The organism is Bacillus sp. GB_SG_008, assembly GCF_052038115.1.
In the GTDB taxonomy this organism is placed as follows: Bacteria; Bacillota; Bacilli; order Bacillales; family Bacillaceae_G; genus Bacillus_A; species Bacillus_A rhizoplanae.
The window spans coordinates 1-56,576 of the sequence record NZ_JBPZSK010000011.1 but is presented as its reverse complement, the minus strand read 5'-3'; the positions used below and the strand labels follow the sequence as shown (position 1 = coordinate 56,576).

General features: G+C 36.5%; 59 protein-coding genes, 1 pseudogene, 1 riboswitch and 2 other annotated features (1 of these 63 running past the window's edge). Of the genes and pseudogenes, 36 read left to right on the top strand and 24 right to left on the bottom strand.

Annotated features, from left to right (window positions below; genetic code table 11):
* The 3 genes from ACTDJC_RS20415 to ACTDJC_RS20405 all read left to right on the top strand — a co-directional run.
* On the top strand, positions 1–197 hold the 3' portion of the coding sequence (locus ACTDJC_RS20415; protein WP_098308179.1) for a rhodanese-like domain-containing protein. 100 nt of this gene lie to the left of the window's left edge; only the last 197 of its 297 coding nucleotides appear in the window; its start codon lies off the left edge, out of view; the stop codon is at positions 195–197.
* Between the two features lie 108 nt (positions 198–305).
* Positions 306–785 carry a DsrE/DsrF/DrsH-like family protein gene (locus ACTDJC_RS20410; protein ID WP_253628671.1) on the top strand — a complete coding sequence of 160 codons (480 nt, stop codon included), beginning with the start codon at positions 306–308 and terminating at the stop codon, positions 783–785.
* Between the two features lie 111 nt (positions 786–896).
* Positions 897–1,676, top strand: coding sequence for a sulfite exporter TauE/SafE family protein (locus ACTDJC_RS20405; RefSeq protein WP_098308183.1), 780 nt, complete (start codon positions 897–899; stop codon positions 1,674–1,676).
* Between the two features lie 60 nt (positions 1,677–1,736).
* Here the strand turns inward: ACTDJC_RS20405 and ACTDJC_RS20400 are convergent, their stop codons facing one another.
* The 4 genes from ACTDJC_RS20400 to ACTDJC_RS20385 form a co-directional block, all read right to left on the bottom strand.
* Entirely contained in the window at positions 1,737–2,882 is a 1,146-nt protein-coding gene (locus tag ACTDJC_RS20400) for an LCP family protein (protein ID WP_440604542.1), read from the bottom strand.
* 240 nt (positions 2,883–3,122) lie between these two features.
* A complete protein-coding gene (locus tag ACTDJC_RS20395) occupies positions 3,123–4,280 on the bottom strand; it encodes an ABC transporter permease (RefSeq protein ID WP_440604574.1) in 1,158 nt (385 codons plus the stop codon).
* Positions 4,281–4,306: 26 nt separating this feature from the next.
* Complete coding sequence (locus ACTDJC_RS20390; RefSeq protein WP_440604541.1) at positions 4,307–4,981, bottom strand: ABC transporter ATP-binding protein; 675 nt, start codon at positions 4,979–4,981, stop codon at positions 4,307–4,309.
* Positions 4,978–6,078 carry an efflux RND transporter periplasmic adaptor subunit gene (locus ACTDJC_RS20385; protein WP_440604540.1) on the bottom strand — a complete coding sequence of 367 codons (1,101 nt, stop codon included), beginning with the start codon at positions 6,076–6,078 and terminating at the stop codon, positions 4,978–4,980. The genes ACTDJC_RS20390 and ACTDJC_RS20385 overlap by 4 nt, the downstream gene beginning before the upstream one ends.
* 284 nt (positions 6,079–6,362) lie before the next feature.
* Here ACTDJC_RS20385 and ACTDJC_RS20380 point away from each other — a divergent pair, with 284 nt between their 5' ends.
* Positions 6,363–7,259 carry an ABC transporter permease subunit gene (locus ACTDJC_RS20380; protein WP_440604539.1) on the top strand — a complete coding sequence of 299 codons (897 nt, stop codon included), beginning with the start codon at positions 6,363–6,365 and terminating at the stop codon, positions 7,257–7,259.
* A 1-nt stretch (position 7,260) separates the two neighbouring features.
* Positions 7,261–8,256, top strand: coding sequence for an ABC transporter permease (locus ACTDJC_RS20375; RefSeq protein WP_440604538.1), 996 nt, complete (start codon positions 7,261–7,263; stop codon positions 8,254–8,256).
* Between the two features lie 344 nt (positions 8,257–8,600).
* Here ACTDJC_RS20375 and ACTDJC_RS20370 read toward each other — a convergent pair whose 3' ends face one another.
* On the bottom strand, positions 8,601–9,959 hold the full coding sequence (locus tag ACTDJC_RS20370) for an amino acid permease (protein ID WP_440604537.1): 1,359 nt from the start codon (positions 9,957–9,959) through the stop codon (positions 8,601–8,603).
* A 55-nt stretch (positions 9,960–10,014) separates the two neighbouring features.
* Positions 10,015–10,271: a binding site (T-box leader), on the bottom strand.
* Positions 10,272–10,518: 247 nt separating this feature from the next.
* Positions 10,519–10,783 (top strand) — a binding site (T-box leader).
* 87 nt (positions 10,784–10,870) lie between these two features.
* On the opposite strand from ACTDJC_RS20370, the gene trpB reads away from it, so the two are divergent.
* Entirely contained in the window at positions 10,871–12,067 is a 1,197-nt protein-coding gene (gene trpB, locus ACTDJC_RS20365) for a tryptophan synthase subunit beta (protein ID WP_440604536.1), read from the top strand.
* 162 nt (positions 12,068–12,229) lie between these two features.
* Here trpB and brnQ2 read toward each other — a convergent pair whose 3' ends face one another.
* On the bottom strand, positions 12,230–13,546 hold the full coding sequence (gene brnQ2 / locus ACTDJC_RS20360) for a branched-chain amino acid transport system II carrier protein BrnQ2 (protein WP_253628681.1): 1,317 nt from the start codon (positions 13,544–13,546) through the stop codon (positions 12,230–12,232).
* 221 nt (positions 13,547–13,767) lie between these two features.
* Here brnQ2 and ACTDJC_RS20355 point away from each other — a divergent pair.
* A pseudogene (locus ACTDJC_RS20355) lies at positions 13,768–13,910 on the top strand (IS1595 family transposase); the annotation flags it as partial.
* 79 nt (positions 13,911–13,989) lie between these two features.
* Here the strand turns inward: ACTDJC_RS20355 and cotJC are convergent.
* The 3 genes from cotJC to ACTDJC_RS20340 are packed head-to-tail and all read right to left on the bottom strand — an operon-like array spanning position 13,990 to position 15,059.
* On the bottom strand, positions 13,990–14,559 hold the full coding sequence (cotJC, locus tag ACTDJC_RS20350; protein WP_098308199.1) for a spore coat protein CotJC: 570 nt from the start codon (positions 14,557–14,559) through the stop codon (positions 13,990–13,992).
* A 12-nt stretch (positions 14,560–14,571) separates the two neighbouring features.
* A complete protein-coding gene (locus tag ACTDJC_RS20345) occupies positions 14,572–14,823 on the bottom strand; it encodes a spore coat protein CotJB (RefSeq protein WP_098308290.1) in 252 nt (83 codons plus the stop codon).
* Positions 14,824–14,843: 20 nt separating this feature from the next.
* Positions 14,844–15,059 (bottom strand): spore coat associated protein CotJA, encoded by a 216-nt coding sequence (locus tag ACTDJC_RS20340; RefSeq protein WP_440604535.1) that lies wholly within the window; start codon positions 15,057–15,059, stop codon positions 14,844–14,846.
* A 107-nt stretch (positions 15,060–15,166) separates the two neighbouring features.
* On the opposite strand from ACTDJC_RS20340, the gene ACTDJC_RS20335 reads away from it, so the two are divergent.
* Positions 15,167–15,556, top strand: coding sequence for a VOC family protein (locus tag ACTDJC_RS20335; RefSeq protein WP_440604534.1), 390 nt, complete (start codon positions 15,167–15,169; stop codon positions 15,554–15,556).
* Positions 15,557–15,651: 95 nt separating this feature from the next.
* Positions 15,652–16,431 carry a DUF2935 domain-containing protein gene (locus ACTDJC_RS20330; protein WP_440604533.1) on the top strand — a complete coding sequence of 260 codons (780 nt, stop codon included), beginning with the start codon at positions 15,652–15,654 and terminating at the stop codon, positions 16,429–16,431.
* Positions 16,432–16,521: 90 nt separating this feature from the next.
* Here ACTDJC_RS20330 and ku read toward each other — a convergent pair whose 3' ends face one another.
* Positions 16,522–17,343 (bottom strand): non-homologous end joining protein Ku, encoded by an 822-nt coding sequence (gene ku, locus ACTDJC_RS20325; protein WP_440604532.1) that lies wholly within the window; start codon positions 17,341–17,343, stop codon positions 16,522–16,524.
* A 383-nt stretch (positions 17,344–17,726) separates the two neighbouring features.
* Between ku and ACTDJC_RS20320 the strand changes: the two genes are divergently transcribed.
* The 3 genes from ACTDJC_RS20320 to ACTDJC_RS20310 all read left to right on the top strand — a co-directional run bounded on the left by ACTDJC_RS20320 (position 17,727) and on the right by ACTDJC_RS20310 (position 18,925).
* Entirely contained in the window at positions 17,727–18,005 is a 279-nt protein-coding gene (locus ACTDJC_RS20320; protein WP_440604531.1) for a YkvA family protein, read from the top strand.
* An 11-nt stretch (positions 18,006–18,016) separates the two neighbouring features.
* A complete protein-coding gene (locus tag ACTDJC_RS20315; RefSeq protein WP_440604530.1) occupies positions 18,017–18,619 on the top strand; it encodes a DedA family protein in 603 nt (200 codons plus the stop codon).
* A gap of 102 nt (positions 18,620–18,721) precedes the next feature.
* Positions 18,722–18,925, top strand: a complete 204-nt coding sequence (locus ACTDJC_RS20310) for a hypothetical protein (RefSeq protein ID WP_098308211.1) — start codon at positions 18,722–18,724, stop codon at positions 18,923–18,925.
* 89 nt (positions 18,926–19,014) lie between these two features.
* On the opposite strand, the gene ACTDJC_RS20305 is transcribed toward ACTDJC_RS20310, so the two are convergent.
* Positions 19,015–20,418 carry an amino acid permease gene (locus ACTDJC_RS20305; protein WP_440604529.1) on the bottom strand — a complete coding sequence of 468 codons (1,404 nt, stop codon included), beginning with the start codon at positions 20,416–20,418 and terminating at the stop codon, positions 19,015–19,017.
* A gap of 296 nt (positions 20,419–20,714) precedes the next feature.
* Between ACTDJC_RS20305 and ACTDJC_RS20300 the strand changes: the two genes are divergently transcribed.
* Positions 20,715–21,842, top strand: coding sequence for a cation:proton antiporter (locus ACTDJC_RS20300; RefSeq protein WP_440604528.1), 1,128 nt, complete (start codon positions 20,715–20,717; stop codon positions 21,840–21,842).
* 92 nt (positions 21,843–21,934) lie between these two features.
* Here ACTDJC_RS20300 and ACTDJC_RS20295 read toward each other — a convergent pair whose 3' ends face one another.
* Positions 21,935–22,696, bottom strand: coding sequence for an SDR family NAD(P)-dependent oxidoreductase (locus tag ACTDJC_RS20295; RefSeq protein WP_440604527.1), 762 nt, complete (start codon positions 22,694–22,696; stop codon positions 21,935–21,937).
* A gap of 112 nt (positions 22,697–22,808) precedes the next feature.
* On the opposite strand from ACTDJC_RS20295, the gene ACTDJC_RS20290 reads away from it, so the two are divergent.
* Positions 22,809–23,171, top strand: a complete 363-nt coding sequence (locus ACTDJC_RS20290; RefSeq protein ID WP_440604526.1) for a MerR family transcriptional regulator — start codon at positions 22,809–22,811, stop codon at positions 23,169–23,171.
* Between the two features lie 115 nt (positions 23,172–23,286).
* Here ACTDJC_RS20290 and ACTDJC_RS20285 read toward each other — a convergent pair whose 3' ends face one another.
* A complete protein-coding gene (locus ACTDJC_RS20285) occupies positions 23,287–24,216 on the bottom strand; it encodes a DMT family transporter (RefSeq protein WP_440604525.1) in 930 nt (309 codons plus the stop codon).
* A 270-nt stretch (positions 24,217–24,486) separates the two neighbouring features.
* On the opposite strand from ACTDJC_RS20285, the gene ACTDJC_RS20280 reads away from it, so the two are divergent.
* Positions 24,487–24,981, top strand: coding sequence for an Lrp/AsnC family transcriptional regulator (locus tag ACTDJC_RS20280; RefSeq protein ID WP_440604524.1), 495 nt, complete (start codon positions 24,487–24,489; stop codon positions 24,979–24,981).
* Positions 24,982–24,987: 6 nt separating this feature from the next.
* Here the strand turns inward: ACTDJC_RS20280 and ACTDJC_RS20275 are convergent, their stop codons facing one another.
* Entirely contained in the window at positions 24,988–26,724 is a 1,737-nt protein-coding gene (locus ACTDJC_RS20275) for an ABC transporter substrate-binding protein (RefSeq protein ID WP_440604523.1), read from the bottom strand.
* Between the two features lie 105 nt (positions 26,725–26,829).
* Between ACTDJC_RS20275 and ACTDJC_RS20270 the strand changes: the two genes are divergently transcribed.
* The 3 genes from ACTDJC_RS20270 to ACTDJC_RS20260 all read left to right on the top strand — a co-directional run bounded on the left by ACTDJC_RS20270 (position 26,830) and on the right by ACTDJC_RS20260 (position 29,350).
* The gene (locus ACTDJC_RS20270; RefSeq protein ID WP_440604522.1) at positions 26,830–28,089 is read left to right on the top strand and encodes an MDR family MFS transporter; all 1,260 of its coding nucleotides are present in this window, start codon (positions 26,830–26,832) and stop codon (positions 28,087–28,089) included.
* An 81-nt stretch (positions 28,090–28,170) separates the two neighbouring features.
* Positions 28,171–28,716: an N-acetyltransferase family protein gene (locus ACTDJC_RS20265; protein WP_440604521.1), complete on the top strand. Its 546-nt coding sequence runs from the start codon at positions 28,171–28,173 to the stop codon at positions 28,714–28,716.
* 94 nt (positions 28,717–28,810) lie between these two features.
* Entirely contained in the window at positions 28,811–29,350 is a 540-nt protein-coding gene (locus ACTDJC_RS20260; protein ID WP_440604520.1) for a GNAT family N-acetyltransferase, read from the top strand.
* A gap of 224 nt (positions 29,351–29,574) precedes the next feature.
* Here the strand turns inward: ACTDJC_RS20260 and ACTDJC_RS20255 are convergent, their stop codons facing one another.
* The 3 genes from ACTDJC_RS20255 to ACTDJC_RS20245 all read right to left on the bottom strand — a co-directional run bounded on the left by ACTDJC_RS20255 (position 29,575) and on the right by ACTDJC_RS20245 (position 33,383).
* Positions 29,575–30,147 carry a manganese efflux pump gene (locus tag ACTDJC_RS20255; RefSeq protein WP_440604519.1) on the bottom strand — a complete coding sequence of 191 codons (573 nt, stop codon included), beginning with the start codon at positions 30,145–30,147 and terminating at the stop codon, positions 29,575–29,577.
* Between the two features lie 382 nt (positions 30,148–30,529).
* Positions 30,530–31,729 carry an ABC transporter permease gene (locus tag ACTDJC_RS20250; RefSeq protein ID WP_253628698.1) on the bottom strand — a complete coding sequence of 400 codons (1,200 nt, stop codon included), beginning with the start codon at positions 31,727–31,729 and terminating at the stop codon, positions 30,530–30,532.
* A 235-nt stretch (positions 31,730–31,964) separates the two neighbouring features.
* Positions 31,965–33,383: an amino acid permease gene (locus ACTDJC_RS20245; RefSeq protein WP_440604518.1), complete on the bottom strand. Its 1,419-nt coding sequence runs from the start codon at positions 33,381–33,383 to the stop codon at positions 31,965–31,967.
* A gap of 132 nt (positions 33,384–33,515) precedes the next feature.
* Positions 33,516–33,695: riboswitch (Lysine riboswitch) on the bottom strand.
* Positions 33,696–34,152: 457 nt separating this feature from the next.
* Here ACTDJC_RS20245 and ACTDJC_RS20240 point away from each other — a divergent pair.
* On the top strand, positions 34,153–34,536 hold the full coding sequence (locus ACTDJC_RS20240; protein WP_440604517.1) for a hypothetical protein: 384 nt from the start codon (positions 34,153–34,155) through the stop codon (positions 34,534–34,536).
* Positions 34,537–34,599: 63 nt separating this feature from the next.
* Here the strand turns inward: ACTDJC_RS20240 and ACTDJC_RS20235 are convergent, their stop codons facing one another.
* Together ACTDJC_RS20235 and ACTDJC_RS20230 are read right to left on the bottom strand one after the other, a co-directional pair.
* Positions 34,600–34,779: a hypothetical protein gene (locus ACTDJC_RS20235; RefSeq protein ID WP_440604516.1), complete on the bottom strand. Its 180-nt coding sequence runs from the start codon at positions 34,777–34,779 to the stop codon at positions 34,600–34,602.
* A gap of 393 nt (positions 34,780–35,172) precedes the next feature.
* Positions 35,173–35,352 carry a hypothetical protein gene (locus ACTDJC_RS20230; RefSeq protein WP_440604515.1) on the bottom strand — a complete coding sequence of 60 codons (180 nt, stop codon included), beginning with the start codon at positions 35,350–35,352 and terminating at the stop codon, positions 35,173–35,175.
* A gap of 824 nt (positions 35,353–36,176) precedes the next feature.
* Between ACTDJC_RS20230 and ACTDJC_RS20225 the strand changes: the two genes are divergently transcribed.
* The 5 genes from ACTDJC_RS20225 (at position 36,177) to ACTDJC_RS20205 (ending at position 42,663) form a co-directional block, all read left to right on the top strand.
* On the top strand, positions 36,177–37,931 hold the full coding sequence (locus tag ACTDJC_RS20225) for an ABC transporter ATP-binding protein (protein ID WP_440604514.1): 1,755 nt from the start codon (positions 36,177–36,179) through the stop codon (positions 37,929–37,931).
* Positions 37,928–39,928 (top strand): ABC transporter ATP-binding protein, encoded by a 2,001-nt coding sequence (locus ACTDJC_RS20220; protein WP_440604513.1) that lies wholly within the window; start codon positions 37,928–37,930, stop codon positions 39,926–39,928. The genes ACTDJC_RS20225 and ACTDJC_RS20220 overlap by 4 nt, the downstream gene beginning before the upstream one ends.
* 481 nt (positions 39,929–40,409) lie before the next feature.
* A complete protein-coding gene (locus ACTDJC_RS20215) occupies positions 40,410–41,213 on the top strand; it encodes an amino acid ABC transporter substrate-binding protein (RefSeq protein ID WP_098308246.1) in 804 nt (267 codons plus the stop codon).
* Positions 41,200–41,901, top strand: a complete 702-nt coding sequence (locus ACTDJC_RS20210) for an amino acid ABC transporter permease (protein ID WP_098308296.1) — start codon at positions 41,200–41,202, stop codon at positions 41,899–41,901. The genes ACTDJC_RS20215 and ACTDJC_RS20210 overlap by 14 nt, the downstream gene beginning before the upstream one ends.
* A gap of 27 nt (positions 41,902–41,928) precedes the next feature.
* Positions 41,929–42,663, top strand: coding sequence for an amino acid ABC transporter ATP-binding protein (locus ACTDJC_RS20205; protein ID WP_098308248.1), 735 nt, complete (start codon positions 41,929–41,931; stop codon positions 42,661–42,663).
* Between the two features lie 49 nt (positions 42,664–42,712).
* On the opposite strand, the gene ACTDJC_RS20200 is transcribed toward ACTDJC_RS20205, so the two are convergent.
* Positions 42,713–42,916, bottom strand: a complete 204-nt coding sequence (locus ACTDJC_RS20200) for a small, acid-soluble spore protein, alpha/beta type (RefSeq protein ID WP_440604512.1) — start codon at positions 42,914–42,916, stop codon at positions 42,713–42,715.
* Positions 42,917–43,168: 252 nt separating this feature from the next.
* On the opposite strand from ACTDJC_RS20200, the gene ACTDJC_RS20195 reads away from it, so the two are divergent.
* Together ACTDJC_RS20195 and ACTDJC_RS20190 are read left to right on the top strand one after the other, a co-directional pair.
* Entirely contained in the window at positions 43,169–43,363 is a 195-nt protein-coding gene (locus tag ACTDJC_RS20195) for an alpha/beta-type small acid-soluble spore protein (RefSeq protein WP_098308252.1), read from the top strand.
* A 53-nt stretch (positions 43,364–43,416) separates the two neighbouring features.
* Positions 43,417–43,662 carry a hypothetical protein gene (locus ACTDJC_RS20190; RefSeq protein WP_098308254.1) on the top strand — a complete coding sequence of 82 codons (246 nt, stop codon included), beginning with the start codon at positions 43,417–43,419 and terminating at the stop codon, positions 43,660–43,662.
* A 116-nt stretch (positions 43,663–43,778) separates the two neighbouring features.
* Here the strand turns inward: ACTDJC_RS20190 and ACTDJC_RS20185 are convergent, their stop codons facing one another.
* Complete coding sequence (locus tag ACTDJC_RS20185; protein ID WP_098308256.1) at positions 43,779–44,846, bottom strand: YheC/YheD family protein; 1,068 nt, start codon at positions 44,844–44,846, stop codon at positions 43,779–43,781.
* A 193-nt stretch (positions 44,847–45,039) separates the two neighbouring features.
* Between ACTDJC_RS20185 and ACTDJC_RS20180 the strand changes: the two genes are divergently transcribed.
* Both ACTDJC_RS20180 and ACTDJC_RS20175 read left to right on the top strand, forming a co-directional pair.
* Entirely contained in the window at positions 45,040–45,195 is a 156-nt protein-coding gene (locus ACTDJC_RS20180) for a transposase (RefSeq protein ID WP_253628703.1), read from the top strand.
* Between the two features lie 185 nt (positions 45,196–45,380).
* Positions 45,381–45,731 (top strand): YlbF family regulator, encoded by a 351-nt coding sequence (locus ACTDJC_RS20175; RefSeq protein WP_098308258.1) that lies wholly within the window; start codon positions 45,381–45,383, stop codon positions 45,729–45,731.
* 153 nt (positions 45,732–45,884) lie between these two features.
* On the opposite strand, the gene ACTDJC_RS20170 is transcribed toward ACTDJC_RS20175, so the two are convergent.
* Together ACTDJC_RS20170 and ACTDJC_RS20165 are read right to left on the bottom strand one after the other, a co-directional pair.
* Positions 45,885–46,499 carry a DNA-3-methyladenine glycosylase gene (locus tag ACTDJC_RS20170; RefSeq protein WP_440604511.1) on the bottom strand — a complete coding sequence of 205 codons (615 nt, stop codon included), beginning with the start codon at positions 46,497–46,499 and terminating at the stop codon, positions 45,885–45,887.
* A gap of 85 nt (positions 46,500–46,584) precedes the next feature.
* Entirely contained in the window at positions 46,585–47,130 is a 546-nt protein-coding gene (locus ACTDJC_RS20165) for an NADPH-dependent FMN reductase (protein ID WP_253628705.1), read from the bottom strand.
* Positions 47,131–47,296: 166 nt separating this feature from the next.
* On the opposite strand from ACTDJC_RS20165, the gene ACTDJC_RS20160 reads away from it, so the two are divergent.
* Both ACTDJC_RS20160 and ACTDJC_RS20155 read left to right on the top strand, forming a co-directional pair.
* On the top strand, positions 47,297–48,169 hold the full coding sequence (locus tag ACTDJC_RS20160; RefSeq protein WP_098308264.1) for a Cof-type HAD-IIB family hydrolase: 873 nt from the start codon (positions 47,297–47,299) through the stop codon (positions 48,167–48,169).
* Positions 48,170–48,340: 171 nt separating this feature from the next.
* Entirely contained in the window at positions 48,341–49,249 is a 909-nt protein-coding gene (locus ACTDJC_RS20155) for an alpha/beta fold hydrolase (RefSeq protein WP_440604510.1), read from the top strand.
* Between the two features lie 314 nt (positions 49,250–49,563).
* On the opposite strand, the gene ACTDJC_RS20150 is transcribed toward ACTDJC_RS20155, so the two are convergent.
* Complete coding sequence (locus ACTDJC_RS20150) at positions 49,564–50,004, bottom strand: YaiI/YqxD family protein (protein WP_440604509.1); 441 nt, start codon at positions 50,002–50,004, stop codon at positions 49,564–49,566.
* 343 nt (positions 50,005–50,347) lie between these two features.
* On the opposite strand from ACTDJC_RS20150, the gene ACTDJC_RS20145 reads away from it, so the two are divergent.
* The 6 genes from ACTDJC_RS20145 (at position 50,348) to ACTDJC_RS20120 (ending at position 56,470) form a co-directional block, all read left to right on the top strand.
* Positions 50,348–51,838 carry a coproporphyrinogen III oxidase gene (locus tag ACTDJC_RS20145; protein WP_440604508.1) on the top strand — a complete coding sequence of 497 codons (1,491 nt, stop codon included), beginning with the start codon at positions 50,348–50,350 and terminating at the stop codon, positions 51,836–51,838.
* A 297-nt stretch (positions 51,839–52,135) separates the two neighbouring features.
* Positions 52,136–53,692: a fatty acid--CoA ligase gene (locus ACTDJC_RS20140; RefSeq protein WP_098308272.1), complete on the top strand. Its 1,557-nt coding sequence runs from the start codon at positions 52,136–52,138 to the stop codon at positions 53,690–53,692.
* Positions 53,693–53,934: 242 nt separating this feature from the next.
* Positions 53,935–54,600, top strand: a complete 666-nt coding sequence (locus tag ACTDJC_RS20135) for a PspA/IM30 family protein (protein WP_440604507.1) — start codon at positions 53,935–53,937, stop codon at positions 54,598–54,600.
* A gap of 108 nt (positions 54,601–54,708) precedes the next feature.
* Positions 54,709–55,113, top strand: coding sequence for a DUF350 domain-containing protein (locus ACTDJC_RS20130; protein ID WP_440604506.1), 405 nt, complete (start codon positions 54,709–54,711; stop codon positions 55,111–55,113).
* Positions 55,114–55,138: 25 nt separating this feature from the next.
* On the top strand, positions 55,139–55,645 hold the full coding sequence (locus ACTDJC_RS20125) for a DUF4178 domain-containing protein (RefSeq protein WP_098308278.1): 507 nt from the start codon (positions 55,139–55,141) through the stop codon (positions 55,643–55,645).
* 12 nt (positions 55,646–55,657) lie between these two features.
* Complete coding sequence (locus ACTDJC_RS20120) at positions 55,658–56,470, top strand: DUF4247 domain-containing protein (protein WP_098308280.1); 813 nt, start codon at positions 55,658–55,660, stop codon at positions 56,468–56,470.
* Positions 56,471–56,576: the final 106 nt, after the last annotated feature.

Below are 56,576 nucleotides of genomic sequence, written 5' to 3'. Positions count from 1 at the left end.
AAATTCCGGGAGTACTTCATATTCCACTTGGCTTATTAGAGTTTCGCATGCATGAGTTAGATAAAAATAAAGAGTATGTGATTGTATGTCATTCTGGTGGTAGAAGTTCACGAGCAGTTCAATTTTTAGAAAGTCAGGGTTTCCAAGCTATCAATATGAATGGTGGAATGTTAGCTTGGGAAGGGAAAACAGAGTAGTTATGAAATAGATGAACAGAAGACAGAAAGTCCTTTCAGTTGTGAAAGGACTTTGTACGGATTTTTTAATTACCTATACGGGTATATGTAATGACGGGAGGATTCAATATGGAACAAAAGAAAAAAACAACAATTGTGTTATTTAGCGGAGATTACGATAAAGCGATGGCAGCGTATATTATCGCAAATGGTGCAGCAGCGTATGATCAAGAAGTAACCATTTTCCATACATTTTGGGGGTTGAATGCGCTGCGTAAAGATGAGCCGGTAAAAGCAAAGAAAAATTTCTTAGAGAAAATGTTTGGAAAGATGATGCCCCGCGGTGCAGATAAGATGGGGTTATCGAAAATGAATTTTGCAGGTATGGGACCGAAAATGATTAAGCATGTCATGAAAAAACATAATGCAATGCCACTGCCAGATTTAATTGATATGGCGAAAGAACAAGGAATAAAGCTAGTCGCTTGTCAAATGACAGTGGATTTATTAGGACTAAAAGAAGAAGAAATTATGGAAGATGTCGAATTTGCAGGAGTTGCAGCATATTTAGCGGATGCGTCTGAAGGAAATGTGAACTTGTTTATTTAAATTTACCCCCTTTTAAATCTCTAATGGGTAGTTGTACGTATCGAAATAAAGAAATTGATGAGGGTATTCTATGAATAGGATACCTTCTTTTCAAAAGGGGGAAGAATGAACATGAGCCTTGGCCTTATCGTTGTGCTCTTTATCATTGGTTTTATTGGTTCATTTATTTCAGGAATGGTCGGCATTGGTGGTGCCATTATTAACTATCCCATGATTTTGTATATTCCAGCGTTATTAGGATTTGCTGGGTATACAGCACATGAAGTAAGTGGAATTACAGCTGTACAAGTGTTTTTTGCGACTTTTGCAGGTGTATGGGCGTATCGTAAAAGTGGTTATATAAATAAAACATTAGTGCTATATATGGGAACGAGTATTTTAATAGGAAGTTTTATAGGGAGTCTTGGTTCAAAGGTATTAGATGAGAACCAAGTAAATGTTGTGTATGCGATTTTAGCTACAATTGCAGCCATTATGATGTTTGTGCCGAAAAAGAATCGTGATGATCTCCCTTTAGATGAACTTACGTATAATAAGTGGTTAGCTAGTGTTTTAGCTTTTATTGTAGGTTCTGCTTCAGGGATTGTTGGAGCAGGAGGAGCTTTTCTTTTAGTACCTATTATGCTTGTCATCCTCAAATTGCCTACACGTATGACAATCGCGACTTCATTAGCGATTACTTTTATTTCTTCTATAGGTATTATGGTTGGAAAAATTTCTACAGGACAAGTAGTTGTATTTCCATCTATAATCATTGCCATTGCAAGTTTACTTGCATCGCCTATCGGAGCGAGTGTCGGTAAAAAAATGAACCAAAAAATATTGCAGTGGATATTAGCGATATTAATTGTTGCAACATCGGTTAAAATTTGGATGGATATGTTGTTGTAGTATGCTAACTTCACTTTTTCATATAAAATAAGTCCTATTTTCATAGGACTTATTTTTACATTAATTATTATTTGTTGATTGGCTTGTTGGATTCTTTGATGTAGGTTGTTCTTTATCCTCTTGGTCTTGATTCTGATTTTTATCTTCATCTTGGGCTACAGGTTTTGTATCAGCAGGAAGTCCAAGGTGGTTGCGTAGTTGGTTTGTTATCTCTGTTATATTTTTTTGATCAGGCATGTAATAATAGGTAAGACCCTTCTCATAAGAAGGCTTACATATTTTATCCTTTCCCATATAACAGTCTTCGCCAGCTAGTTGTACTTTTTCAATTGAAGACCCTATACCATATTTGTAGAATGATAACATATCATCAAAGGAGAAATTTGTTTTAAAGTCTCCATTAATATCATCAATGATTTTTCCTACTTTTGTTATGGAACCAGCACTCGCTAGTTTTTTTACAGTAGCTTCAATGACAAGTTGTTGGCGTTGACCACGCATAGCATCGCTATCGATTTTGCGTGTTCTTGCTAAAGCAAGAGCTTGTTCTCCATTTAGATGCTGGTACCCTTTCTCGAGATGAATTGCACCGGCTGTATCGTTACTATCTTGTTCTGTAAACGTAACGGGTACATCCACGTCGATTCCCCCTAAATCATCGACAACTTTAATGAACGATTTAAAGTTAAATTTAACAAAATAATCGACAGGAACATTAAATAGTTTTTCTACTGCATCAATAGTAGCTTGAGGGCCACCATCCTTTCCATTTTTTACAGCACCAAATGCATATGCATGTGCAATTTTATCTTTTTTCTTCTCTATTGGAATGGACGTGTATGTATCACGTGGAATACTTACTAGTTTTACTGTTCTACTATCCTTATTAAAAGTTGCGAGTAGCAGCGCATCTGTATGAAATGAGCCCGCGTACTCTTTTTCACGTCCTTGGTTTTCATCAATCCCCATAATTAAAACAGATACGTTATTAGAAATGGGTTTGACAGCTTGTTCACGTAATTTGGATTTATCACCACGCGCTAAATCATGAGCGGCATTTCGAACAGCTGAAGATGCTTTACTCACTAAGAACCAAGTGTAACCTCCCCCGATAATTAAAAATAATACAATAACAAACCCTACAATTTTAAATTTTTTATTGCTTTTTTTAGGCTTATGTTCACGTAAATTTGGTTGTTGATCCATTTTATATACTCCTTCATCGCTAATTGAAGCTAGTGCAACGCTTACATCAACTAATTATAATTCTTTGTTATAAAAAAGAATATTAAAATTTATTTACATATTAGAAATTTTCTATCTATTTTGGTGGTAATTTAGTGTAATAGATTTTTTTCTTTGATGATTTGTAGAGAGGAAAAACGAAAAATATATGCAAAGAATACACAAATCTAGAAAAAAGGCTGCCATATATAGCAACCTTTTTTATTCATATCGTAAGCATTCAATTGGATCCAGCTTCGCAGCTTTGTTTGCTGGAAGTAAGCCGAATGCAATACCGATTAACATAGACAGTCCAACCGAGATTAAGCCTAATTTTACTGAGACAACGAGTGGCCATGCGGCAAATATTGATACGATCCATGCAAAGAAGATACCGAGTATAAATCCGATCAAACCGCCTAATGCTGTTAAAATACAAGATTCAATGAGAAATTGCATTAATACTTTTCCGCGCGTTGCACCGAGTGCTTTACGAATACCGATTTCACGTGTACGCTCTGTGACGGACACAAGCATGATATTCATAACACCGATACCACCAACTAATAGTGAAATGGCTGCAATACCACCGAATACACTTTTTAGGATACCTGTGAAGTTATCAATTTCTTTTAAGTCGTCTTGTAGATTTGGTACTTTGAATTTCCCTGTGTGCTCTGGTCTCTTAGCATCATTTAATGATTTTACAACTGCATCTTGTACGGCTTGCTTATCTTGACCAGGAGCAATTTTTACTGTTATACCATCATAGTTGTTTTTACCAAATAGAACAGGCCAGTTTTCTGCGGAGATGATACCTTCTTTAAATTCCGCACCACTCATCATTGCTTTGATAGAATATACACCGACTACTTTGTAAGGTGTACCTTTCATATCTATATATAAGTTTGGCTCCCATGAAGAGAACAATTTATTGAACGCATCTTTATTTAATACAATTGTATGTTCTGGTTTATCTAGATCGGCAGCTGTTAAAAATCGGCCGTGTTCAAGTTGAAATCTAGAGGTATCCTCAAAATAATCTCCTTTAGCACCAATTACATCAATATCCAATTCCTTTTTTCCTGCATATACTTTTTCTTTTCCTCTAACATCTGGATACACTTCTTGAACACCAGGAATTTTTGAAACATTGTCATACATACTTGCTGAAATTTTTCCATCCATATCTGCAAAATCTTCCGTTGTATAGTTTACTTGAAACTGATCTTTCTTTTCTTTCCCAATCTGTTCACGGAACTTAGCATTTGTTCCATCACCGATAGAGATAATTGTAATAATCGCGCTAACCCCAATAATAATTCCAAGCATTGTTAAAATGGAACGCATTTTATGAGCGAAGATGGAGGAAAGGGCCATACGTATATTTTCATTTGTATTCAAACTCAACCTCTCCAATCTTGGACGATATTTCCGTCACGAATTACAATTTGGCGTGCTGCCGCTTCTCCAATTTCCCGGTCATGGGTAATTATAATAATGGTAGAGCCTTGTTTGTTTAATTCGTAAAAGAGATCCATAATTTGTTTACTCGTTTTTGTATCAAGTGCACCAGTCGGTTCATCAGCTAAAATGAATTTTGGATTATTCACGATTGCACGAGCGACAGCGACACGTTGTTTTTGTCCGCCTGACAATTCATTTGGTAAGTGAGTTGCACGGTCTGCTAGCCCTACTTTTGTTAATGCAGCTAACGCACGTTCACGTCGTTCTTTTTTATCTATTCCAGCATAGATAAGCGGTAGTTCGACATTTTGCATTGCATTTAGACGAGGGAGTAGCATAAAATTTTGGAATACAAATCCAATTTCTTTATTGCGAATGTGTGCAAGTTCTGTTTCGGACATGTTCGAGATATTTTGCCCAGCTAATGTGTATGTGCCCGATGTCGGTCTGTCTAAACAACCGATGATATTCATTAATGTTGATTTCCCAGAACCAGATGGTCCCATTATGGAAGTAAATTCACCTTGATTTAGTGTTACATCAATTCCATGTAGAACTTGAACGGCTTCTTCTCCGTTTTGAAAAGACTTCGTGATGCCTTTTAGTTCGATCATTCAACGACAACCTCCATACCATCTTTTAAATCTTTTTCTGGTTTTGAGATAATTTGCTCACCTGTTTTTACGCCAGAAATTTTTGCTTCGCTGTCTGTTTCAAACTCAATGGTAATGGCTTGTTCTTTTGCTTTTCCATCTTTTACAACGAATACGACGTTTTTATCACCTTTTTTCACGATACTGCTTTTGGGAACAACGATACCGTTTGCTTCACCTGATTTTGCTGTTACATAAACATGGAAGCCAGGTTGTAAATCATCATTATTATCTAATGTAATAACGAAAGGATAATTAGAAATTGTTTTGTTTTCATCCATATTTTTTAATGGTGTTGTTCCAACTTCTGTTACTTTTCCCGTCCATGTTTTTCCTGGTACTGTTTTAGATGTAACAGAAACCTCTTGGCCAACTTTCATTTGAGAGAGTTCATATTCAGATAATTGTCCTTTTACTTTTAATGGACCAGCAGTGCGAATTGTCATACCGTTCATACTTGCTTTTTCGTCTGTACCTTTGCTAATGTCTTCAATCACACCGTCTACAGGACTTGTTACTGCTAGTGCATCTGCTTTTTCTTTATTATTTTGAATCATTTGATTCGCTTTTTCGATTTCAAACTTTTTCATTTCTAGCTGCGATTCTTGCCCTTGAATTTCTTGTTCAGCAGCTTTTAACATTTCGGTAGTAGCACCAGATTGTTTTGCTGTTTGTAGTTTTTGTTTTGAGGCATCAAGTTGTTTTTGAAGGAGTGCAACTTCTTTCTCGGCTAGTTTCTTTTGCATATCTGCTTCATTTTTTTCTAGTTTGATAGATGAGTCATTATATTTAAATAATAATTGTCCTTTTTTTACTTGATCACCTTTTTCAACTGCCAGCTCATAGTTGCCTTTTGTTGGATCAAATGCAATTGTTTCTATACCATTCGGAATGACTTCACCACCAAATTTTTGTGCATTTTCAATTTTCTTTTCCGTTACTTTATAACCGCTGTATGCCATAGCTGGGGTCGATCCACCCGCCAATGCAAAGTAAGAACCAGCACCAATTCCGATTGTTGCTAAACCGATAATTAATAATTTCTTTTTCTTTTTCATTTCATTTTCACCTTTTCGTGTCGTTTTTGTCTCTGTAATTGCCAGTATAAGGGGGGGATTAAATCTGACAAATCGTTTTATCTTACAGCAAAATTACATTTTTGTAAGGTTTAGATTAAATAATGTAAGGTTAAGTGTGGAACATAATAGGTGGTTTTTCATAGAGAAAAAGAATGAAAATAAAATACATTAGTTTAGTGATTCTATTATCTGTAATTTACAGAAAATATTTACAATCATAAAAACTGTATATAAAATGGAAGAAAACGGATGGGAGCAGGGGTATGGTAAAGAAGGTTTTCATACATAGTTCGGAAGTGCTTGTGCAATTCTTCTTATCAATTATCGGGATTATTTGTTTAGGAGCGTTGCCTGGTTTGTTTCAAGGTTTAAAAATAGATTTTCATAAATATATAGAGACGGTAAAAATGGTTTGTAATAATTTGTTACATATGTCGTCGATGACGTATTTACCAATTAGTAAAGATCCGCAACCAAGACCGCTATTTCCTCAATTATTTGTTCATTATAAAGAAACGATGGTTATCTTTTTAGCTTCTTTTTTTATTTCACTTTTGATTGCTTTTTTAATTGTTTATGTTATTTTACGCAGCAGTACGAGTGTTCAAGAAAAAATCAAATCATTTTTACTCTTTCTTGAATCTATTCCAGATATTCTTCTCATCATTGGTTCGCAAATTTTTGTCATTTGGATTTTTAAACAAACAGGTATTTTAGCTGTAAGTATTTCGGGGATTGGAGAGCAATCTATTCGAGGATTACCAATCACTTGTTTAAGTGTGCCGACAACAATTATGTTTGTAAAATTATTATTACTGCGTTTTGAAACAGAACTTGAAAAAGATTATGTACTGTTTGCAAAGGCAAAAGGATTAGATAAGCTCCACATTTTAAATCATCACGTATTACGCAATGTATTATTAAGCACGCTCTTTTTTGCAAAAACGAACATTTGGTTTATGCTATCAAATTTGTACATTATTGAATGGCTGTTTAATACGTATGGCATGTTTGTATTTGTAAGGGAAGCCACAGGTGTTAATTTTGCAGCAGGTATTCCTGTTTTTACGATGAGCTTGTTGCTTCTTTATATACCTATTTTTATTATTTTTAAGTTGTTTCATTATTTCGTGCCTAATGCAATGAAAGAGAGGCTATAAGATGTGGCAATATATGAAGCGTGATAAACGGTTTTGGGTGAGTGTATCATTTATTGTTATACTTGTTCTATTAAGCGTTGGAAACACCCTTTTTAATGATGGGAATATTCGAAAAGTGTCCATTCAGTTCGATAAAGACGGAACACCTGAAGTACCCCCATTTCCGCNTTCATTTCAGTTTTGGCTTGGAACAGATGACAAAGGATTTGATTTATTAAATTTAGTCATTGAAGGTGCAAAGTGGACAATTGGTGTATCTGTATTTATTGCGTTATTACGCATAGCATTTGGCATTTGTTTCGGTGTTTTTCTTGGAACATACATAAAGCGGGGATTTACAAAATTAGAAGCTTTTTTTGATAGTTTTACAATCATTCCAATGGTTATGATTGCGGATCTTTTACTACGTTATGCAATTCCATTTCACAATGGCGAAGCAACTTCTACCTTTTTTGAACGAGCTTCGTTTGAAATTATTTTATTAACGGCGCTGGCGGTTCCGACAATTTCTTTATACATTGCTAATGAAATTCGTAAGTTATTAACAGAAGAATTTATTGATGCTGCTAGAATTTTAGGAGGCAGTAAACGACACATTATCATGAAACATGTTTTTCCGCACTTGTATTCAACTTTTGTGATTGTATTTATGCAGCAATTCGTGCAAACGCTTATTATTTTGCTGCATCTCGGTTTATTGGGTTTATTCTTTGGAGGAACCGTTATTTTTTATGAGGGAGTGGATTCATATACTCATGAATGGTCAGGGTTAATTGGGGTCTATTTTCGGTCTTTAACAGTTCATCCGTGGATTCCACTTGTACCTATTACATTTTTTGGATTAACCATTTTTTCAGGAAATATAATTGTAAAATGTATACAGGATGCAGTAGCGAAGGCAAAGCTAGGGGAGGGGGAGAGTACAAAACAGGAGAAGAGAGAAGAGAAACAACCTATAGCAACAGAAGAATTGTTTGCGTTTAAACATACGATGTAAATGCAGTACTGTGTTGTTAATGAGGAAGGCCATTTGTAGAAAGTGAAAATAAGCAGCTGGATGAATCCAGCTGCTTTTGCATGTTTTCTCGCTATTCGTGAGTTTATCCCGCTACTTTAGGGCAGTAAGACTCCTACCTCTGGATTCGATACCACAGGAGCCATTTGAAATTTGAACAAATTGCTGATAACTAATATGATTGAAATAAAACGAAACGTATGTTCTGTTTTCGGATGCATGAATCTCCTTCTAAATTTCTTTTTCTCAGTTTCTATGAGCTCAATTAAAATTCTAGTTTGAACATGAAATAGAATTTTGCTCCTTGACGGGGAACATCCACTCCATTAAGCAGCTTGTTTCATGGTGAAACGAGAAGAAGCTTTGAAATAAATCAAGGTAATCAATAAATAAATACAAAATGTGATAATTGTTACCATTATAGAAGTAGTAGCAACTACACTTACTAATATGGAAATTAAAATCAAAAGAGATACTAATGTTGTATAAGGAAAATAGCGAGCCGAATAGGTATTTTGCTTCCATTGTTGCACACGAATTTTCAAATACGCTAGCGTAATAATAATCCAAATGCATAATACTGTATACGCAAGAGACCCCATTAAATAGTTAAACGTTTTGCTTCCGGCAAATAAAGAGATAAGCACCCCTACATATAAAGAAGATGTACAAGCTAGGATTGCATAAATAGGGACTTTTTTTGGAGACAACTTTGTAAATATTTTTGGAAGTTGTCCATCTTGTGCTTGTGTATATACGATTCGTGAAGATGCATATAATCCAGCATTCATGGAAGAGATAATGGCTAATAGGATAATTGCATTCATAACGTGATCCGCGTATGGAATTCCTATAGCTTTAAATACCATTACAAACGGACTCTCTGGAACCCCATTTACTTGATTCCATGGAATCAAACTGACTATGATAAAAAAAGGTAAAATGTAAAAAGAAATAATTCGAATTAGTGTTCCTCTTACAGCCTTTGGTATAGCTTTTTCTGGATTTTTCGTTTCTGCTAAAGTGACACCTATCATTTCGGCACCACCATATGAATATATTACGACTAGCATAGCTGAAATTAATCCATGCATACCGTTTGGGAAAAATCCACCGTGTGATGATAGATTAGAAAATCCTATTGCAGTATGAGTTTGAAATGGAACGAATAGGACGATAAAACCAAATATGATAAATAATACAATTACAGTAATTTTTAATAAGGCAAGCCAATATTCTGTTTCTGCGAACAGTTTCACTGAAAATAAATTTACTATAGTAACAGCGATAGAAACGATTAAAGATAAAACCCAAATTTGTATATTTGGAAACCAATATTGAAGGAATGTAGCTGCTACTAATGATTCGGCAGCTATATTTAGCACCCACATTTTCCAATAAATCCAATCTAAAAAATATCCTGCATATTTACCTAGAACGGGTTGAATTAAATCTCGAAATGTTCTAGCTTGTCGGTTTTCTAATGCCATGTGAGCCATGCCCTTCATGACAAACATTAAGATTATTCCTCCAAATAAATAAGCAATAATTACCGATGGTCCTGCCATATCGATAGCTGTACTACTTCCTTTAAACAGTCCGGCTCCTATAGTCCCGCCTAGGGCCATCATCATAATATGGCGTGCTGTTATCGTGCGTGTTAAACTTTCTTGTTTATTTGTCATATGATTTTCCCTTCCTCTCTATGTTGTAAATATATAAAAAGGCCCATCATCTCTTTGAAGAGACGATGGGCCTAAAACCTACCGCGGTACCACTCTTATTGACTTCCTCACATACAGGGAAATCCAGCTTTTTGCACACTATTCATGCTAAATTTTATAACGTAAATCAACCGTAAAAGCCTAACATATCTTACTTTGTTCAGCTTTTCCACTCCTAGGCGAGTTCGAAGTTTCATGTGACTGTGTTCCACCATCCCACAGCTCTCTGGACATCATGAGAATTCTTCTACTACTCCTAATCATTGTGTTTATTCTATCTGTCTTATAAGATGTTTTGTTAATATTATGGATTAATATATAGAAAGAAAATTCAGTTGTCAAGAATTTTATAAATTTTCATAACTAATATTCATGAGGTGAATTATGAAATAAATTATCTTACCAGCTGTATTCGAAGTGCGAGAACTATTGTTATTTTAAAATAATGTAGATTCTTGTCATTCTGTTTTAGTTGACAATGCATTACAAGCTATATATAATCAAAATCAAATCTAAATAGTAAAAATCGATGAGTAAGAGGAGTACCTATAATTGAAGCGTTGCAGAGAGCTGGGATTGGTGTGAACCAGTACGACAGATCATAGGGAATGGACTTACGAGAGGTACGTTGAAACATTTGGAGTATGCGACCCGGGTTCCGCCGTTACAAGGATGAGGATATCGAATGTGACATTCCGTATCCAATAAAAGTGGATTCTTTTATTCTAGTAGGATAGAAGATCAATAGAGGTGGCACCACGGTATCGTAATATATCGCCCTCTACATACCAATTAGGTATGTAGAGGGCTTTTTTATTTGCTCGAAATTGCTCAAATTCTCATCGTTTTTACTTTGAAAGGAAGGATAAAAGATGGAATTATTACAGGCGAAAGAAGGTTTCTTTGGAGAATATGGAGGAAGTTTTGTACCAGAATCATTACAGCAAGCATTAAAGCATTTAGAAGAGGCATTTGATATGTACAAAGATGACCCAGAGTTTATGAAGGAATTTCAATATTATTTAAAAGAGTATGTAGGTCGTCCGAATCCGTTATATTATGCGAAGCGTTTAAGTGAGCAATTAGGCGGCGCCAAAATTTATTTGAAACGTGAAGATTTAAATCATACAGGTGCACATAAAATTAATAACGTACTTGGACAAATATTATTGGCAAAGCGTATGGGAGCGAAGAGAGTTATTGCTGAAACAGGAGCTGGGCAACATGGAGTTGCAACAGCAACAGCATGCGCGATGTTTGGAATAGATTGTACGGTTTATATGGGTGGCTTAGATACAGAGCGCCAAGCATTAAATGTATTTCGCATGGAATTACTGGGCGCTAAAGTAGTTGCTGTACAAGAAGGGGGACGTACGTTAAAAGAAGCTGTAGATGCTGCTTTAGTAGATTATGCAACTCATTATGAAAATACATTTTATTTATTAGGTTCTGCATTAGGTCCGCATCCGTATCCAACAATTGTCCGCCATTTTCAATCTGTAATTGGATACGAGGCGAAACAACAGCATCTTGAAAAAGAAAATCGTCTTCCGGATTATATCGTTGCTTGTGTAGGCGGAGGTAGTAATGCTATCGGTTTATTTGCACCGTTTTATAATGATACAGAAGTGAAAATGGTTGGTGTTGAACCAGGGGGAAAAGGAATTGAAACAGGATTGCATGCTGCGCCGTTAACAGCAGGAGAACCAGGAATTATTCACGGTTTTAAATGTTATATGATGAAAGATGAGAATGGTGACATTGCTGAGGCGCATTCAATTGCAGCTGGTTTAGACTACCAAGGAGTTGGTCCTGAACATAGTTATTATAAAGACACAGGCCGCGCACAATATGTATCCATTACAGATGATGAGGCATTAGCAGCATTTCATACGTTATCAAAAGTAGAGGGCATCATTCCTGCACTTGAAAGTTCACATGCAGTAGCGTATGCGATGAAGCTTGCGCCTACTTTATCTAAGGAGCAAACGATTATTGTAAACTTATCTGGCCGTGGCGATAAAGACGTTCAACAAGTATTTGAATTAGGGAATAAAAATGAAAAATAAAAAGAAAGTATCTCGTTCTGGTACAACGAAATACTTTCGTAAAATAACAAAGCATATATAGTATAAAAGATTTTAAGGTAAAGTGAAACTTCCATCAGTGGGCCGCAAATAGTGGGATAAAAAAATAAGCATCCGTGAGGGAGGAAGTCCCTCAAAGGATGCTTATTCATTTGTTGAAACTTGCGTTGTTGTTTGTGGTACAAAATAGCCGATAATACCACCGATAATCGCTGGAACAATCCAGCCAACTCCTAATTCATAAAATGGAATTGTATTTGCAATAGATGTAATAGCAGCTGGCATCATCCCGATGTTATCAAGTGCCTGAATACAACTTATAATAAAAGCTGCAATCATTGCTCCAATATATACACTAGGTTTTCTCTTCGTATATTTGTCAATAAACGATACGAAAATTAAGATAATGGTAATTGGATAAAGAATAAGTAATACTGGCAATGTAATTTTAATTAATAAGCTTAATCCTAAGTTAGAAACAACAAAGCTAAATACACAAACCCATAATACAAGTTTTTTGTATGATACATTTGTTAAAACGTTTGAAAAATAGTTGGCAAATGCACTAACAACACCAATTGCTGTTGTTAAGCAAGCGAAAATAATTGCTAAGCTTAATAATATGTTACCGCTTGTCCCAAATAAATGGTACATAACAGCTGCTAATAATTGCCCACCGTTTTCGAATTGGCCGAGCTGTGCGTTTGATGCTCCTATATAACCTAATAAGAAATAAACGATCGTTAAGAACAAAGCTGCAATACTTCCGCATATAATCGTATATTTAGTAATTGCTTTTTTATCATTTACCCCGTTTTGACGAATCGCATTCACTACAATGGTAGATAATACAAGGGCCCCAATCGCATCTAATGTTAAAAATCCTTCTAAGAAACCTTTGAAAAATGGCATCTCTTTGTAGTCACCAATAGGAGCAGCAAAAGAACCTGCTGGTGAAAGAATCGCTTTTGTTGCCATTACGGCAATAATAATAAGTAAAATAGGTGTTAAAATTTTTCCAATGTGATCCACTAACTTGGAAGGATTTAATGATAAGAAGTATACAATCGTAAAGAAAATCCCCGTAAAGAGCAACATTGAATACCAGTGAGTTTGAAAAAGCGGTGCAATTCCGATTTCGTATGAAACAGAGCCTGTACGCGGGATAACGAAAAGCGGACCGATAGAAAGGTAAATAATGATGGAAAAAATCGTTGCAAACTTTGGATGAACACGGCTTGCGAGTTTTCCAAAGCTACCGCCTGCTAATGCAACAGCGACAATTGCTAATAGTGATAAACCAACGTCGGTAATCACAAATCCTGAAATAGACACCCACATATTCTTTCCAGACGAAAGACCGAGCAGGGGTGGAAAAATCATATTACCAGCACCAAAGAAAATCGCAAATAGCAATAAGCTAATGGAGAGAATTTGGGATGGTTTTAAAGTTGTACGCATTCTATAAAAATCCTCCTAGATGATTTTTGTCGAAAATTCAAATAATTTGTCGAATTGATGTTTTTATTTTAATGGTCTGATGACTAGAAAGCAACAGTTAATTTTTAAAAAATTAATAATTGACTCACTAAGTTGAATAATCATTCTGAGTAAAGAAGGGGATTTAAGGCCTTATTTGTTGAAAGGTTATTCTCTCCGAAAATTAGCAGACATGATGGAGGATTGTAGAAATGGATGAAATATATTCTCTATATTCTGAAAGGGGAAAAGAAATATTTGAGGTCGTAAACGTGGATGTTCTTTCGATTTTCGTGGAATTAGTCACGAACAAGTTTTTGTTTTAATCGCAAGAAATCGCAAACAATTTATTCAGTGTTCTTGGTAGAGTTTATAATGAAACTAAGTGACCTAATAATTGAGGTCACTTAGTTTTTTAATATATTTTAAAAATAAATTTGTCGATCTCGTTCTTCTTTTAAAATTTCGACTGCTTCTCGAAAGCGTAGGGAGTGAACAATCTCACGTTCTCGTAGAAAACGTAATCCATCATTTATATCAGGATCGTCAGACATATTAATAAGCCATTGATAGGTTGCTCTAGCTTTTTCTTCCGCAGCTATATCCTCATATAAATCTGCAATCGGATCGCCTTTTGCTTGTATGTATGTTGCTGTAAAAGGAGCGCCTGCAGCATTGTGATAGAAAATGGCACTATCATGGTCAGCATAGTGAGCATCAAGTCCGGCCTCTTTCATTTGCTCAGGTGTCGCATCTTTTGTTAATTTATATACCATTGTCGCAATCATTTCGAGGTGTGCAAATTCTTCTGTTCCAATGTCTGTTAATAAACCGACAACTTTGTCTGGAATGGTATAGCGTTGATTTAAGTAGCGTAATGCGGCAGCCAATTCGCCATCGGCACCGCCGTATTGTTCAATTAAAAATTTCGCAAGTTTTGGATTACAAGTACTTACCTTCACAGGGTATTGTAATTTTTTTTCATATATCCACATATGTTTGCTCCTTTACATTTGCCAAGGCCAAGGCCCTTTATTCCATTCCCAAGGTGCTTTTGAATAACTATTTCCATATTGTTGAAGAGGACCATATTTTTCTTCAATTTGTTGTTTTTGCAATCTACGTTTATAGGAAAAATCATTAAATTGATTAATTGATGCAACATCATCAGGATGGGTATCTAAATAAAGAGTAAGTTCTACTAATACGAAATCAAGCTCCTGCAGTTCTTCCATCCATTTATAAAATTCATCTGGCATTTGTTGAGCCACGATTTTTTTCACCGTCCTTTTTTATATGGATTTTCATAATAATCATATAAAGCAGGCCACAAGGTTCCTTTTTTTAAGGCTTCACTTGGTGAGAATTGCGGTAAATTTGGTGGTTGGAATCCCATATATAAATGCGGGGGAGTAAAGTAGAACTTTTTTCCGATAGGTGGACACGGATCTTGTGGACCGTGATACGGTACATACGATTTTACGGATTTATCCAATTCGTGCACCTCCTTTGTGAAACACTGATATTATGTATTGTATTCGAACATAATTACTATTTATGACTCATATACAACAACTAATAGGTGCGAAAGGGGGCTGGATTGTGGACAAGGTTGTACATTCTGTTTTATTAGAGGTAAGAGATTTGAAGAAAACATTATATTTTTATGAGGGGATATTAGGTTTTAAGCCGAGTAGACAGCGTCCTCAATTAGACTTGCCAGGGGTATGGTATGATGTTGGATCTGTGCGAATTTGTTGTATTGTAAATAAAAGAAAACAAGCGGTAAATGAGGAAGGGATGTTTCCAAAAATAGAAGTGAATATGCAATTGCATGAGGTGGAGAATCTACTTAAAAAATTAGATTACTATCATGTAACGTATACAGAAATAGAAGATTACGTAGAGGGGAAAAAAGTGCTATCTGTTTATGACCCGGATCAACATATGATTCAGCTGGAAGCACAATTGAAGAGTGAAAATTTAGTTTAACATCTTCTAGGGCTTTTTCCCATCTCGGGTACACATACGAAAAAGCTTGATGAATATACATAATAGAGAATGTTTGCTGCGAGGGGGAGAATGTGGTGGATCGAGCTTATGAAGAAAGTGCCTTATTTGAGCATAAATTTTGGTTAAGAGTTTTAGGAGATCACGCGCACTTTTTGGTAGATGCTTTAGCCCCAAAGGAAAAGGAAGAAATTCAAAAGGCAATGTATTTTGAGCAAAAATTTGGTGAGTTGTTAACGAAACTTCAGACTGCCAACCTGATTTCATTTGCAAAAGAGGCGAATGACGCTGCAAATGAAATTAGGAAATTTAAACTGCATATTCTGCGTAAGCAATTGGAAGGGAAAGTCGTCATTCATCTTACCCCTACATTTCTTAATCATATGGTGAATGAAGTGGAAGAATACATAACAGTACTTAAAAACTTGATGGAAGGTAAAGTGCCTCCTCTTTTTCACGAATTACATTATCATCTCGTATGGTTAATAGACGCAGCTGGTCATGCAGGGGCCATTTCTAGCGAACTAGATCTTGTTGAGAAGCGTTTAAAAGAAAAGAGCCAAGCGTACGAAAAGCATTTTGAGCAATTTTATATAAAAGCGGTTGAAATGACTGGTTACTTACGGTCAGAATTAACATCTTTTCCAGCTTTAAAGAAATTTACAAAAGATGTCTCGTTAGAGCTTACTTTATTTTCACGTTTTCTTCATGAATTAGAAGAACTAGAGTTATCGGAACAAGTGTTAAGTTCGTTTTCGGCGAGAATGGCAGATCATATGGCAAGGGAAGAGTGTTATTACTTGTTAAAACTTGCACAATCTTCAGGGATAGAGATTCCTAATTGTACTCCTTTTTAGAAGTATGAAAAGCTGATTTATTTCGCTACTTCTGGATAGTGAAATTTCCATCAGTGTAAAATGAAGTCCTCCACTGATGGAAGTTTCATCTTATTTTGCTTTTTGTTTGTTAGTTTTACTTTTTTGCTTAGATAGTTGTTTTGTTTGTTCAATACTAGCATTTAATGTTGCCATGATATCTACAATATTTTTAGATTGGAAAATGGTTTCGGTTTTTTCGTGATGTTCTACTTTTTCTTCAATGAGGTCAAGGAGGGCTTCTCTATATTCATCTGTATATTCTTCTGGTGTAAAGGGAGTTGTAAGGTGATGAATGAGATTCATTGCAGCAACGAGCTCTTGTTTTTGCAATGGTGTTTCTTCATGTTTCGGTAGATTTGGAACACTTTCCATTTTTCGTATTTCATCCGAATAATGGATTGTTTGTAGCATTAAACCGTGATGAAAATTACGGATGATTGCTAAATGTTGTTTTTGACGAAGGGAAATATGTACAAGCCCTAATTTATTTGTTCGTTCAAGAGCTTCTTTTAATAATAAATATGCCTTTTCTGAACCTGGAGTAGGGCCAATAAAATAAGAACGATCGAAGAAAATAGAATCTACTTCATCTTGTTGAACAAATGAAAGAATGCGGATTGCTCGTAATTCATGTGCTTTTTTCAAATCATTTAATTCTTGTTCTTCTAAAATAATATATTTATGAGGTTCGTATTCGTAAGCTTTCACAATTTCTGTTTCTTCTACTTCTTCATCTGAACAATCGGGAGCGATTTTTTTATATTTAATAGGTGTAAGACAATCTTTATGAAGGTGTAATAACTTAATATCTTTTTCTTCTACTGCACTATACAATTTAATCCCGATTTTTAACAACCCAAGTGAGAGAGAGCCTTTCCAAATTGTATGCACAAGAATATCCTCCTTTATATAGAATTATTGTTATGTAAGGAAAATGAATATATATATTATGCTAGCCATGAGGACCTCTTATACATAAAGGCTTTCATCAAAGTTTTAGGTTAATCAACTAATACAGTGATAGAAAGTATTGACATTTTCTATTAAACCTTTTAAGATGACCATATAAAATTACGTATATAAAGGGGAGTAACTTCAATAATAAAGTCGTCATTACAGGGAGAAACCCTCGGCTTTATTAGCAACAATATGTTGTTAGTGAGACCTTTACCAGACGTGGTAAGGGCCCCTTATTGTCTTTTTTAGGATCTTTACCATTTTGGTAAAGGTCCTTTTTGTATGCCGTAATAGGAGACCGAGAGAGGAGAAGGAATATGAGAAAGTTGTGGAAAAGAATACGTCTAATCTTCCAAGTTCGTAAATTTATTCCGTTTTTATGTGAATTCTTTACATCAAAGGATGTGGAATTTAAGAAAAAGGTACTTTCTATCTTATTCTTATGTGGATATGTTATGTTTCCATTCGATATCATTCCAGACTTTTTATTGTTTTTTGGTGTACTAGATGATGTAGCGGTGATTCTGTTTATTTTACAGCGCATTGTCAAGATGGCGCCTTTTCATTTGCAGGATAAATATGGATTAGTAGAGTAGGAGAAAGATAGATGGAACAGCTTATTTTAGATTTTATTAATTACTTAAAGCAATTCTCATATTTTGGAGTTATTTTTGCTTTAACGTTTGAATTTGTTCCTGCTGAGATTGTATTACCACTCGTTGGATATTGGGTATATGAAGGTGATATGAATTTTTGGATTGCGGTTTTAGCGGGAACGATTGGAGGAACAACAGGACCATTAACATTGTATGCCATCGGATATTATGGAGGCCGTCCGCTATTACTCAAATATGGGAAGTATTTTTTCATTAAAGAAGAACAAATTCAAAAAGCAGATGATTTCTTTGCAAAATATGGCCCTGTGGTAGCATTTACTGGACGATTTATTCCAGGTGTACGCACGCTTATTTCGGTTCCATGCGGGATGGCGAAAATGAATATTGTGCAGTTTACAATCTACACATTTGTTGCGATGGTACCGGTAACCACTCTTTATATTTATGTTGGAATGAAGCTTGGCCCGCATTGGCATAAGGCTGGTGCTATGGTAGATCAGTATATGTTGCCTATATTAGGAGTTGTTTTTGTTTTTATTATTGGAATAGTTATTTCCAAAATGGTTAGGAAAAAAAGTAGAACAGAATACTGATAGGAAAAGGGACTGGAGATATAACTGTGTGCATGACCGGTCTTTAAAGAAGAGGAGAGTATGTTAAAATAGAATAGATAATGTATGTAAGGAGCAGATTATATGTCAAAAAAAACCATAAAAAGAATTCTTGAATATACATGGATTATTGTTGTGCTCCTAGTCGGATATAAATATTTGCAAGAGAAAAGTCTGTGGGTTCTTTTTTTAATCACTTTTTTATTAGCGGGACTAGGAACATTATTTATTAACTTTTTCTTTGATAGTATTGAAACTTGGAAAAAGAGGAAGGAAAAACAAAAATAAAGTACGCCTTCTAACCGGTGATTGGTTACGTAAATTGAACAGTCTTGGAACATATAAGAAAGCTCGCTAGAAACAGCGAGCTTTCTTTTTTAAGCTTCTTTTTTTTCATCATGTGTTTTGGAAATAAGGAGATTACTATTTCGTTTCGAATAGAAAAAGTATACGCATAAACCGATTGTTAACCATATACCAAAGCCAATCCATGTTTCTTTTGAAAGGTTAAACATTAAGTATAGGCAACAGCAAATTGCAACAATTGGTAAAATAGGAACGAATGGAACTCGGAATGCTCTCGGTAAGTTTGGATGTGTTTTTCGTAAAATAAGTACCGCAATGCAAACGAACGTGAATGCTGTTAATGTGCCGATGCTTACAAGATTTGCAAGTAGATGTAAGTCTAATAAACCAGCAAGTGCAGCAGCGGCGATACCCATAATCCATGTGTTTACTAAAGGGATTTTGAATTTTTCATTTACGCGAGATAAAGCTTTTGGTAATAATCCATCGCGGCTCATTGCATAAGAGACACGTACTTGTCCGTACATAACGACGAGAATAACAGTTGTCATTCCGGTCATTGCTCCTACTGCTAGTAAACTAGCAATCGTGTCTTCACCGACAAACCTCAAGGCATAAGCAACTGGATCTGATACGTCTAATTGTGTGTAAGGAACCATACCTGTTAATACAACGGAAACAATTATATACAATGCGGTACAAATAAGAAGAGAACCAATAATCCCAATTGGTAAGTCGCGCTGCGGTTTCTTTGTTTCTTCGGCAGCAGTTGCAATAGCATCAAAGCCCAAGAAGGCAAAGAATACAGTGGCAGCTCCTGTAATAATCCCGTCATAACCAAATGGCAGAAATGGTGTCCAGTTTTCTGGTTTTACATATTTTGCGCCAGCAACAATAAAAGCGATGATGACAGCCAATTTAATTAATACCATGATGTTATTCATGCGGGCACTTTCACGCACCCCTCTACTTAATAATGCTGTAATAAAAAGTATAATGAGGACAGCTGGTAAATCAATGATGCCTCCTTTTCCTAGACCGGGGGCAGAGGCGATTATAGCCGGGAGTTTTATCCCAAATCCGAGCAGTAGGGATTGTAAATAACCAGACCAACCGACGGCAACGGCAGCAACTGCGAGCAAATATTCAAGCATTAAACACCAGCCGATGATGAAAGCAACAATTTCCCCAACCGTCATATAAGCATACGTATAAACACTTCCTGAAATTGGGATAGAAGATGAAAACTCAGCATAGCAAAAAGCGACGCATGCACACGTAAAGGCAGCGAGTAGAAAGGATAGCATAATGCCAGGACCAGCGTGCTTTGCAGCAACAATACCGGTTAAAACGAAAATACCTGTTCCGATAACAGCTCCAATTCCTAAAAAAGTTAAATCAAGGGCACTTAATGTTCGATTGAGTTGACGTGGTGCTTCGGTCGTAAGGGGTTTCTTTCGTAAAAGTGTTTTCAAATTTGAATCTCCTCTCCATAAAGTGAAACTTCCTCCCTTTAGAATGGGATAATAGATACAACCGCTAAGTTTGAACGTAGCCCCTTAGAGCACTAAGTAGAGAGTAGAAATATATGTATAAATAAAATGGAGAATGGTGCAGTTGTACGTTATTTTTAGGATAAATATGTAATTTCATTAGTAAATTTATCATAATTCAGAATATTTCGTCAATGGAAAGTGTAACAAATAAAACGACATATTTAAGTAAACACTATTGTAAGAAATTAATGCGTTTTTATGTAGGAGTAGATATTATGTTATTTTATTTTGAGCTTGTTATCATTTTACTTTGTACAAAAATTGCTGGTGATATTAGTGTTCGACTTGGACAGCCAGCTGTATTAGGAAAATTAATTATCGGAATTGTTATTGGCCCAGCTATGTTTGGGATTATTAATAGTTCCGAGCTTATTGATGAATTAAGTGCAATTGGTGTATTGCTTCTTATGTTTATGGCAGGACTTGAAACGGATTTAGAGGAATTAAACCGCAATCTTACATCGTCCTTTGCTGTAGCAATAGGTGGAATTATCTTTCCGTTTATTGGAGGATATGTTGCAGGTCTTTTATTCGGAATGTCGCAGGCACATGCAATTTTTTTAGGACTACTTCTTTGCGCTACGTCTGTTAGTATTTCCGTTCAAACATTGCGAGATCTTGGGAAAATGAATACGAGGGAAAGTACAACGATTTTAGGAGCAGCTGTATTTGATGACGTTATTGTTGTTATATTATTGGCATTTGTGATGAGTTTTCTCGGTTCACAAGATGTGAGTATAACGCTTGTAATCGCTAAGAAAGTCATCTTTTTTGTTACGATTTTTCTAATTGGTTGGAAAGGTGTCCCTTTCATTATGAAAATATTGTCACCGCTTCGTGTTTCAGAGTCGTTAATTAGTGCAGCGCTCATTATTTGTTTTTCATTTGCTTATTACAGTGAAGTCATGGGGATTGCCGGAATTATTGGGGCATTCGCTGCTGGAATCGCAATTTCACAAACTTCGTATAAGCATGAAGTAGAACGTAAAATTGAGCCAATTGCGTATGCGATTTTCGTTCCCGTCTTTTTCGTTAGTATCGGAATGGAGATTACCTTTGAAGGATTAGGAAACCAAATATGGTTCATTATCATTATGACCATTATTGCTATATTAACAAAATTAGTCGGTTCAGGACTTGGAGCAAGATTAACAGGATTTGATTTACGGTCTTCTATCAGTATTGGAGCGGGAATGGTATCAAGGGGAGAAGTGGCGCTTATTATTGCTTCTAACGGATTGGCTTCGAATTTGTTAGCGAAAGAAAATTTTACTTCGATTGTGATTGTTGTTATTTTGACGACGATTATTACGCCGCCTATGTTGAAGAAGTATTTTGTTTGAGAGTGTAATAGGGGTAATGACAGCACCCTGTCATTACCCCTATTAAGAATCACCAACTTCTTAACGTACAGGAAATCGTTGATTTTAAAAAACTATTTTCTTGCCCGTGTCACATACGGATAAATTGGATCTCTTAATTCGAAGTCATACGTTTCTCCATCCACAATTCCGACTACCTTCTCGCTATCATAAAGATCTAGCATAAATCCAGCCATTTCTTTTGCAGTATGAAATTTTGGAACGGCTCCTTTATAAGTAAACTCATCTGCATCCAAAGAGCGTTTAGCAAATTCAGTTTCAGTTGCAGCAGGAGCCAAGACTTTCGCTTGCATGGCTGCTCCTTTTTCTTTCAATTCTTGTGCTAGCCCTTCTGTAAAGGCACTTACATAGAACTTTGTTGCACAATAGGTCACAGCATCGGCAACAATCACGTACCCTCCTCCAGAAGAAATATTGATGAGTTGCGTTCCTTCAATATCTGCATAGTCACGTACATAAAGAGAGGACAGAATAGTTAAGGCTTCAATATTCAAGTGAAGCATCTTCTCAATTTTATTTAAATTTTGTTCCCCAACGGAAGCAAAGTTCCCAAACCCAGCATTGTTGATCCAAGTCTCAATCTGATAATCCTGAAGACTTTCGTAGAATTCATAAACATTTGCAGTAACAGATAGATCAACAGTTCGAATGACAACATCTAGATTTGCGTTAATGTCAGCCACTTTTGATTTTAATTTTTCCAATTCCTCCGTTCTACGTGCTGCTAGGATTAAGTTTTTTCCGCGAGCCGCAAAAGCAAGAGCCGTTTCATATCCGATTCCTGAACTGGCACCCGTAATAACTGTATATTTCATATAAACTCCTCCTGAATTTTATTCAATTCATTTTATTGTGAAAGAACTATGAGCTGATTATACTGATTAGAGTGAACTCTAAGTCAAGAGAAAAGTAATGTGGAGGTTTCTTATGCACACTATTGGTGAAGTGGCTAAAATGTTAGGGATAAGCACACATACATTGCGGTATTATGAAAAGGAAAAAATTGTAATTCCTGTTCGTGATACCAGTGGAGACAGACGATATAACGATTCACATATTAAATGGCTGCAATTTGTTATCAAGTTAAAAGAAACACAAATGCCCATCGCGAAAATAAAGAAGTATGCTTCATTAGTTTTAGAAGGAGACCATACCACAACGGAGCGATTAAACCTTTTAGAAGAACATAAACACTCTATTAAGGAACAAATCAGAACGTTAAAAGCTGCGGATGAGATGCTTGAGTATAAAATTGCCGCTTACAAAGATTTCATCAGTAAACAAGATTAGATGCGAGTTCTAATAAGAAGAAATAAATTATTTGTATTACGTTCTATATAATTAGAAATCCCGTCACTTCATTCTTTAAAGGGAAGCGGCGGGATTGATTTATCAAACTCGATATTTAGTTACTCCGTGCTAGAGGAGTGCTTGTATGTTGCGGAGTTGTATATTCTTGTTTAGAAATCGCATGAGATTTAAAGTGTGAGAATAAATAACACCCTGCAATAACAATCATACTTCCTACCACTTGAATCCACGTCATTTGTTCACCTAATAATAGAAACGCTAAAATAGCAGTGAAAATAGGATTGAAATTTAAAAAAATACCGGAAGTAGTCGCACCTAATTTTTGGACACCGATGTTCCAAAAAACCATACATAACACAGTTGAGATAACGCCTGTATACATAATGGATCCTAAGAATGAAGCGTTCATATTTGAAATGGTAAAATGAGAGATGTTAAAGGGAACTAGTATGACGATACCAAAGATACCGGAATATAAGGTGGACATCATCGGTGTTGTCTTTTTCGTTGCCCATCTACTGCAAACTGAATAGATTCCCCATACACATACCGCGGCCATCATCCATAAATCACCTATATTAAAATGTAAGGAAAACAAGGTATCTATTTTTCCTTTTGAAAGAACAAGCGTAACGCCAAAAAATGAGACAATCATAGATGCAATTTGAAATATATTAATTTTTTCTTTTAAAAATAGAGCTGAACAGACAGCAATAGAAATCGTATTTAATGTAGAAATAAGACCAACATTTGTTGCTGATGTATGCTCTAATGCCCAAAACTGAAAAATGTTAAAGAAAACAACGCCAGTAACCCCCATAAGAAATAAAGGGAGAAGTGCATCTTTCGGCGGGAAGATTTTCTTTTCTTTCCACCATACAATTGGGAAAAGACAAATGACTGCAATAATCCATCGAAGAGTAGTCAGTGTCATAGGAGAAGCGTGCCCGACAAGAGATTTTCCCACTACAAAATTTCCGCCCCACAATAAGCTTGTTATGAGTAATAAAATAACATAAGGCATAATATGAGTTAGCTCCTTTACAAGAAAGTAGGGCTTGCGCATTGCCCGTTTGATGAAAGACAGCCACTGTGCACGGTGGTTGAATCTATATACTTTAAACTATGTAAATTGTAGCATTTTTCTTGTTTGTCATATATGTTGTTTTGTATAATTAATAAAATTCGAAATAATATAAAGTTATTGTGATAGTTTGCAGAATTTTATTCATTTTAGGTGCGGTTGTAATGTATTTTGGTGAAGAATCGTTTGTGATGAAAAGGGAGATTAGAAATGGAACATGTAGTTCGTAAGGGTTTAGATGATCTGGATATACAAATTTTAGATGTGCTGCAACAAGAAGGACAGCTGAGTAACGCTGAGGTTGCACGCCGCGTTAATCTTTCACCGCCAGCTACACATGCACGGGTGAAACGATTAGAAAGTGAAGGGTTTATTAATCAGCAAGTAGCAATTTTAAATCAGGAGAAATTGGGATTTGGTTTATTATGCTTTATTTTTGTCAGTACAAATATTCATCAAGCGGAGAAGCTGGAAGTGTTAGAGAAGGCTATGCACGAAATGCCAGAAGTATTGGAATGTCATTGTTTAACGGGGGAGTATGATTATATTTTAAAAGTTGTGCACCGAGATCGAAACGAGCTGGAACGTTTTATTCGTAAGTTGAATATGCTCGGTATCACGAGAATTCAAACAAGTTTAGCACTGCGAGAGATTAAGTATTCTACTGTATTGCCTCTGCAGAGCAAAGATGGCGGAGCTGTTTAGCTCCGCCTATTGTGTATGTGGACGAATCCATAGTTTGGCAAAGTCTGTCCATCCGAAAGAATCAATGGTGACGTTTTGCAAAGAGGAAGGGAAACTTCTTCTTTTTAAGACGTGATAGTAAAAGACAAGAAGGTATTGGTCACTAAGGAATTGTTCTATTTCATATATTAAGTTGTATCGTTTTTCTTTACTTCGTTCTGCCACAAATAGATCAAGCAGTTTATCAATTTGCTTTTGATAATGTGAATGTCTAAATCGATGAACAAAGCAGCTTTTATTTTTAAATATATGTAAAAAGGCCATTTCAAGATTGGCGTCGAGAACTTCTCCTGTCAAAATGATATCGGCTTGTTTTGTAATATCTTCGTTAAAGTAATCGGTAATTGGAAATGGGTGCAGCTGTAAACGTATGCCAAGTGGTTCGCAACGTTTTTGTAACCAAATTGCATCTTGCTCGCTATCTTTAAATGCAAAGAAGTAAATGTGTACGCTTTCTCCGTTGTACGTACTTTGTTGTAAGTATTCTTTCGCTTTATGCAAAGAGGTTTCTTTATACATTGTTCGGCTCTTATCAGGAAAGAAGCTATAAGCTGGCATCGTACGTTTCCCGCCGAGGTCTTGAATTAATGATGTAGGGTCCATTATTTCTGCCCATGCTTTTCGAAAAAATATATCATGCTGCGGCCCGTTTTTCTGGAAGTTGAATGCCGAGTATATACATCCAATTTCTTCTGTCTCCACTTCTTTTTCCTCTTCGCATTTCATATTTGGTAATACGTAATTCATGCTTATTTTTGCCTGTTCTGGCACAAACCAAAATTCAATACGATCGATTAGTGCCCGCTCTTTAAAATAATCGGAAAATGCCTCTAAAACAATATTATCTTCAGTAAAGCTTCTGATTTTGAAAGGCCCTGTACCGATATAATGATGATTTTGTACAACTACGTCGTGCGGTAAAATAGACAATTGTACTGAACTTACGTAATGCAGAAAAAAACGATTTGGTTTTCGTAAATGAAAGATAACCTGCAGGGGAGAGGGGCTTACCATTTTTTCGATTTCCTCAGTCAACCAGTCAAAAGGAGATTGAATGCTTTGCAGCCTTTCAAAGGAGAAGATAACATCTTTTCCTGATAATGTTTTTCCGTGATGAAAGCGAATGCCTTTTCGTAAATAGAATGTCCACGTAAGTTGATCATCGCTTACTTCCCAAGTATGTGCCAAGTGCGGCTCGATTTCGTCTGTTTTTTCGTTATATCTCACTAATGTATCAACGATTTGGCTAATAAGATGACTTTCTGTAGTCACAGCAGCAAATGCTGGATCAATCGGCAGTAATTTTCGTTTATATGGAATTTTTAACACATCATACAGATCGTCTGAAGTTGTATATCCAAAATAAGTATTTAATCGTTCTTCTATTTTTTCTTTAAGTAAGAAAGGCAGTGGTTCTTTCAGTAAAAGAAATACTTCTGTTAACTTCTCATTTCTTAAAAGTTCTTCAACATGCGGTAAAATCGCTTCTACAAATGTATGAAGAAAGTGAATTTCCGTTTTATTTCCACGGCCTCTTCCTGGTATCCATTCAATCAGTTTTTCTTCACTCATTTTTTTTAGTAAAATCTTCACATTTTTTGTACTGCAAAATAGAACGGCAGCCAATTCTTGGAGACTATTTTGAATATGTTGTTCATTTGGAAAGGAAAGTCTTAGTCGAATATAGTGGTCCATAATTTTCATGTTATACATCTCCTTTTTCTAAAAGGGGAAACTCTTCAGAATATTTTAACCTTTTTCTTCCACTTTTTCAAAGTAAAATGAAGAAACAGAAGGAGGAGGAAACAGATGGGATTTTGGTCTATGCATCGCAACATTAAAATTAGAATTATTACATCCTTTTTAACTCGTACGGTAGGAACGATGATTTTTCCATTTATGGCGATTTATTTTTCCGTAAAATTAGGAGCAGTATTAGCGGGGTTCTTATTGTTATTAAATGTAATTGCATCACTTATCGTTGGCTTATATGGAGGTTATATTGCCGATACATTAGGGCGGAAAAAGGTTATGATTATTGGACAGGTAATTCAAGTAGTCTCTATTGCTTGCATGGGGGTTGTGAACTCAGAGTATATAGATTCAGCTTGGCTCACATTTGTCTTTTTACTTATAAACAGCATCGGTTCTGGCGTGATGAATCCAGCAACAGAGGCAATGTTAATTGATGTAAGTACACCGGAAAATCGAAAAATGATGTACAGCATTAATTACTGGGCAATCAATTTATCTATCGCCATTGGTGCAATTTTCGGAGGACTTCTTTTTGAACACTACCGATTCCAACTATTTATGCTACTGACAGGTATTGCATTATTAACACTGTATTTAATTACAGTTTATATGGAAGAAGTATATGTAGTTCAAAAGAAAGTAGAAAAGAAAAATGTTTTGCAGGATATGGTAAACAATTACCGAGTTGTCGTAAAAGACCGAGCATTTATCGTATTGTGCTTGGCAAGCATATGCGCATTATCATTAGAGTTTCAAATTAATAACTATATCGGAGTTCGTCTGCAGAAAGAATTTGAGACATTGACATTTTCACTATGGAACGGAAATCACTTTGATTTAACAGGTATTCGAATGCTGAGCTGGATTTCTACTGAGAATACAGTATTAGTTGTTTTATTTTCAGCTCTTGTTGTGAAAATCATGAATCGCTTTCAGGACCAGAAAGTACTTTATACAGGCTTATTTATATATACGATTGGATTTACGCTATTTGGAGCAAGTAATAGTTTATGGATTCTATTACTAGCAGGTTTGTTCCAAACAATTGGAGAGATGATGTATGTGCCAGTCAGCCAATCTATTCGGGCAGATATGGCGAGGGATGATGCAAGAAGTTCATATATGGCCATTAATGGTATGGTGTTTCAAATTGCGAAGATGGTAGGAACACTTGGCATTATGATTGGTTCAATCGTTGCCTCTTGGGGAATGAGTATATTGTTCTGTTTGATAGGGATAAGCAGCATTCTCTTATTTAAGAAAGCAGTCGATATGTATCATCGTCAAGAGAAGAAGGTAGAGAAGATAGGGTAAGTCTAGTGAGAAAGCTGCTTGTTTTGGAGACAAGTAGCTTTCTTAAAAAGAGTTAAATAGTTAGGATAGGAGGTAATTGTAATGAAGATTAGCCCAAAAGAATTTTATAGTCGTAATACACGTTATATGATTAGGTCTGCAATGGAAGAAGATGCAAAAAAATTATCTGAAGTACGATTACAAATAGATGGCGAAACAGAAAATTTAGATAGAGAAAAAGGTGAAGCATACATAGATGAAGCTGGTTTTAAAAAGATCATTAAAGAGGATACAGACAGTGTTAGTAATCTATTTTTAGTAGCCGAAGTGAATGGAAGAATTGTAGGTTTTTCAAGGTGTGAAGGGAACAAATTGAAAAGAACATCTCATAAAGTAGAATTTGGTGTCTGCATATTACAAGAATATTGGGGATATGGCATTGGAAAGAACCTTTTAAAAGAATCTGTCAATTGGGCAGACTTACATGGAATTAAGAAAATCACTTTGTATGTTCTTGAAACGAACGAGAAAGCTAAAAGCCTTTATGAAAGATACGGTTTTGAAGTAGAGGGTATCTTGAAAAATGACAAAATGCTATCGGATGGGAATTACTATAATACGATTTTGATGGGGAGGTTTAATGGATAAACTATATCGTGATAAGTGTAGCACACAAAAATAGAAGCGCTAATTCTAAAGTGATACATGCAGATGTTGAAGGCAGATAAAAAGGAGTGGGAGAATGTTTCCTATACTAGAAACAGAAAGACTAATCTTGAGAGAGCTAATAGAAGATGATGCACAAGGGATATTGAATTGCTTTTCGAATGAGGATGTATTACGTTACTATGGGCAAAATCCATTAACAGATCTAGAACAGGTGAAAAATATAATTAGGAATTTTTTTAATAACTACAAAGAAAAACGAGGAATAAAATGGGGAATTGAAATAAAAGAAACAGAAGGGATTATTGGAACGATTGGATTTCATGACTGGTCTTCCGAACATAAGAGAGCTGAAATCGCTTATGCACTTTTACCTGAACATTGGGGAAAAAGGTATGCCACTGAAGCTGCTTTAAAAGTTATATCATATGGATTTCATGAGCTTGAATTAACTCGTATTGGAGCGGTTGTTTTTACAGAAAATAAAGCATCTAATGTATTACTAACAAAACTAGGCTTTCAGAATGAAGGCGTTCTTAGAAATTATATGTATCAAAATAATGTGCCGTATGATACGAATGTTTACTCCTTGCTTCCGACTACTGCTACTAAATAAGTTTAACCAAATATATCGGCGCTTCGACAGAAAATAAAGTGAAACTTCCATCAGTGACGCTTTTCTCACTGATGGTTAGTTGAACCAATCAGGCTTTTACGGGCAGTTTTCTTCTCGATCTTCTCCATCCTTTACTGCCCGTTAATGAGGGATAAAGATCCTTCGGCAATGTTCGAAATAAAAAGAATCCATTTTGACCAAAATGGATTCTTTTTATTTTTTGGTCATGCAAAAAATTCATATGCACCAATTACAATGAGTAAAAGGCCGGATAAAACATTTGAGTATTTGCCAATGAATGTTTGTGACAGCTTATATCCAGAATGCGAACCAATCATGATGGAAATGAATGAAAAGAATCCAACAGATACTGCAGTCCAAATTGGGGAAAGTCCACTCATTCCACCACCAAAACCCATCGTAATGCAATTGAGAGATAAAATAATTCCTAAGTAAAAAGATTCTTTCCAAGAAATTGTATTATTCTCATCTTTGTCTGCTTGCTCTGGATTTTGAAGCACAGGAGAAGGACGTGATAGATATTCTGATAAGATAGTCCATGCACCTAGACTAATAAGAAGAATGCTACCGCTTATATTTGCGGCATCTTTAGATATATATTGCGAAATGAATGAACCGGCTACAACGGAAAGATATACCGCAAACATAGAAATAATAGCAATAAAGAGATTAGCCATTGCTGTAATGTGCACTTTTTTCATTCCAAGAGATAAACCAATCCCTAAATTATCTAAGTTTGCTCCGATTCCGATAAGTAAAATGGATAACCAATGCATAGGAAAACCTCCAAAGAATAAAGTGGAAATTTTATCCCGCATTAACGGGCAGTAAGACCCCCGCCTCAAGATTCAGGGAGAAGCGAGGAAGATAGGTGAGGGATAACTGCTGGCATGCGCCCGATTGGTGAGAGCTTTCCATCAGTGGGAGATGAAAAAACTGTCCACTGATGGTAGTTTCACTTTATCAGTTAGTGAGCCTCCAACTCCCACTGAACTTTTCTCTTCCCATTCCCTTGGGGGATCAATTTGTTCTTATCTATATGAAGGTTTTATGGAATTGGTGCCTAGAAAAATAGAAAAAGACTACTATGCGCAGTCTTGCGATAGTAGCCATATAGCTGATTTAAATAAGAATGGGGAATTTCGTAAATCATTTGACTTATGAAGTAGAAATATATGTTTTTGCTTTTTTTAGAACAATCAAATGAATAAACAGTATACTTCCAACTAGTAGTAATAACGTAAATAAGAGATAACCAGTACTAAGTAGAACCATAATTGAAAAGAACGTTAGCTGCACGATCGTTACTAGAAATACAAGCGTAATAAAAGCGCGTTTTCGTTCTTTAAGTGAAACTGGATATAATGCTACAATACTATTTCCCGAAAAATAATTCCAAAGGGCGCGAAGTTGTAAAGCGGTTATGTATAGGATACATAACGCAATGATTCCTTTTCCGATGAACGTAGGACTGTAGTATAAAACAATGCATCCTACTACAGTCAATCGTATGTAGATGCCAAGGTAACCGTTCGCGCGCAAAAAGGATAAACTATACAAATATAAAAAAGGAGATCGCTTTTGATACAGTAGTCTTTCAATCCAAACAGTCAGCCATTTTCTTTGTTTTACTTGCTGTTTTATTTGCGGCACATCTGTAAAGAAATGAATAAACTGATAAAAGCGCATATCCATTTTTTCTTCTTGCTCTATTAAATATTCCCAATGAATGTGCCGTTTTCGTTTATTAATCGTATATAAAAATAAGAGCGTTATGAAAAGTAGTATACTTCCTACAATCATAATGGAAGTGAATTGAAACATTGTATATGTAATGGCTGCATTACAGAATATCCTGATAAGCAACCAGTGTGAAATAGATTCGGTTCCTCTATATGTCCAATGCAAATACATATTCCACCACTTTATAAAAGCAAGAATGACAAAGGCTCCGCATAAAAAAGCAGGAGTTGTATGTAACGATTGCTGCGCGAGAGGTGTAATGATGAGTACTACGCATAATAATGGAAAGAGCTGAATGATATAACTGTACAAAAGAGAGCGTTTAAAATAATATGCGAGTTTTTCTTCTATTGGCAATAGATATAGGATATCTGGTTTTTGTAAAAATGTACGAATTGGAGAACGAGTGAGTGCAATTGTAAGTAAAACCGTCACAATGGTTAATGCAACAGACTCAGATGGAAATGAACGAAGAAATTTTGCATAATAATAGCCGCCTACACAAAGAAGTAGAAGGAAGCTATAGATAAGCCCGCTTGCAATACGCGCAAAGTACATCGTGATTTTTTGTAGATGTTGCTGAAAACGGTCATTCCAAAGTGTTTCGATTGTCACTGAGATCACTCCTTTGTTTTATCCCGCTTTAACGGGCAGTAAAATCCCCACCTCAAGATGCAGAGAAAAGCGAAGAAGATAGGTGGGAGATAACTGCTCGTAAAAGCCCGATTGGTTCAACTAACCATCAGTGGGGGAGGAAGAACCCCCACTGATGGAACTTTCACTTTATTATAAGCAGGGTAGTGTTTCTCTTGCTACCCGTTAACAAGATAAAAAAGCAAGTTACCTTTAGCTAGGCAACTTGCTCGTTTTGTTTTTCTTTTTTCTCGTCACGTTTCATTAATGGATAGAAAGCAAATCCAACTAAAAATAATCCAATGCCAAGCAGGAATGTTTTCATATCAGAAGAGCCAGTTTTAATAACCCATAGTGCATAAATAAGAGCAATCGCAGCAATGATTCCATCCACCATACGAGAACCCTTTTGATTTTCGTATGTTTCACCTGTGATAACAAGCTTGAGCTGGAAGATTGGAGAAACGAGATATGGGATTAAATAGGCAAGTGTTGAAACGGTAATAACAAATGTATACGCCTGGGCAATTGACCCGGATAGTGTTGAGAATAGGAACACTTGCGACATAATATTTGTTAAACGAAGCGAATGAATCGGGCTTCCTTTTTTATTGGTTTTTGTGAAGAAGGATGGAAAGAATCCTTCTTTTGCTGCTTGATACGGTACTTCTGAGCTTAATAAAACCCAACCAAGAATGGATCCAAATAGAGAAGTAAGTGCAAGCAACGCCATTAATTTTCCGCCGTTATGACCCATTACTGCAGTTAATGCATCCGCTAATGGTCGTTCAGATGCTTGTAGTTTATCTATATGAAGAACACCCATTGTTAAGATGGTAATTCCTAAATAGATACCAACTGTTAGTAGTAAGCCGGTAACAGTTGCACGTTTTACTGTTTTTGGTGAAACAGCACGGTTTGATAATAATACAGCCGACTCGACACCAATGAAGGCCCAAAGTGTTGTTAAGGCTGCTAAGTTTATTTGCGATAGCAGTCCGTGTGAAATGCCTTCTTTATCAACGATTGGCGTATACCATTGTCCAAGTTTAGAAGCTTCGAAGGCAAATAATGTAACAATGATGAAGAGAAGGAATCCTGTTACTTTCGCTGCTGTTGCTAAAAAGTTTAATTTACCGGCACCATTTACGCCATTTGCCAAAATCATATGGGTACCCCATAATAAAATGGTGCAAATGGAGAACGTAATCAATTTTCCAACTTCAATGTTGAAAGTTCCAACTGAAAACAATACGTGAGTATCTTTCATAATTGGGAAAAAGAGTGATAAATAGCCAGCAAATGATGTAATGATGGCTACGTTGCTTGCCCAGTTTGCAACCCAGTAGCCCCATACGATGCTAAAACCCGCCATTTTTTTTGTTTTTTGTGAAGAAAAGAGCGCGTAAGCATGACTTTGCGGACCTGTTGTTAAATCAGGACGACGAATTGCTAAATTACCGAAAACAAGAGCTAGCATTAATACGCCAAATCCTGTTGTTAACCAAGCTAATGTAACACCAAGAGGGCTGGCCGTTTGTGCTAATGTACTTGGAATCATAAAAATACCTGCCCCAACCATATTCCCAACTACAAATGCAGTAAGTACCCAAAAGCCCCATTTTTTTTGCTGCATAGAAACTACCTCCAAAATTAGTATAACCAAGTCAAGCGAGGAGATATGTATGTGTTTGAAGTTCCAAACAAAACAAAAAAACGCGTATATATTCACGCGCTTTTCAATCTTATTAAGAAACCCGCGGACATACCTCTCGATAGCTCTCCACAAGCAAAAAGCCTGTGACAGTCCTGCACTTATTTAATGCAGGCCCAGCAAGAAAGCGCTGTGGATGCTTCTTGCTTCGGCAACTATTCCTTTCCGATTTGATCAGCGATGCCACACATCTCCTAAATCATACTATTAATAATTGCAACCTCTACCTCACCGAGATACGAATGAGGATTTATGTATAAAGTTAACATAACCAAGGGTAACAAATGGCTTTTTATTCGTCAATGCAAATAAACATAATCAGATTATTGTGAGAATAGGGTATGTTTAAGATAGTGAAACAACTTAAGGCTTCGCATCATATAATATGTATATGAAATGAGGTATAAAGCAAAGATGCTATCAGTAAGTTTTTTTTCGTCCCTTACTGACGGCTAGTTGAACTACGGGTAGCTTTATCCCGCTATTCGCGGGCAGTAAGCCCCCCACCTCAAGATTGAGAGAGAAGGAAAGAAGATAGGTGGGGATAACTGCCCGTAAAAGCCCGATTGGTTCAACTAACCATCAGTGGGGGATGAAGAAAACCCCCACTGATGGAAGTTTCACTTTATTTCCTTAAAAATTTGGTGGAAGTTTTACTGTCCATAAATAGCGAGATAAAGAGGGATAGTGAATGGAGAGCTGGTTTAAGAGAAACTGCTTTATATGTGGGAAGGAAATTCATAGGCACCAGGAGCCAAGTGCAGTAGAGAAGTTAAAAAAGCAAAATGAAGAGCTCGCAGCTTCTTTAGAACGATGTATGAGACTCCTCTATGATACACAAAAGAATTTAAGTAAGAATTTAAGTAAAAAAACAGAAAAGAGTGCATTGCCGCCTCTTTTTTCATTAGGAGATAAGATAGAAGTATTTGATGGGGAGACACGTACAGAGGGGATCTTTATTGAGTGTACAAACGAATGGTTATATTGGGTTAACGTTGATTATAATCTAACCATTAGTCATATAAAAAGTGTAAAAAATATTATAAAAAAAGAGTCTATTCAAAAAGGGGTTTAAATAACTCTTTTTGAAATAGACTTTGCTTTTTTTGTCCTAGGAGTTAGAACACTTTATGAGCAATTAGGAAACTTTACGAATGTTAATTGTATCTAAGCTTGTCACGTTTATATTAGCATTGCTATCCACCCAGACTACGAAGTTGCCTTCGAAGCGAATGAAAACACCTTGACCGTCAATTTCACGTCCAGCTGAAAAAACGCGGATTTTGTCGCCTTCTACTAAGCCGTTTAATGTTGCCATGTGACCACCACCTCCCTATCAGAAGTTAATATATATATATGAAAATGATAGAGAGTGTGTGCGAGAGAAGTGTAGTATTAGCAACTATTTTTATAAAATATAGAGGTGAGTAGAAATTATTTTTTACTCACCTTTATAGAGTTACATTACATTCAATACTGTTATTTTCTCACGTGTCATAGATTCAAGATTCTTACGAATACCTTATGCGTCCGCTAATCTGAACAGAGCCATTTGTTATGGTTAATGTTTTGTATTTAACCATTAGTCATATAAAAAGTGTAAAACGTATTATAAAAAAGAGCCTATTCAAAAAGGTTTTATATGACCTCTTTTGATATAGACTCATCTTCTTTTAGTGAAAAGGATTTAGAATATTTTCTTTATAGGTAATTAGGAAATTTTACTAATGCTAATTGTATCTAAACTTGTAACATTTATATTAGCATGGTTGTCCACCCAGACTAGGAAGTTTCCTTCGAAGCGAAGGAAAACACCTTGACCATCGATTTCACGTCCTGCTGAGAAAACGCGGATTTTGTCACCTTCTACTAAGCCGTTTAATGTTGCCATGTGACCACCACCTCCCTATCAGAAGTTAATATATATATATGAAAGTGATAGAGAGTTTGTGATGAGAAAATGTAGTGTTAGTAACTATTTTTACAAAATATAAAGGTAAGTAGAAACTGTTTTTTACTTACCTTTATAGATTTACATTAAATTTAATCTTGTTATTTTTTCATGCGTCATAGATTCAAGACCTTTACGAATACCTTGTGCACCCACACTAGAGCTTAATAGTAAATGCTAATTGTCATGCTAAGTCCTCCTAAAAATAGTGACTTGTAAGAGTGAGGTATATGGTGATTGTATGAGGTTTGAAAAAATCCAAACGAAATATTTTTAAAAGCGATTTCGGGGACGTTCTTTTGCTTAATAATCTTTTTCCATAAAAATAAAAAAACAATTGACAGAAAAGTCTTTAAAATTATACAATTAAAAATGGAAAATAAAAGAAAAAGGAGGTGTGCGTGATGATTGTAATCGTATATATGACTGGCTCAGTTGTTTTACACAATGAAAACAATAAATATCATCACGCAACCTCTACGGACAAATAACGCTTCTTTTTAGTTGAAAAGGAAAGCGTACGTTGCGTGTGTCGTGACGTACGCTTTTATGCGTTTTTCGCATATCGTCAAAGCGACGGTATGCCTTTTTTTGTCTCTTTTTTTAGATTGTTCCTATACATTTGTATAGTTTCAATAATAAATGAAATGGAGAAAGGAAGGAATGACGATGGAAAAGTATGAGGTGCGAATGGTAAAAACGGAGACGCTGGATAGCGGATAATGAGTCAATGTTTAAACAGCAACAGGAAGGGAGAGGTTAGATTGTTTTCTGTATTACAAAAATTAACATGGTTTTTTAAAACGCATTGGAAAAGGTATAGCATTGCCATTTGTTGTTTACTTATTGTCAATGTGGTTGAGATTATTCCGCCAAAACTAATTGGATTGGCGATTGATGATATAAAAGCTGGGGATTTAACAAACGCGGGGATTATGAATTATGTGTGGATGTTACTGGGAGCAACAACTGTTGGTTATGTACTTTCTTATGTATGGCAATATCATTTATTCGGCGGCGCATTTGTGCTTGAAAAAACGATGCGTTCCAAATTTATGGGGCATTTGCTGAAGATGACGCCAACTTTCTATCAAAGAAATCGTACAGGTGATTTAATGGCAAGGGCAACGAATGATTTAAAAGCAATTGCCATGACAGCTGGATTTGGTATTTTAACGCTCGTTGATTCGAGTTTATATATGCTCACAATTGTGCTTATGATGGGTTTTTCGATTAGTTGGAAGTTAACATTCGCTGCTTTATTGCCGCTTCCGATTATGGCGTATGCAGTGAGTGCTTATGGAAAGAGATTACACGAGCGCTTTACAGTTGCACAAGATGCATTTGGAGATATGAACGATAAAGTGCTGGAGTCGATTGCAGGTGTACGTGTCATTCGCGCTTATGTACAGGAAAGAGAAGATGAGAAGCGATTTAATACGTTAACAACAGATGTGTATGCAAAGAATATGAAAGTCGCAAAAATTGATTCACTTTTTCAACCGACAGTGAAAATGCTTGTTGGGATAAGTTATTTAATTGGCCTTGTGTACGGAGCGTTTTTAGTATTTAAAAATGAGGTAACGATTGGGGAACTTGTATCGTTTAACGTGTACCTTGGTATGATGATTTGGCCGATGTTTGCGATTGGTGAGCTGATAAACGTTATGCAGCGCGGGAATGCTTCACTTGATCGTGTAAATGAAACGTTAACATATAAGCAAGACGTAAAAAATGTAAAGAAACCATCACGTGTACATCAGCCAGACTGCATTGATTTTGAAGATGTATCCTTTTCGTATCCAACATCCTCTAAATTAAATTTGAAAAACGTTTCGTTCTCGTTAAATAGAGGGGAAACACTTGGGATTGTTGGGAAAACGGGAAGTGGCAAAACAACGCTCGTTCGGCAGCTTCTTCGCCAGTATCCACTAGGAACAGGTGAAATTACAGTATCCGGTGTATCGCTGCAAAATATACACATTGATAATGTATTAAGTTGGATTGGATATGTTCCGCAAGAACACATTCTTTTTTCGAAAACAGCACGGGAAAATATTTTATTTGGAAACCCGAAAGCAAGTGAAGCAGAGTTGCAAAAGGCCATTGAAATCGCTGCTTTCAAGAAAGATTTGGAATTTTTGCCAGATGGATTAGAAACACTTGTTGGAGAAAAAGGTGTATCACTATCTGGCGGGCAAAAACAACGTATTTCGATTGCACGAGCAGTGATCCAAAATCCAGGAATTTTAATTTTAGACGATTCGTTATCAGCTGTTGATGCAAGAACGGAAGCGGCGATTATTGAAAATATCCGGAAAGAACGCAGTGGGAAAACGACGATTATTACGACGCATCGTCTGTCTGCTACGGAGCATGCTGACTGGATTCTCGTGTTGGATGATGGTGAAATCATTGAAGAAGGAACGCATAACATGCTGATTCAAAAGGGCGGTTGGTATACAGAGCAATTTGAAAGGCAACAAGGGGAAGAAGTAGAAGGTGAGGTGAAAATATGAGCGTTGGAAAACGATTATTTCAATATGCAATGAAAGTAAAAGCAACGATTGGGATAGCTTTAGCGATGTTATTTATTTTTGTTATTGCTGAATTAGCTGGTCCGTTTGTTGCGAAAACGATGATTGATGAACATATCGTAGGGATTGAAAAGCCTTGGCACGAAACGATAAAAGGAGACGATACTGTTTTTTATAACGGTGCTTGGTATAAGCGAGGCGATCGGTTTAAAGCAGGAGAACAGAAAGGAAAAGAGGTTCGCATTGTTCAAATTGGCCGCGACTACTATTTTATTCCTAATAAAGTTTCCCTTGAAGGAACGCGTTCTGTCAAGGGGAATATGATTACAATTCAGAAAGGGAAAGCGGTGCAAGTATATAAGGGGACTAAGCTTACAGGGGAGGAAATTTTCTCGTTTTATCAACCAGAAATAAAACGGCTATTCTTACTTGGCAGCGGATATTTAGCTCTTTTACTTGTTGTATCCCTCTTTGCATACGGAAAACAATTTTATTTACAAAAAGCAGCGAATAAAATTATTCAAATTATGCGAGAAGATGTGTTTTCTCACATTCAAACATTGCCGATTCGTTACTTTGATCATTTGCCGGCCGGGAAAATCGTTTCTCGTGTGACAAATGATACGGAGGCGATTCGAGAGCTATATGTAACAGTACTATCGACATTCTTTTCTAGTTTTATTTACATCATTGGTATTTTTATTGCCTTGTTCTTATTAGATGTAAAGCTTGCGCTCATGTGTTTAATCCTTATTCCAATTTTATGTGTGTGGGCTATTTTTTACCGTAAGTATGCATCTGTGTACAATCATAAAATGCGCTCACGGTTATCGGATATTAATGGAACGGTCAATGAATCCATTCAAGGAATGCCTGTTATTCAAGCGTTTCGTCAAGAACGTGCAGTAAAACAGGAATTTGAACAGCTAAATGAAGAGTATTATATGTATCAAAATAAAATTTTAAGTTTAAATGCAGCGACTTCTCATAACTTAGTAGGGGTGCTCCGCAATATTGCGTTTACAGGTGTGATTTGGCATTTTGGCGGCGCATCATTAAGTGCAGCAGGGATGATTTCATTAGGTGTGCTATACGCGTTTGTTGATTATTTAACACGATTATTTTCACCAATTACAAACATGGTGAATCAGTTAGCAAATTTAGAGCAAGCGCGCGTGGCGGCAGAGCGTGTGTTTGAATTGTTAGATGAAAAGGGAGAAGCAGTGCAGGAAGAGCATGTTCCGCGTTTACGAGGAAATGTTCGTTTTAATAACGTTTCGTTTTCCTATAACGGGAAAGATGAAGTTCTGCGAAACATTTCCTTTGAAGCGAAGCAAGGAGAAACGATTGCGTTAGTTGGTCATACCGGATCAGGAAAAAGCTCGATTATGAATGTACTCTTTCAGTTTTACGAATTTCAAAAAGGGAACATCACGATTGATGGATATGATATAAAGGCCATCTCAAAACAAGCACTTCGTGAGCATATGGGAATTGTACTGCAAGATCCATTCCTATTTACAGGAACTGTTGCTTCAAATGTGAGTTTAGAGCAAGAACGAATTTCGAAGGAACAGATTGTGAAGGCGCTGCGTGATGTTGGAGCGGAACGCTTTGCAAACAACATTCAAGAAGAAGTAACTGAAAAAGGAAGTACGCTTTCAACAGGTGAGCGGCAACTTATTTCCTTCGCACGCGCACTTGCATTTGATCCAGCGATTTTAATTTTGGATGAAGCAACATCCAGCATTGATACAGAAACAGAAGCGATGATTCAACAGGCGCTTGAAGTCGTGAAAAAAGGGCGCACTACATTTATTATTGCCCACCGCTTATCAACGATTAAAAGTGCAGATCAAATTATCGTACTGGACCGCGGAACGATTCTTGAGAAAGGTTCACATGAAGAGTTGATGGCAAAGAAAGGGCGTTATTATGAAATGTATAAAACACAGATTGCGGGTAGTCAAAGTGCGTAACGTTCACGGAATGTTCGGAAAATTTTAAGATAATGTTTACAAGTGGGACGTATTCTTCCTTTGTCTATATGATATTTTTTTGATAAAGGGGGAATACAAATGGAGGAATTATCGGTTACCTTTAACATTGCTTTCTTTTTGTTATTATGTGGACTGATTGGATATTGTGTATTAGATTCTTGAAGAACTTGCCGCCCTGGCAAGTTCTTTTTCATGGTAGAGGTATGCTTCACGAATTTCTCATTTTCATAATATAACATTTGTAAAAACACACCAAAAAATTGTATTATGTATTAGCTGCTTTGCTTGAGAATCCTCTTTAAATAAAATTTTATTCCTACATTTATCCATGTATTTGTTTGATTTTGAACGAATAGGATACACTAAGTGAGAACATTTTGATTGAAAAATATTGCAAGATTGAATACAATAATCAATATTGTTCTTAAATTCCTATCAGAATACTTGGAGGACTGTTATTATGAAAAAATTACTTTCATTTTTCGTACTTGCATTATTGGTTGTGGGAGTTGTAGCGGGTTGCGGAAAACAAACAAAAGATACAGCTCAAGAACCTAGCAAAGATGCGTTAGATCAAATTAAAAAGAGCGGAGAGCTTGTTATTGGAACAGAAGGTACATATCCGCCGTTCACATTCCATGATGAAAGTGGAAAGTTAACAGGGTTTGATGTTGAGATTGCAGAAGAAGTAGCAAAGCGTCTTGGCGTGAAACCAGTATTTAAAGAAACACAATGGGACAGCTTATTTGCTGGACTTGATGCAAAACGTTTTGACATGATTGCGAACGAAGTTGGGATTCGTGCAGATCGCGAAAAGAAATATGATTTCTCTAAACCATACGTATCTTCTTCAGCAGTACTTGTAATTCCGAAAGATAAAGACAAACCAGCGAAATTCGAAGATATAAAAGGCTTAAAAGCAGCACAATCTTTAACAAGTAACTTTACTGACATTGCGAAGAAAAATGGTGCAGAAATCGTTGGTGTAGAAGGCTTTAACCAAGCAGTTGAATTATTAAATTCTGGCCGCGTTGATTTAACAATTAATGATCGTTTATCTGTATTAAACTACTTAAAAACAAAACCAGATGCGAAAGTAAAAATTGTTGATACAGAAAAAGAAGCATCACAAAGTGGACTGATGTTCCGTAAAGGCAGCGATAAACTTGTTGCTGAAGTAAATAAAGCTTTAGATGACATGAAAAAAGACGGCACTTACGACAAAATATCGAAGAAATGGTTTGGTGAAAATGTATCTAAGTAATGTTTTATTTGATGTAGATCGATTATCCGTTTGGACTGATATAACAAAAGCATCCTTCATGCCTATGCTGAAGGATGCTATTTTCACTACAATACCACTTGCATTGATTACATTTATAATTGGTTTAGTGTTAGCGACGTTAACAGCATTATGCCGTATTTCTGGAAATCGCGTATTAGAATGGATTGCACGCATCTATGTATCTATTATTCGCGGTACACCGCTTCTTGTTCAGTTATTTATTATTTTTTATGGACTTCCGACAATAGGAATTACAATTAATTCCTATCCAGCAGCGATCATTGGTTTTTCGTTAAGTGTCGGAGCGTACGCTTCAGAAATTATTCGCGCTTCTATTTTATCGATTCCGAAAGGACAATGGGAAGCTGCGTATACAATTGGTATGTCGTACCCGCAAGCGCTGCGCCGCGTTATTTTACCGCAGGCAACACGTGTTTCGATTCCGCCTCTTTCCAATACATTTATTAGTTTGATTAAAGATACATCGCTGGCGTCAATGATTTTAGTAACAGAAATGTTTCGGAAAGCGCAGGAAATTGCAGCGACAAACTATGAATTCTTGGTTGTGTATACAGAAGCGGGACTGATTTATTGGATAATTTGTTTCTTATTATCTATTGTGCAGCAAATTCTTGAAAAACGAACAGAGCGTTACACTTTAAAATAATCCTTGCTAAAAGGAGTTTTGGTTTACATGATTTCAATTCAACATTTACAAAAAAGTTTCGGTGATAACACCGTTTTGCAGCATATTGATATGGCAGTAGAAAAAGGTGAAGTTGTTGTTATTATTGGACCTTCTGGTTCTGGTAAGACAACATTGCTTCGTTGTCTAAACGTACTAGAAACCCCTAATGGCGGTGTAGTTCGTATCGGTGACGAAACACTTGATTTCTCAAAAAATGTGACAAAGCGTGATATTGTGAAGCTGCGCATTCAAACAGGTATGGTGTTTCAGCATCACAATTTATTCCCGCATTTTACAGCACGTGAAAATGTAATGGAAGGCCTTGTAACCGTTAAGAAAGTTTCAAAAGAGAAGGCAAAAGAAAAAGCGGAGTATTTTCTGAGAAAAGTTGGACTCGGTGATAAGATGGATTTATATCCATTTCAGCTTTCAGGTGGACAACAGCAGCGCGTAGGTATTGCACGCGCGCTTGCGATGGAGCCGCAAGTGATTTTATTTGATGAACCGACATCAGCGCTTGATCCTGAACTTGTGCAAGAAGTGCTAAAAGTGATGAGAGAACTTGCACAGGAAGGCATGACGATGGTAATTGTCACGCATGAGATGCGTTTTGCTCATCAAATTGCGAATCGTGTTATCTTTATGGATGGCGGTGTGATTGTTGAACAAGGCACACCAGAAGAAGTGCTAGTACATCCGAAAGAAGAACGAACAAAGAAATTTTTACAAATGCTACAGTAGAAGATAGAAAGGTCTCAAGCGATGCTTGAGACCTTTTTGCCATATATATTTATTTTTGATATCCGCCAAGGCTTTGTTCAGCCATTGCTACTAAACGCTTTGTAATTTCTCCACCTACTGAACCATTTGCACGAGCTGTTGAATCAGCACCTAATGTTACTCCAAATTCAGTTGCAATCTCATATTTCATTTGGTCGATTGCAGCAGTTGCACCAGGTACTACTAATTGATTGTAAGAACTTTGGTTTGCCATAGGATATGTCCTCCTTAGAGTGAGTTTTGGTTGGATTAGCTGGAGTTGAACCAGAATCGCCCCGTTTGGCACTAATCCATCGTGTGGAGTGATTGTAATCATAGTATGGATGATACGTAGAAAGATATGCGAAATGTTAGTTTGTAAAATTTGTAAAAATTAATAATGCCAAAAATTACAAATCCCCTATTTGCATAGAAAGAATACGCTTTTACATACTATGAATACACCAATACAAGGAGGTGATATAACATGGCTAGAAACAATAGTCTTGCAGTTCCAGGTGCACAAATGGCTTTAGATCAAATGAAGTATGAAATCGCAACTGAGTTTGGCGTACAACTTGGACCAGATTCAACATCACGCGCAAACGGATCTGTTGGCGGTGAAATTACAAAACGTCTTGTATCTTATGCAGAGCAACATTTAGGTGGTTTCCAAAAATAAATCAAAATGGCTATAGGGGACGGGAATACCGTCCCTTTTTTGGAGGAATCAAAATGGCGATATGTCCGCTTTGTAATGCATTAGAATATAAAGCTTATACCTGTCCTACTTGTACGAGTATACTCCAAGATTATGGAAAAACAGTCGATTATATTGGTCCATATAGTGCCTATATGGACCAAGAACTGCTAGAGGAAGTGGATGGATTGTCCGCACATGATTCGCAGCAATATTGCCTTCATCTTTTATATTGTCCTACATGTGAAAAGCAAACAGAAGTAACTGTACAGCTTATATGAAAATCCGTCTCAGCAAGAAGTTGAGACGGATTTTTTGTAATACAGAAAGTTTCTATAACCTATTTCTCCTGCTACTGCTGGTATGTGCCCAATTGGGCGGGCTTCCCATCCTCAGCTTACAGTTCCTGTTTCTCTTTGAAAGGGAGTAATGATTGATAATAACGAAGAGGTGCTGTGTATACTTTTTCAGCAATATCGGTATTATGTTGAATAAAGGCTGTATAAGTAGGTTTTGCATCTATGTGGCATAACCAAACGGCACCATTTGCATCCATTACAATAGAGAGCTCTAATTCAAAAAGGTGAGAAAAGGTATTTTCTAAAGCTCGAGGCGTTTCTTTCGTAATAACGTGTAGACTATCCTGTAATAATGTAAGGTCAATTTTTGATAGATGATGTTGCAAATTTTTAAATGCAGTAAATCTTGTTTGCTCTGTAAGAGGAAATAAGAAAGAATAAGGTGTGTTGTCTATTTGAATAACTTTTTCTTGTTCTATCCATGTACCTTCTCTATTCTTTTGTAAAATAGAGCGAATATGAACAGGAGATGTTGAGTGAGGTGATATAGGCTGTATTGTATAATCACGTGTTTGAAGCAATGATTGTAACCAAGGTAAAAACGTATCTTTTGTTTGGAATGTTTTTGTTGGAAAGCGATTTCGTTCTAATGTAGTAACATGAAACGTGCGATTTTGATAAAAAATGTGGTACATATTTTGTTTTGAAAGTGAATGCAAGGGCTTTATAATCACATCTTTTTTTGTTTGTAATAGCTGTAATGTTGTTGTTTTACTTGCTTGTTTTATTACAGGCACATATGGTACTAGTTGTTTGTTTTTTGTAAGAATTTCATACATATTTGCTTCATTTGGAAGCTCATCATTTAAAAATAATGAATCCGGGCGACTGTGAAGCCATTTTATGATAGGAAGTGCCCTTTTAACATTTTTTTCATCTTTGTATGAGCATCGGTTGTATATGTGGGATGGAATGACGAATTGCTGCTCTACCCAATCCTGTTTATCGGTATCAAAGAGAAGTCCGTTGACAAGCTCCGTTTGCGGATCAATGCTAAAGGGAGTAAACTGTACAACGACAGTACGAGACGATTGTGCTCGCTTTGCAATTTCTGTGTAGTATTCTCGCTCGTGATGGAAACGCGATGTTAATATTCCGAGAACCATAAAAAACTCCTCCTTTTATATAGCACTAAACATGTGTTTAATTGAGTAATATTCAAAGAAATGCGTCTTATACCAATTGCTTTAAATCTAATGAGCAGTATTTTTGATAGGGGGCTAGTGTCTCGTTTGCTGGAGCATTATAGAGCAGTTATAATGAAGGGGATGTATATGTGAGAAACGAATCAAACGTGGCTTGTATCGTACGAAAGAGAACAAACTACTGAACGCTGATGTGAATGGTGCCTATAACATCTTAAAAAAAGCAGTTCCAAAGGCGTTTGCCGATGGAATAGAGGGGTTGTGCCATCAGGCAGCTGTGTCAACTCCACTCGTGTTAAGCATCTCTTGAAGGTGATACACGAGAAACCCCCACTTCAAGATCCGAAGGAGATAAGTGGCGGGAGTTTTCATAATGTCATAAAGTGAATTTACTTCACATATCATACATAGTCTGATATCGTAAGAAGGGTATGTAAAGATCGAAAACATATAAACAGTGTGATATTGTATCACATTGCAAGGAGGATATATATAATGACAAAAAACATGCATGATGTTGCTTATGAATTACAAAAAACAATTACAGAAAATCCAGACTTTCAAGCATTAAAAGTAAGTTATGCAGAAGTGCAAGCAGATGCAGAGGCGAAACAATTATTTGATCGTTTCCGTATGATGCAAATGGAACTTCAACAAAAAATGATGCAAGGTGAGCAATTAACAGAAGAAGACAATCAAAAGGCGCAAGCAGTTGTAGCATTAGTACAACAAAATGCAAAAATCACAAACTTAATGCAGGCAGAGCAACGTCTGAATATCTTAATCGGCGATTTAAATAAAATCATCATGAAGCCGCTTGAAGACTTATATAACGCATTCATGTAATCATATGAAAGAGGCACTTCCTGATGAACTAGGAAGTGCCCTTTTTATCCCGCTATTTTGGAGCAGTAAGACCTCCGCCTCAAGGTTCAGAGAGAAGCGAAGAAGATAGGTGGGGGATGAAAAAACCTCCACTGATGGAAGTTTCCCGTTATTTCATTTAGAAACAAAGGGATGACCTTGAAAGTAAAACCGCCACGGATAGTGTACTGCTTCTTCTGCGTAATCAATATTAATGCGGGGACCCGCAGCAATGTCGTATGTATGAGAAAGGGGATTGTCTGGAGTAACTCGTTCAACATATAACTCATCACTCGTAAGCATCAATCCTTTTTGCTCTAATGTAATTCCCATTGCTTTACATAGCTTGCCAGGTCCATTTGTTAAGTTTTTAAACTGCGATTTTGTAATATCTGTTTTCCCGTATCTTGCTTGCTTCATATCTTCAATACCTTCTACTGGTTCTAATGCCCGAATTAACACTCCTTGTGGTATACCTTCCGGTGCCGTAATAATATTAAAGCAATGATACATACCATAAATGAGATATATATAAGCATGGGTAGGAGCCCCGTACATAATTTCTGTTCGTTCTGTGCGGCGACCGCCATAGCTATGTGCTGCTTTATCATCAGGTCCTTTATATGCTTCTACTTCTACAATGATTCCGCTTCGCTTTACTCCATTAACAACGTGAACGAGCTTATGCCCAAGCAATCGCTTCGCAACGTCTAATGTATCGCCTTCATACCAAGAAAGTGGCCATTTCATTTAGCAAATTCCTTTCGTAAGACTTTAAATGAGTAAAGCAGCATCCTTTCGTATGGATGCTGCTTAAAATGAATTGTTTGATAAATCAATCATGTAATTCTTGCAGTATACCATGAATGAGAGAAATAAGGTTTTGCTTTGTTTGTTCATCTGTGACTGTAGCATCATTATTAAATTTAGTTCCAACAGATGGAATGAGAACCGATCCATTTTGAACAATAGTAACATCCAACATACCTAGTGTAAGTAGTAAAGATTCATGTGCCTTGTCTCCGCCGGTAATTGATGGAGAAGCTGTTATAACAGCCACTGGTTTTTTGTAAAGTTCAGCTGATGAGACAAGCCATTCTAATGAATTTTTTAAGACTCCAGGTATACCTTTTGCGTACTCTGGTGTGCAGATAATGAGCGCATGCGCTTCAGCTAGTGTCTTTCGAAAATCTTCAACAACAGTCGGTGCCTGAATGCGATCAATATCTGGATTAAAATGAGGAAGGTCTTGTATTCCGTTATAAATATTATAATCAATATTTTCGGGAATAAACGCTGCTAAAGTTTTTAATATATTGGTGTTGGAGGAACCTTCTCGAATGCTTCCGGAAATAGCTATTATCCTTTTGCAGTTACCCATATAATCACCTCTACAAACAGAATATACTCTTAACTAGAAAGAAATCAAAAATCTTGAATGATTTTATTGCAAACATATTATACAAATTCGCACTCGTTCTAATTAACAGTATCGTCTCATAAGTTAATAATAGAAAAGTGCAGCTAAGAAGAGGAGGTACTTCATCATGATTTATCGTTTACTAGCTCTTAATATAGATGGAACACTCTTACTTCCAAATGGGAAATTACAAAAAGGAACGCGTGAAGCGATTGAATTTGTGAAGAGAAAAGGTGTATATGTTACGCTATTTACGAATCGAAATTTTCAATCCGCTCATAAAATAGCAAAATCATTAAAATTAAATTCTATATTAGTGACGCATGGCGGTGCATTTATTTCATCTTCATTAGATAAACCGTTAATTCAAAAACGATTATCTGAAGAAGTGACATTTAATATTGTACAGGTGCTTGAACATTTTGAATGTAACATTCGCATTTCTCATGAAAGATTTTCGATTGGAAATCGGCAGCAGCATACGCCAAATTTAATTGCACGAACAGTCTTATCAACTTCTGATCCGTTATTTTACCCGGTTCAATTTGTAGATTCACTCGGTGATGCACTTCGCGATCAACCGGTAGCTGCGCCGAAAATTGATGTTACATTTGCGACTCAAAGTGAAAAGCAGCGTGCGCTCACAACCTTACAAAAAGCATTTGAAAATGTCCATTTTGTAGAATGCGGGAAAGAACAAATCGAAATATTACCGCCTCATGTATCGAAATTACGCGGGTTGCAATTATTGGGAGAGCATCTTGACATTGAATTAAAAGAAATGGTAGCAATTGGAGATAGCCTGGAAGATTTAGATGTTATCGAAAGCGTTGGATTAGGGGTAGCGATGGGCAATGCTCCGATTGCTTTAAAGAAAGCAGCCGATTGGATTACACGCTCAAATAATGAAAACGGTGTGCAATATATGATTAAAGAACATTTTCGAAAGCAGTTTCCAATTAAGTTCTTGAACAATCATACACAAATGAAGAGATGGTAAATAAAAACCTCAGGCGAATACCTGAGGTTTTTCTAATATATTATGAAGCATTTTCTAAATCGTTAAACCAAAGTGCGTTTTGGCCTGAAGAAGATAAATTTTTAATGGATTATTGTGATGATTATATTGATAGAGCTCATCAATATTTTTGTCAAAAGAGGAGGAGTTAAAATGAAGAGAGATGATAACAAGATTGGTCACTTTACATCTAAAGAAGGGAAGGAAGACTTTCAAATTGCTTACGATGAATCAATGGCACTTCTTCCAAAGCCTAACGAAACGAAAGATATAAAAACGAAATATGGCACAGTTCGTGCTTATTACTTTACTAAAGAGGAAAACAAACATAAAGATCCAATACTCTTACTCCCTGGCCGTGGTGCATCTACTCCAATGTGGGTACCGAATTTGGAAGGGCTAAGGGAGGAAAGACCAGTTTACACGATAGATTTACTTGGTGAACCTGGTATGAGTGTGCAAACGAAGGTGATTGAAAACCAAAAGCAACAAGCAGAATGGTTAAATGAAGCGATTGAAGGATTAGGTTTAGAAAAAGTGCATATCGTGGGTGTCTCAGTTGGTGGTTGGACAACAATGAATTTGGCCAGATATAATCCAGAGCATATTGCTTCGGCTAGTTTATTGGACCCAGTCTTTGTATTTGCACAAATGTCCATAAAGATGATTCTTGCATCTATTCCAGCTTCCGTACCTGTTGTACCTAAGTTTATAAGAGAAAAGATGTTAAGCTATGTTTCTGGAGGAGCAAAAGCAAATGACGATGAGCCTATTGCTAAATTAATCGAGTCGGGTATGCGTAATTATAAACTTAAAACCCCAGCACCTGATCTATTTACTAAAGAGGATTTAAAGAATATCAATGTTCCAGTTCTTGCATTAATGGCTGAAAAAAGTACAATGCACGATTCAGCAAAAGCAGTTGAAACTGGGAAAAAATATGTTAAAGATATCGATATCGTTAACTGGAAAAATGCATCTCACGCAATCAATGGTGAGTTCTCTAACGAAGTTAATGCTAAAATCCTTGATTTTGTAGAACAACATTCTAATGACAACTAAGTTGAAAGTGGAAATATGTTGTAATAACAGCTTACATTATCACTTCTTTTTAATAATCGGAGTAAAAAATATACAGATATCCACTGTACGATTAGATTCTTTATTCAACAAACGGGCGCAATTCTGCAACAAGAATTGCGCCCGTTTGTTAAGGGCCCTTTTGTGGAATAATACTTAATGAGAGAATTAGGGAAATTTTGTTAAAGTAAATAGAGAAGATTGTGAAGAACTGTACTTAAGCTAACGGGACAGGTTAGTTTAATATTTGGACAATTTATTTTTCTAGGTTTTTCTTAAAAATGGATGGTTCTTTTTTAATGTGAAATCGCTCTTTTAAAAAGCCCCTTAAATTTCTCCCTATCTTCTGATGTAAATGGTTTTGGCCCCTTTGTACGCTTTCCGCTTTTTCGAGCCATTGCACTCAAATAACGTGTTTGTAATAATTGGTCAATGTTTTCATTTGTATATCTAGACCCATTATGGTGAAGTACTGCACACCCTTTTGCTAAACCTAGCGAAGCAAGACCATAATCTTGCGTAACGATTATATCTCCTTTTTCTGCTAACTTCATAATCCGATAATCCGCAGCATCTGCTCCAGAATCAACATAAATGGTTTCCACTCCTGATGGTTGTTCCTTATTAGAAAAATGAGAAAAACTAGTAACAAGGATAACAGGAATTTCAGCATTCGTACCTTCAGAGATAATGATATCTTTTACCGGACAAGCATCTGCATCAACATAAATTTTCATCTTTACCTCTCCCCGTAAATAAGTTTGAGTTGATGATAATGGCAAATTTAGCCTTTGTCAAACGATAAAGATGGGTTACCTAAAATCATTTTAAAAAAAGTTATTCCATTAAAGGGCGCGATTGTGGAGCAATACAGGCAGAAAAAGGCCCTGACCGCTTCTAAGCATGGCCAGACGCTCTCGCCCACCCTAAAAGAAAGGTTTTATTTCGGTGTTTCAATTTGTATTCATCTAGTTTAAAATGTTCCTAAAAATTAGAAGTCCCATCCCCAATAGTTCTTTATTGACCTCCTATTAGCCTTCAAGTAAACTAAAGGAAGTTTGAAAATAGAAAAGGTGATGATTGTTGTTAATTTCAATTAAAACGTTACAAGATGATCGTTTTTTACGTCCGCTGCAAAATATTAGCGGCTTATTTTTTGAAGAAAGTACGGTAGCATTTGAAAAAGAAGATGCAAATATCATTGTTGATATAAATATAGAAGGAAATGTGACAGCTTCTGCTCGTTTAACGGAAATCGCGACAGGAAACGTGTATGAAGAAACGTTTTCTAAAGATTTATCGTCCTTTACGGAAGAAAAAGAACGTATGAAGCAAGTGAAGCATGTCGTGTCTTATGTATATCTGTCTGTTCTCCAGCAGTTAACAGGTGTGGAGCAAAAGTGGGGAATCTTAACAGGTGTGCGCCCAACGAAGCTTCTTCATAAAATGTTGCAAAGCGGTATGACAAAAGAGGAAGCGCATAACGAACTTCGTGAAAGTTATTTAATTCATGATGAGAAAATTGAGCTTATGCAGCGTATTGTTGATTGCCAACTCGCTGTTGTGCCAGATTTATATCGTTTAAAAGAAGAAGTAAGTATTTATATTGGTATTCCGTTTTGCCCAACAAAATGTGCATACTGTACATTCCCAGCTTATGCGATTAATGGACGCCAAGGATCTGTTGATTCATTCTTAGGCGGCTTGCATTATGAAGTTCGTGAAATTGGTAAGTTTTTAAAAGAAAAAGGCGTGAAAGTAACGACGATTTACTATGGCGGCGGTACGCCAACAAGTATTACAGCAGAAGAAATGGACATGCTGTATGAAGAAATGTATGAGTCGTTCCCAGATGTGAAACAAGTTCGTGAAGTAACGGTAGAAGCAGGACGTCCAGATACAATTACACCAGAGAAGTTAGAGGTGTTAAATAAATGGAATATCGATCGAATTAGTATTAATCCGCAGTCGTACCATCAAGAAACACTAAAAGCAATTGGACGTCATCATACAGTAGAAGAAACAATTGAAAAATACCATCTTGCTCGCGAAATGGGTATGAACAATATTAATATGGATTTGATTATCGGTCTTCCGGGTGAAGGATTAGACATCTTTAAACATACACTAGCAGAAACAGAAAAGCTTATGCCAGAATCGTTAACGGTGCATACATTATCTTTTAAGCGTGCTTCTGAAATGACGCAAAATAAGCGTAAATATAAAGTGGCAGGCCGTGAAGAGATTACAGCGATGATGCATGAAGCAGAAGAGTGGACGAAAGAGCATAATTACGTACCGTATTATTTATATCGTCAAAAGAATATTTTAGGTAACTTAGAAAACGTTGGTTATGCAATGCCAAGTCAAGAAAGCATTTATAACATTGTTATTATGGAAGAAGTGCAGTCTATCATTGGTCTTGGCTGCGGTGCATCAAGTAAATTTGTTCATCCAAAGACGGGTGCCATTACACACTTTGCTAACCCAAAAGATCCAAAATCGTATAATGATGGTTATGTGAAGTATACAGAAGATAAACTTAAAATTTTACAAGAGTTATTCGGATAAGAAGCTGCCAGTTTGGCAGTTTCTTTTTTTTATCCCGCATTAACGGGCAGTAAGACCCCCACCTCAAGATTCAGAGAAAATCGAAGAAGCTAGGTGGGGGATAACTGCCCGTAAAAGCCCGATTGGTTCAACTAACCCTCAGTGGGGGATGAAGAAAACCCCCACTGAGGGAAGTTTCACTTTATTATGTAAAACGCTGTCGAGAATAATCAAAAAAAAGAAGTAAAAATTAGCAGGAGATGTCTAATTGTGAACGAAATCATAAAATTATGAAAACTTTAAGGGGGAAGATGCGACATGTATATGACTATTGGTAGAATTTTTGATCTAGCTGTGCAAAAATATCCACAAAAAGAAGCGTTAGTAGAACCTGAAAAAAACATTCGCTGGACATATAAACAGTGGGATAAGGTGGTAAATAAAACCGCACATGCGCTACTTGCAGAAGGAGTAAGAAAAGGGGACCGCGTTTCCGTTTACTTATATAATTCACATGAATTTGTAACCGTTTACCTAGCTTGTACGAAGATTGGCGCCATCTTTAATCCGATCAATTTCCGTTTAAAAGCAAAAGAAGTTTCCTACATATTGCAAGATGCTTCCTCTAAAGTTGTTGTGTTTGAAAAAGAAGTTGAATCAACAATTTCTATGATTGAACGTGATTTTCCGCATACTTCATTTTGGTGCATTGAAGATGATGTGCCATCTTATGCGGCTTCTTATCATGAAAAAGTAAACGAAGCAAAGGCAGAACCAATCGACATTGAAGTTGATGAAATGGACTATTGCTCTATGCTATATACGAGCGGTACGACTGGAAATCCAAAAGGAGTGCTACATCGTCACCGGGACATGGCTGAGCATAGTATGATTTGTACGTATTATTTAAAATATACACGTGATAGCGTGGGGTTAATTGTAGCGCCGCTATATCACTGTGGTGAATTAAACGCTGGTTTTCTGCCGCGTATTCAAGTTGGCGGGAAAAATGTTATTCTACATCATTTTGATACGAAAACAGTGTTAGAAACAATTCAAGAAGAAAAAATTTCAACGTTCTTTGCGGCACCGACAATGTGGAACATGTTGCTGCAAGAAGATTTAACAAAATATGATTTAACCTCAATGAAGATAGGGGTTTACGGCGGAGCAGCAATGGCGCCGGCGCTTGTGAAAGAATGTAAAGAACGTCTTTATATCGATCTTGTGCAAATTTATGGGATGACAGAGTTTGGACCTGTTGTAGCGTTTCTTGTAGAAGAAGATCAACTTACAAAAGCAGGATCAGCAGGGACACCTTGCTTTAGCCATGAATTGCGCATCGTGAAGTCAAAGGAAGATGAACCATCAGAACCAGACGATGTACTTGAGCCTTACGAAGTTGGAGAAATTATTTTACGCGGACCAACTATGATGGCTGGATACTATAACCGCGAAGAGGCAAATGAAAAAGCAATGTATAAAGGTTGGTATCATTCCGGTGATCTTGGCTATTTCGATAAAGATGGTTATTTATACGTGGCGGATCGTGTTGATGATATGGTAATTAGCGGCGGTGTGAACGTTTATCCGCGTGAAATTGAAGACTTCTTGCATAGCCATGATGGTATTCTAGATGTTGCTGTACTTGGAGAACCAGATGAATTATGGGGAGAACGTGTAGTAGCGGTAGTTGTGAAGAAAGACGAGTCATTAACAGCAGAGGAGTTAGATCGTTATTGTAAGGAAAGTGATGAATTAGCCGATTATAAACGCCCTCGTCATTACGTATTTGCTAAAGAATTGCCGCGTAATGCAAGCGGGAAATTGCAAAAGTTTGTGTTGCGTGAATCTTTAAGGGAAGCGACGAAATAGTATAAAGTGAAACTTCCATTAGTGGGGGGCATCCCCTACTAATGGAAAGTCCTCATCAATTGGGCTCTTACTGCCCCAAAAAGCACAGTTTAATTTTGAAACTGTGCTTTTACTGTTGATTTTGTTATAATAAACACATGATTTTGAAAAAGTGAATATTCTTACTTTATAGTAATATTTCCATTTTGTGTTGACTGCAATTGAATTTGAATTGTTATTTCATTCATAGGAGGGATTTTTTTATGTCTATGTTTAAAAGATTGCGCGATTTAACGATGTCAAATGTATATGCATTGATTGAAAAGGCTGAAGATCCAATTAAGATGACAGATCAATATTTACGTGATATGCAAGAAGATGTAGAGGAAGCGGAGAAGAGTGTAGCTGCTCAAATCGCACTTGAGAAAAAGTTCAAATTATTATACGAAGAACAATCTGCACTCGTAACGAAACGCGAGGAGCAAGCGCATATGGCTGTACAGGCAAACAACATTGATCTTGCGCGCCGTGCTTTAGAGGAAAAGAAAACTGCAGAACAAAAGATGAATGAGTATAAAACGAGTTATGAACAAAATAAGCTGGCAGCTGATAATCTTCGTGCAAAGTTAGAAGAGATGCGTAAGCAATTAACGGAATTAAAGAACAAACGTGAAACGCTTGTTGCAAGAGTGAACGCAGCGAATGCGCAAAAGAATATTAATAAGGCGATGTCTGGATTTGATTCCAATACAGCAAAAGCAGGTTTAAGCCGTATGGAGGAAAAAGCTCTTCAACTGGAAGCGGAAGCAGAAGCAAGCGGTGAAATATACAAAAAAGAAAAGTCGTTAGATGAAGAGTTTGCGAATATGAATAGAGATAAGCAGGTAGAAGATGAGTTAGCTCGTATTATGAAGCAGTACGAGAAATAATTGGTTTAAAAGACATTATAGAAAATTTATTTGAAGAACCGACATGTCGTAAGGAGTGGATAATGTCGGTTTTCTATTTTTACTTAAAATAGTTAAGGAGGATTTGTAATGACATGGATGAATATTGCGGCAATGTTTGTATGGACGCTGTCAGGTGCTGTTCTTTTGTTTGTGCTCATGTGGATAGATTCTATTTTTACTAAATATAAAGATTTAGCCGAGATAAAAAAAGGAAATATTGCTGTAACGACTCGTTTTGTCATGAAACTTTTTGCACAAGGATATATTTTGTCACAGTCGATTTTGAAATCAAACGATTTATGGCAAGCTTTATTGGCCTCTGTTGTTTCTTTTGCTATCTTATTTATTTTAGAAAGGTTAGTAGAATTCATTTTGAAGAAGATAGCTGGCTTAGATTTAGAGGAAGGGACTGTGCAAGGAAAAGTTGCTCATGCGCTTTTAGCAGGTTCATTGCATATCGTTGGTGCTCTCATTTTAGCAGCGTGTCTTTAAAAATCAGAAGCGGAGGGGATAGCTCTTGAGTTTATTTAAACGTATTAAAAATATATTGAAAAGTCCTGAACCTGTTAAGTCTGAGAAAAGTGTACTGTCTTTAAATCCAGGGGATATTCTTGAGGTGTCTTTGGTCACTTATGAAATTATAGGAAAAACACGTATGCATGAACGAAACGAGATTTTCTTAACATTGCAGGACGGAAATACGATTCGTTATTTAAAGGTTGAAAATCGAGAAAAGGTCTATTATGAATTATATACACCAATTGATGGGCGATTGGATTCTTTTAACGAAATTCCTACTACAATTGAAATGGATGATTTAGAGTATTATCTGGAAGAACAATATTCTTGCCGGGCATCTATCACCGGAAAAACACCGTTTGCAGTATCTGGCGAACAACATGTTTGGGAGTTTCAATCTGACAACCGTAAATTGCTCAGAATTGAATGGCAAGAAGGGCGCACAATGATGTACGAAGGAGAAACAATTCTTACGGCAGATGTACAAATCATACGGGCGACGTAAGGGGGTGCAATCATGCTAAAACGACTGTTTACCATGATGAAAGCCTCCATCGGATTTACCATAGCTGCTTCTATTGTATTCATAATCGCTCTTTTCACTTTGTCAGGTTGCGATAATGACAAAGAGGTGAAAGATCTTTATCCATTAGAATCAGTTTTAAAAGAAGGAAAGCAAGAATCATATGTATATAGGGCTGCGAATGAATCTGTTCCTGACATAGCAAAAAAACTGGCCGATCAAAAAAAGCCAGAGCAAATGTCTAAAGAAGATGATAACCAAATGTTTCTTGTATATCCTGATGAGTGGTATAACATTCAGAAGGATAAGGAGAAACCATCCGATACATTAATTGAAGTAAGTAATGAGGAGTTTGTTCGCCAAAATTATCAGCCGTCTTTTTTAGAAGGTTACATTGTAGGAAGTATAGTCAGTAATTTATTTGATTCTCATAAATCGTATCATGGTGATTACCGCGGGTATACAAGTCGAAAAACGTACAAACCGATAATTGATTACCGCCCGCCTACTGCGCAAGAGAAAAAAACGCTGCCGCCACTAACAAAACAAGGTACTGGCTCTATCATTAAGAGAAGTGACAAAGTAAATGATTCCGGTACATCTGTGGGAAGTGAAGGCAGTGTTACGAAGAAAAAGGAGCAAACTGTTCCACCGTCTGAGCAGAATAAAGGGAAAATCATTAAATCACCTGATAAACCAAGTGGTTCAGACGTTAAACCGAAGTCATCTATCACTACTCCTCCAAAAAACACATCTCCTCCGAAAACGAGAGTTGGAGGTTCTGGAAAAATTACGAAGAGACGGTAAAGTGAAGCTTCCATCAGTGCGGGATAAAGTGAAACTTCCGTCAGTGGGGGTTTTCTTCATCCCCCACTGACGGTTAGTTGAACCAATCGGGCTTTTACGGGCAGTT

Excerpts from the sequence above, each read along its gene's own strand:
- ACTDJC_RS20410 (WP_253628671.1), top strand. The coding sequence starts at position 306 with ATGGAACAAAAGAAAAAAACAACAATTGTGTTATTTAGCGGAGATTAC.
- ACTDJC_RS20190 (WP_098308254.1), top strand. The coding sequence starts at position 43,417 with ATGGCGATATGTCCGCTTTGTAATGCATTAGAATATAAAGCTTATACC.
- ACTDJC_RS20200 (WP_440604512.1), bottom strand. The coding sequence starts at position 42,916 with ATGGCAAACCAAAGTTCTTACAATCAATTAGTAGTACCTGGTGCAACT.
- ACTDJC_RS20240 (WP_440604517.1), top strand. The coding sequence starts at position 34,153 with ATGGAGAGCTGGTTTAAGAGAAACTGCTTTATATGTGGGAAGGAAATT.
- ACTDJC_RS20160 (WP_098308264.1), top strand. The coding sequence starts at position 47,297 with ATGATTTATCGTTTACTAGCTCTTAATATAGATGGAACACTCTTACTT.
- ACTDJC_RS20405 (WP_098308183.1), top strand. The coding sequence starts at position 897 with ATGAGCCTTGGCCTTATCGTTGTGCTCTTTATCATTGGTTTTATTGGT.
- cotJC (WP_098308199.1), bottom strand. The coding sequence starts at position 14,559 with ATGTGGATATATGAAAAAAAATTACAATACCCTGTGAAGGTAAGTACT.
- ACTDJC_RS20230 (WP_440604515.1), bottom strand. The coding sequence starts at position 35,352 with ATGGCAACATTAAACGGCTTAGTAGAAGGTGACAAAATCCGCGTTTTC.
- ACTDJC_RS20265 (WP_440604521.1), top strand. The coding sequence starts at position 28,171 with ATGAAGATTAGCCCAAAAGAATTTTATAGTCGTAATACACGTTATATG.
- trpB (WP_440604536.1), top strand. The coding sequence starts at position 10,871 with ATGGAATTATTACAGGCGAAAGAAGGTTTCTTTGGAGAATATGGAGGA.
- ACTDJC_RS20270 (WP_440604522.1), top strand. The coding sequence starts at position 26,830 with ATGGGATTTTGGTCTATGCATCGCAACATTAAAATTAGAATTATTACA.
- ACTDJC_RS20205 (WP_098308248.1), top strand. The coding sequence starts at position 41,929 with ATGATTTCAATTCAACATTTACAAAAAAGTTTCGGTGATAACACCGTT.
- ACTDJC_RS20310 (WP_098308211.1), top strand. The coding sequence starts at position 18,722 with ATGTCAAAAAAAACCATAAAAAGAATTCTTGAATATACATGGATTATT.
- ACTDJC_RS20385 (WP_440604540.1), bottom strand. The coding sequence starts at position 6,078 with ATGAAAAAGAAAAAGAAATTATTAATTATCGGTTTAGCAACAATCGGA.
- ACTDJC_RS20300 (WP_440604528.1), top strand. The coding sequence starts at position 20,715 with ATGTTATTTTATTTTGAGCTTGTTATCATTTTACTTTGTACAAAAATT.
- ACTDJC_RS20220 (WP_440604513.1), top strand. The coding sequence starts at position 37,928 with ATGAGCGTTGGAAAACGATTATTTCAATATGCAATGAAAGTAAAAGCA.
- ACTDJC_RS20290 (WP_440604526.1), top strand. The coding sequence starts at position 22,809 with ATGCACACTATTGGTGAAGTGGCTAAAATGTTAGGGATAAGCACACAT.
- ACTDJC_RS20195 (WP_098308252.1), top strand. The coding sequence starts at position 43,169 with ATGGCTAGAAACAATAGTCTTGCAGTTCCAGGTGCACAAATGGCTTTA.
- ACTDJC_RS20295 (WP_440604527.1), bottom strand. The coding sequence starts at position 22,696 with ATGAAATATACAGTTATTACGGGTGCCAGTTCAGGAATCGGATATGAA.
- ACTDJC_RS20380 (WP_440604539.1), top strand. The coding sequence starts at position 6,363 with ATGGTAAAGAAGGTTTTCATACATAGTTCGGAAGTGCTTGTGCAATTC.
- ACTDJC_RS20275 (WP_440604523.1), bottom strand. The coding sequence starts at position 26,724 with ATGAAAATTATGGACCACTATATTCGACTAAGACTTTCCTTTCCAAAT.
- ACTDJC_RS20255 (WP_440604519.1), bottom strand. The coding sequence starts at position 30,147 with ATGCATTGGTTATCCATTTTACTTATCGGAATCGGAGCAAACTTAGAT.
- ACTDJC_RS20165 (WP_253628705.1), bottom strand. The coding sequence starts at position 47,130 with ATGGGTAACTGCAAAAGGATAATAGCTATTTCCGGAAGCATTCGAGAA.
- ACTDJC_RS20320 (WP_440604531.1), top strand. The coding sequence starts at position 17,727 with ATGAGAAAGTTGTGGAAAAGAATACGTCTAATCTTCCAAGTTCGTAAA.
- ACTDJC_RS20140 (WP_098308272.1), top strand. The coding sequence starts at position 52,136 with ATGTATATGACTATTGGTAGAATTTTTGATCTAGCTGTGCAAAAATAT.
- ACTDJC_RS20260 (WP_440604520.1), top strand. The coding sequence starts at position 28,811 with ATGTTTCCTATACTAGAAACAGAAAGACTAATCTTGAGAGAGCTAATA.
- ACTDJC_RS20285 (WP_440604525.1), bottom strand. The coding sequence starts at position 24,216 with ATGCCTTATGTTATTTTATTACTCATAACAAGCTTATTGTGGGGCGGA.
- ACTDJC_RS20280 (WP_440604524.1), top strand. The coding sequence starts at position 24,487 with ATGGAACATGTAGTTCGTAAGGGTTTAGATGATCTGGATATACAAATT.
- ACTDJC_RS20235 (WP_440604516.1), bottom strand. The coding sequence starts at position 34,779 with ATGGCAACATTAAACGGCTTAGTAGAAGGCGACAAAATCCGCGTTTTT.
- ACTDJC_RS20155 (WP_440604510.1), top strand. The coding sequence starts at position 48,341 with ATGAAGAGAGATGATAACAAGATTGGTCACTTTACATCTAAAGAAGGG.
- ACTDJC_RS20120 (WP_098308280.1), top strand. The coding sequence starts at position 55,658 with ATGCTAAAACGACTGTTTACCATGATGAAAGCCTCCATCGGATTTACC.
- ACTDJC_RS20185 (WP_098308256.1), bottom strand. The coding sequence starts at position 44,846 with ATGGTTCTCGGAATATTAACATCGCGTTTCCATCACGAGCGAGAATAC.
- ACTDJC_RS20345 (WP_098308290.1), bottom strand. The coding sequence starts at position 14,823 with ATGCCAGATGAATTTTATAAATGGATGGAAGAACTGCAGGAGCTTGAT.
- ACTDJC_RS20175 (WP_098308258.1), top strand. The coding sequence starts at position 45,381 with ATGACAAAAAACATGCATGATGTTGCTTATGAATTACAAAAAACAATT.
- ACTDJC_RS20245 (WP_440604518.1), bottom strand. The coding sequence starts at position 33,383 with ATGCAGCAAAAAAAATGGGGCTTTTGGGTACTTACTGCATTTGTAGTT.
- ACTDJC_RS20370 (WP_440604537.1), bottom strand. The coding sequence starts at position 9,959 with ATGACAAATAAACAAGAAAGTTTAACACGCACGATAACAGCACGCCAT.
- brnQ2 (WP_253628681.1), bottom strand. The coding sequence starts at position 13,546 with ATGCGTACAACTTTAAAACCATCCCAAATTCTCTCCATTAGCTTATTG.
- ACTDJC_RS20210 (WP_098308296.1), top strand. The coding sequence starts at position 41,200 with ATGTATCTAAGTAATGTTTTATTTGATGTAGATCGATTATCCGTTTGG.
- ACTDJC_RS20390 (WP_440604541.1), bottom strand. The coding sequence starts at position 4,981 with ATGATCGAACTAAAAGGCATCACGAAGTCTTTTCAAAACGGAGAAGAA.
- ACTDJC_RS20395 (WP_440604574.1), bottom strand. The coding sequence starts at position 4,280 with ATGGCCCTTTCCTCCATCTTCGCTCATAAAATGCGTTCCATTTTAACA.
- ACTDJC_RS20170 (WP_440604511.1), bottom strand. The coding sequence starts at position 46,499 with ATGAAATGGCCACTTTCTTGGTATGAAGGCGATACATTAGACGTTGCG.
- ACTDJC_RS20400 (WP_440604542.1), bottom strand. The coding sequence starts at position 2,882 with ATGGATCAACAACCAAATTTACGTGAACATAAGCCTAAAAAAAGCAAT.
- ACTDJC_RS20215 (WP_098308246.1), top strand. The coding sequence starts at position 40,410 with ATGAAAAAATTACTTTCATTTTTCGTACTTGCATTATTGGTTGTGGGA.
- ACTDJC_RS20130 (WP_440604506.1), top strand. The coding sequence starts at position 54,709 with ATGACATGGATGAATATTGCGGCAATGTTTGTATGGACGCTGTCAGGT.
- ACTDJC_RS20135 (WP_440604507.1), top strand. The coding sequence starts at position 53,935 with ATGTCTATGTTTAAAAGATTGCGCGATTTAACGATGTCAAATGTATAT.
- ACTDJC_RS20315 (WP_440604530.1), top strand. The coding sequence starts at position 18,017 with ATGGAACAGCTTATTTTAGATTTTATTAATTACTTAAAGCAATTCTCA.
- ACTDJC_RS20150 (WP_440604509.1), bottom strand. The coding sequence starts at position 50,004 with ATGAAAATTTATGTTGATGCAGATGCTTGTCCGGTAAAAGATATCATT.